The 57,671-nt window shown below is 51.5% G+C and carries 52 protein-coding genes and 1 pseudogene (2 of these 53 cut by a window edge); 9 read left to right on the top strand and 44 right to left on the bottom strand.

All coding sequences use genetic code 11. The features are described from left to right. The 40 genes and pseudogenes from moaA to C7820_RS05445 form a co-directional block, all read right to left on the bottom strand. Positions 1-184, bottom strand: partial view of a GTP 3',8-cyclase MoaA gene (moaA, locus tag C7820_RS05640; RefSeq protein WP_116231643.1) — the beginning only. The gene continues 833 nt to the left of window position 1, outside the view; only the first 184 of its 1,017 coding nucleotides appear in the window; the start codon lies at positions 182-184; the stop codon falls past the left edge of the window. A 43-nt stretch (positions 185-227) separates the two neighbouring features. Continuing rightward, complete coding sequence (locus C7820_RS05635) at positions 228-1,781, bottom strand: nitrate/nitrite transporter (RefSeq protein WP_116230098.1); 1,554 nt, start codon at positions 1,779-1,781, stop codon at positions 228-230. Between the two features lie 160 nt (positions 1,782-1,941). Continuing rightward, positions 1,942-2,589, bottom strand: a complete 648-nt coding sequence (locus C7820_RS05630) for a response regulator transcription factor (RefSeq protein ID WP_116230097.1) — start codon at positions 2,587-2,589, stop codon at positions 1,942-1,944. Continuing rightward, the gene (locus C7820_RS05625; protein WP_116230096.1) at positions 2,586-3,671 is read right to left on the bottom strand and encodes a sensor histidine kinase; all 1,086 of its coding nucleotides are present in this window, start codon (positions 3,669-3,671) and stop codon (positions 2,586-2,588) included. Before C7820_RS05625 ends, C7820_RS05630 begins: the two co-directional genes overlap by 4 nt. Beyond that, positions 3,668-4,132, bottom strand: a complete 465-nt coding sequence (locus C7820_RS05620; protein WP_116230095.1) for a GAF domain-containing protein — start codon at positions 4,130-4,132, stop codon at positions 3,668-3,670. The genes C7820_RS05625 and C7820_RS05620 overlap by 4 nt, the downstream gene beginning before the upstream one ends. 50 nt (positions 4,133-4,182) lie before the next feature. Next, a complete protein-coding gene (gene narI, locus C7820_RS05615; RefSeq protein ID WP_116230094.1) occupies positions 4,183-4,875 on the bottom strand; it encodes a respiratory nitrate reductase subunit gamma in 693 nt (230 codons plus the stop codon). Continuing rightward, the gene (gene narJ, locus C7820_RS05610) at positions 4,862-5,440 is read right to left on the bottom strand and encodes a nitrate reductase molybdenum cofactor assembly chaperone (RefSeq protein WP_116230093.1); all 579 of its coding nucleotides are present in this window, start codon (positions 5,438-5,440) and stop codon (positions 4,862-4,864) included. Before narJ ends, narI begins: the two co-directional genes overlap by 14 nt. After that, on the bottom strand, positions 5,433-6,968 hold the full coding sequence (gene narH / locus C7820_RS05605; RefSeq protein ID WP_116230092.1) for a nitrate reductase subunit beta: 1,536 nt from the start codon (positions 6,966-6,968) through the stop codon (positions 5,433-5,435). The genes narJ and narH overlap by 8 nt, the downstream gene beginning before the upstream one ends. After that, the gene (locus C7820_RS05600; RefSeq protein WP_116230091.1) at positions 6,958-10,632 is read right to left on the bottom strand and encodes a nitrate reductase subunit alpha; all 3,675 of its coding nucleotides are present in this window, start codon (positions 10,630-10,632) and stop codon (positions 6,958-6,960) included. Before C7820_RS05600 ends, narH begins: the two co-directional genes overlap by 11 nt. A gap of 740 nt (positions 10,633-11,372) precedes the next feature. Continuing rightward, the gene (gene ric, locus C7820_RS05595; protein ID WP_116230090.1) at positions 11,373-12,074 is read right to left on the bottom strand and encodes an iron-sulfur cluster repair di-iron protein; all 702 of its coding nucleotides are present in this window, start codon (positions 12,072-12,074) and stop codon (positions 11,373-11,375) included. Between the two features lie 218 nt (positions 12,075-12,292). Then, positions 12,293-12,946: a glycosyltransferase gene (locus C7820_RS05590; RefSeq protein WP_181908942.1), complete on the bottom strand. Its 654-nt coding sequence runs from the start codon at positions 12,944-12,946 to the stop codon at positions 12,293-12,295. 118 nt (positions 12,947-13,064) lie between these two features. Then, positions 13,065-13,735, bottom strand: a pseudogene (locus tag C7820_RS05585) (SDR family oxidoreductase). Between the two features lie 83 nt (positions 13,736-13,818). Next, positions 13,819-14,148: an antibiotic biosynthesis monooxygenase family protein gene (locus C7820_RS05580; RefSeq protein ID WP_116230089.1), complete on the bottom strand. Its 330-nt coding sequence runs from the start codon at positions 14,146-14,148 to the stop codon at positions 13,819-13,821. A 39-nt stretch (positions 14,149-14,187) separates the two neighbouring features. Next, entirely contained in the window at positions 14,188-15,069 is an 882-nt protein-coding gene (locus tag C7820_RS05575) for an oxidoreductase (RefSeq protein WP_116230088.1), read from the bottom strand. Positions 15,070-15,572: 503 nt separating this feature from the next. Next, on the bottom strand, positions 15,573-16,136 hold the full coding sequence (locus C7820_RS05570; RefSeq protein WP_076169224.1) for a TetR/AcrR family transcriptional regulator: 564 nt from the start codon (positions 16,134-16,136) through the stop codon (positions 15,573-15,575). Between the two features lie 213 nt (positions 16,137-16,349). Continuing rightward, positions 16,350-17,261 (bottom strand): SDR family oxidoreductase, encoded by a 912-nt coding sequence (locus C7820_RS05565; RefSeq protein ID WP_116230087.1) that lies wholly within the window; start codon positions 17,259-17,261, stop codon positions 16,350-16,352. Between the two features lie 205 nt (positions 17,262-17,466). After that, complete coding sequence (locus C7820_RS05560) at positions 17,467-17,967, bottom strand: DinB family protein (protein WP_116230086.1); 501 nt, start codon at positions 17,965-17,967, stop codon at positions 17,467-17,469. Between the two features lie 109 nt (positions 17,968-18,076). Continuing rightward, positions 18,077-19,057, bottom strand: a complete 981-nt coding sequence (locus tag C7820_RS05555; protein ID WP_116230085.1) for a DUF6528 family protein — start codon at positions 19,055-19,057, stop codon at positions 18,077-18,079. A gap of 13 nt (positions 19,058-19,070) precedes the next feature. Then, entirely contained in the window at positions 19,071-19,871 is an 801-nt protein-coding gene (locus tag C7820_RS05550) for a sugar phosphate isomerase/epimerase family protein (RefSeq protein WP_116230084.1), read from the bottom strand. Continuing rightward, on the bottom strand, positions 19,868-22,297 hold the full coding sequence (locus tag C7820_RS05545; protein ID WP_181908941.1) for a family 78 glycoside hydrolase catalytic domain: 2,430 nt from the start codon (positions 22,295-22,297) through the stop codon (positions 19,868-19,870). The genes C7820_RS05550 and C7820_RS05545 overlap by 4 nt, the downstream gene beginning before the upstream one ends. Further along, on the bottom strand, positions 22,281-24,965 hold the full coding sequence (locus C7820_RS05540) for a glycosyl hydrolase (protein WP_116230082.1): 2,685 nt from the start codon (positions 24,963-24,965) through the stop codon (positions 22,281-22,283). The genes C7820_RS05545 and C7820_RS05540 overlap by 17 nt, the downstream gene beginning before the upstream one ends. Positions 24,966-24,972: 7 nt before the next feature. Continuing rightward, entirely contained in the window at positions 24,973-25,857 is an 885-nt protein-coding gene (locus C7820_RS05535) for a carbohydrate ABC transporter permease (protein WP_116230081.1), read from the bottom strand. Between the two features lie 16 nt (positions 25,858-25,873). Further along, on the bottom strand, positions 25,874-26,770 hold the full coding sequence (locus tag C7820_RS05530; protein ID WP_116230080.1) for an ABC transporter permease: 897 nt from the start codon (positions 26,768-26,770) through the stop codon (positions 25,874-25,876). A 23-nt stretch (positions 26,771-26,793) separates the two neighbouring features. Beyond that, entirely contained in the window at positions 26,794-28,458 is a 1,665-nt protein-coding gene (locus C7820_RS05525) for an extracellular solute-binding protein (RefSeq protein WP_116230079.1), read from the bottom strand. Positions 28,459-28,670: 212 nt separating this feature from the next. After that, positions 28,671-30,356, bottom strand: coding sequence for a response regulator (locus C7820_RS05520; protein ID WP_116230078.1), 1,686 nt, complete (start codon positions 30,354-30,356; stop codon positions 28,671-28,673). Further along, positions 30,353-32,107 carry a sensor histidine kinase gene (locus tag C7820_RS05515; protein WP_116230077.1) on the bottom strand — a complete coding sequence of 585 codons (1,755 nt, stop codon included), beginning with the start codon at positions 32,105-32,107 and terminating at the stop codon, positions 30,353-30,355. The genes C7820_RS05520 and C7820_RS05515 overlap by 4 nt, the downstream gene beginning before the upstream one ends. A 333-nt stretch (positions 32,108-32,440) precedes the next feature. Next, positions 32,441-32,767: an AzlD domain-containing protein gene (locus tag C7820_RS05510; protein WP_076164501.1), complete on the bottom strand. Its 327-nt coding sequence runs from the start codon at positions 32,765-32,767 to the stop codon at positions 32,441-32,443. Further along, complete coding sequence (locus tag C7820_RS05505) at positions 32,758-33,489, bottom strand: AzlC family ABC transporter permease (RefSeq protein ID WP_116230076.1); 732 nt, start codon at positions 33,487-33,489, stop codon at positions 32,758-32,760. Before C7820_RS05505 ends, C7820_RS05510 begins: the two co-directional genes overlap by 10 nt. Positions 33,490-33,792: 303 nt before the next feature. Further along, the gene (locus C7820_RS05500) at positions 33,793-34,209 is read right to left on the bottom strand and encodes a RidA family protein (protein WP_116230075.1); all 417 of its coding nucleotides are present in this window, start codon (positions 34,207-34,209) and stop codon (positions 33,793-33,795) included. A 74-nt stretch (positions 34,210-34,283) separates the two neighbouring features. After that, positions 34,284-35,255, bottom strand: a complete 972-nt coding sequence (locus tag C7820_RS05495; RefSeq protein WP_116230074.1) for a helix-turn-helix transcriptional regulator — start codon at positions 35,253-35,255, stop codon at positions 34,284-34,286. 165 nt (positions 35,256-35,420) lie between these two features. Further along, on the bottom strand, positions 35,421-35,717 hold the full coding sequence (locus tag C7820_RS05490) for a putative quinol monooxygenase (protein ID WP_116230073.1): 297 nt from the start codon (positions 35,715-35,717) through the stop codon (positions 35,421-35,423). Between the two features lie 204 nt (positions 35,718-35,921). Then, the gene (locus tag C7820_RS05485) at positions 35,922-36,806 is read right to left on the bottom strand and encodes a YwqG family protein (protein ID WP_116230072.1); all 885 of its coding nucleotides are present in this window, start codon (positions 36,804-36,806) and stop codon (positions 35,922-35,924) included. A 210-nt stretch (positions 36,807-37,016) separates the two neighbouring features. Beyond that, complete coding sequence (locus tag C7820_RS05480; protein ID WP_116230071.1) at positions 37,017-39,272, bottom strand: ATP-binding cassette domain-containing protein; 2,256 nt, start codon at positions 39,270-39,272, stop codon at positions 37,017-37,019. A 169-nt stretch (positions 39,273-39,441) separates the two neighbouring features. Continuing rightward, positions 39,442-40,422 carry an aldo/keto reductase gene (locus C7820_RS05475; protein WP_116230070.1) on the bottom strand — a complete coding sequence of 327 codons (981 nt, stop codon included), beginning with the start codon at positions 40,420-40,422 and terminating at the stop codon, positions 39,442-39,444. Between the two features lie 212 nt (positions 40,423-40,634). Further along, positions 40,635-41,501 carry a phosphosulfolactate synthase gene (gene comA / locus C7820_RS05470; protein ID WP_116230069.1) on the bottom strand — a complete coding sequence of 289 codons (867 nt, stop codon included), beginning with the start codon at positions 41,499-41,501 and terminating at the stop codon, positions 40,635-40,637. A gap of 167 nt (positions 41,502-41,668) precedes the next feature. Next, on the bottom strand, positions 41,669-42,511 hold the full coding sequence (locus tag C7820_RS05465; RefSeq protein ID WP_116230068.1) for a formylglycine-generating enzyme family protein: 843 nt from the start codon (positions 42,509-42,511) through the stop codon (positions 41,669-41,671). A 161-nt stretch (positions 42,512-42,672) separates the two neighbouring features. Then, positions 42,673-43,311 (bottom strand): glycoside hydrolase family 11 protein, encoded by a 639-nt coding sequence (locus C7820_RS05460; RefSeq protein WP_076164478.1) that lies wholly within the window; start codon positions 43,309-43,311, stop codon positions 42,673-42,675. A 349-nt stretch (positions 43,312-43,660) separates the two neighbouring features. Then, positions 43,661-44,209 (bottom strand): cysteine hydrolase family protein, encoded by a 549-nt coding sequence (locus C7820_RS05455; protein WP_116230067.1) that lies wholly within the window; start codon positions 44,207-44,209, stop codon positions 43,661-43,663. A gap of 72 nt (positions 44,210-44,281) precedes the next feature. Next, on the bottom strand, positions 44,282-44,656 hold the full coding sequence (locus C7820_RS05450; RefSeq protein WP_076164472.1) for a winged helix-turn-helix transcriptional regulator: 375 nt from the start codon (positions 44,654-44,656) through the stop codon (positions 44,282-44,284). Between the two features lie 121 nt (positions 44,657-44,777). After that, on the bottom strand, positions 44,778-45,416 hold the full coding sequence (locus C7820_RS05445; RefSeq protein ID WP_116230066.1) for a nitroreductase family protein: 639 nt from the start codon (positions 45,414-45,416) through the stop codon (positions 44,778-44,780). A gap of 134 nt (positions 45,417-45,550) precedes the next feature. Between C7820_RS05445 and C7820_RS05440 the strand changes: the two genes are divergently transcribed. From C7820_RS05440 to C7820_RS05400, 9 genes are all read left to right on the top strand, one after another. Further along, positions 45,551-45,901: a helix-turn-helix domain-containing protein gene (locus tag C7820_RS05440; protein ID WP_116230065.1), complete on the top strand. Its 351-nt coding sequence runs from the start codon at positions 45,551-45,553 to the stop codon at positions 45,899-45,901. A gap of 623 nt (positions 45,902-46,524) precedes the next feature. Next, complete coding sequence (locus C7820_RS05435; protein WP_116230064.1) at positions 46,525-47,529, top strand: LacI family DNA-binding transcriptional regulator; 1,005 nt, start codon at positions 46,525-46,527, stop codon at positions 47,527-47,529. A 33-nt stretch (positions 47,530-47,562) separates the two neighbouring features. Beyond that, positions 47,563-48,387 (top strand): ABC transporter permease, encoded by an 825-nt coding sequence (locus tag C7820_RS05430; RefSeq protein ID WP_116230063.1) that lies wholly within the window; start codon positions 47,563-47,565, stop codon positions 48,385-48,387. Positions 48,388-48,420: 33 nt separating this feature from the next. Continuing rightward, the gene (locus C7820_RS05425; RefSeq protein WP_116230062.1) at positions 48,421-49,446 is read left to right on the top strand and encodes an ABC transporter ATP-binding protein; all 1,026 of its coding nucleotides are present in this window, start codon (positions 48,421-48,423) and stop codon (positions 49,444-49,446) included. A 51-nt stretch (positions 49,447-49,497) separates the two neighbouring features. After that, positions 49,498-50,661, top strand: coding sequence for an extracellular solute-binding protein (locus C7820_RS05420; RefSeq protein WP_116230061.1), 1,164 nt, complete (start codon positions 49,498-49,500; stop codon positions 50,659-50,661). Then, the gene (locus tag C7820_RS05415) at positions 50,658-51,503 is read left to right on the top strand and encodes an ABC transporter permease (RefSeq protein ID WP_116230060.1); all 846 of its coding nucleotides are present in this window, start codon (positions 50,658-50,660) and stop codon (positions 51,501-51,503) included. Before C7820_RS05420 ends, C7820_RS05415 begins: the two co-directional genes overlap by 4 nt. Continuing rightward, positions 51,500-51,970, top strand: coding sequence for a hypothetical protein (locus C7820_RS05410; protein WP_116230059.1), 471 nt, complete (start codon positions 51,500-51,502; stop codon positions 51,968-51,970). Before C7820_RS05415 ends, C7820_RS05410 begins: the two co-directional genes overlap by 4 nt. Then, positions 51,967-53,040, top strand: coding sequence for a CehA/McbA family metallohydrolase (locus C7820_RS05405; RefSeq protein ID WP_116230058.1), 1,074 nt, complete (start codon positions 51,967-51,969; stop codon positions 53,038-53,040). Before C7820_RS05410 ends, C7820_RS05405 begins: the two co-directional genes overlap by 4 nt. Continuing rightward, a complete protein-coding gene (locus tag C7820_RS05400) occupies positions 52,982-53,758 on the top strand; it encodes a glycerophosphodiester phosphodiesterase (protein ID WP_181908940.1) in 777 nt (258 codons plus the stop codon). Before C7820_RS05405 ends, C7820_RS05400 begins: the two co-directional genes overlap by 59 nt. Positions 53,759-53,831: 73 nt before the next feature. Here the strand turns inward: C7820_RS05400 and C7820_RS05395 are convergent, their stop codons facing one another. From C7820_RS05395 to C7820_RS05380, 4 genes are all read right to left on the bottom strand, one after another. After that, positions 53,832-55,034 carry a macrolide family glycosyltransferase gene (locus C7820_RS05395; protein WP_116230056.1) on the bottom strand — a complete coding sequence of 401 codons (1,203 nt, stop codon included), beginning with the start codon at positions 55,032-55,034 and terminating at the stop codon, positions 53,832-53,834. Between the two features lie 99 nt (positions 55,035-55,133). Further along, positions 55,134-56,324, bottom strand: a complete 1,191-nt coding sequence (locus tag C7820_RS05390; protein WP_116231641.1) for a cation:proton antiporter — start codon at positions 56,322-56,324, stop codon at positions 55,134-55,136. Between the two features lie 272 nt (positions 56,325-56,596). After that, positions 56,597-57,532 carry an NADP-dependent oxidoreductase gene (locus C7820_RS05385; RefSeq protein ID WP_116230055.1) on the bottom strand — a complete coding sequence of 312 codons (936 nt, stop codon included), beginning with the start codon at positions 57,530-57,532 and terminating at the stop codon, positions 56,597-56,599. A 42-nt stretch (positions 57,533-57,574) separates the two neighbouring features. Beyond that, positions 57,575-57,671, bottom strand: the 3' end of a protein-coding gene (locus tag C7820_RS05380; RefSeq protein WP_116230054.1) for a MarR family winged helix-turn-helix transcriptional regulator. The gene runs 386 nt beyond the window's last position; only the last 97 of its 483 coding nucleotides appear in the window; its start codon lies off the right edge, out of view — the gene reads right to left on this strand; its stop codon occupies positions 57,575-57,577.

Genomic DNA, 57,671 nt, shown 5'->3' with positions numbered 1-57,671 from the left:
CCTTGGCTGCCCGTGTAATTTCCTCAAATGACAGCAGCTGCTCCTTGGGCATGAAGGCATAGTCATCCCCGAAGATCTCCTTCGGCATGCAGTATGTGCAGCGGAAATTGCACCGGTCCGTCACGGAAATCCGCAGGTCGCGCATCGGTCTTGCCAGTTGATCCAACAGGGGGTTTACCGCCATGTTTCCTTCCTCCTTCGTATAGCCGTACATGCTTCAGCCCGCTTTATCCTTGCAGCTGCGGACTGGTTTTCAGCTTTGAATTTCCGCCTCCATAGCGCTCGTTTGTAGGCTTGTTCGTAATATCGCTGAACGTTCCGACATATTGGATAACGTCTCCGGCATCATCTTTAACGGCATTAATGATTAATAACTCTAAATACTCCTCGCCATTTTTTCGACGGTTCCAGATCTCCCCCTGCCAGCTTCCCCGTTCCTTGATTTCCGCCCACATGGTGCTGTAGAAATCACCGGATTGACGGCCGGACTTCAGGATGCTCGGATTTTTGCCGATCACTTCCTCCTCCGTGTAGCCCGTCAGTTTCGTGAATGCCGGGTTCACGGCATGGATTTTTCCGCTCAAGTCCGTCACGAGAATGCCTTGCCCTGTGGAATTGAACACTTCCGAGGAAACGGCCAGTTTATCCTGGTAATACATCCAAACGACGATGACGAGGCTGGCGAGTGCAATTTGGGAGAGCGCCATGAAGCCGATCGAATACTGTCCTGTCACCGAATGAATGAAGGAGAGCATCAGCGGCGGGAAGAACCCGCCAAGGCCGCCCATCATCGACACGATCCCGTTCACGATCCCCGCCTGCTTGTTGAAGTACAGCGGCACCAGTTTAAAAATGATCCCGTTGCCAAGTCCGGCGCCTACCGCGATGGTTAAACATCCCACAGTATAGAGGCCGATCGACGGAGAGAACGCCAAGATGATGGCTGCAATCGTAAGACCGAGGAATACACCCATTAACAGGAACAGCGGCTTAAAACGGTCCGCCAGCCACCCGCCCACTGGCCGCAGGAAGGTCGCCACCACGATGAATCCGGCCGTGCGCATCCCCGCATCCACCTTCGCCAGCTCAAAATTCGAAACCAGGAAGTTGGGAAGGTATACCGTAAACGCAACGAACGAACCGAAGGTGATGAAATAGAACAATGAAAAATACCACAATTTATCGTTTTTATAGACGCCTTTGATCTGCTCCATGAGCGGCGTTCTGACCTTCGTCTCTTTGCGGTCACCTAGGAATACGTTCAGCACCGCAAACGCGAGCAGCAGAATTAAATACAACTGGACGGTACGCGCCCACCCGATTTGCGTAGCAATGACAGGAGCGGCAAAGGTGGTAATGGCTGTACCGACATTGCCCATTCCGTAAATTCCATTAACCAAGCCCAGCTTTTCTTTCGAATAATATTTAGGGAGCGAGGTGACACCGACCGAGAATACGGCTCCTCCGACACCCAAGAACAGGCCGCCGATCACAAGATGCGTAAAGGATGTGGCCGTGCTGATAAAATAAACCGGAAACAGCAGCAGAATAAAGCTTGCGATAAACACGATCCGTGCGCCCAGGACGTTGGCGTAGTATCCCAGCGGCAAACGGAGCACCGAGCCCAGCACCACCGGGATCGCGGTGAGGATCGCCAGCCGGTCCGCCGGGATGGATATGTCCTCCCGAATGAACGGCAGCAATGCGGAAATGATAACCCATACCATAAATCCAAGCACCAAATTCATCGTCTGCAGCGGCAGCTGCGCTTTTTTGATCATTTCAACCACCTTTTCTGAACGTGATGAATGGCTGACTTCATTGATCCCCATGCCTTATTGTACGTGACGATATTCACAAAGATAATAGGGAAGTTCCCTGAATTCGTCAGGGGAACTTCCCTATATCCTGTGGCTGAAACACCCGGTATCCTTAAAAACGCTAGAAATCCAGCAGTTTTTTCTTTAGCGCATACTCCACCAGCTCCGGGCGGCTTTTCAGGTTCAGCTTCTCCATAATTTTGGCCTTATGGGCCTCCACCGTTTTGACGGAGACATACAGCTTCTCCGCAATCTCTTTGTTGCCGTAGCCTTTGGCGATGAGCGGCAAAATCTCGACTTCCCGTGGGGACAGGCTGTTAAACGGATCGTTGTCCGCGCTCTCGCTGTCCTTTTTAATATACTCCCGAACCAGTGACGTGGCCATTTGCGGATGGATGTAGGTTCCTCCCTTATGTACCATCCGGATGGCCGAGACCAGCTCTTCATCAGGCGCGTTTTTGAGCACGTAGCCGGAGGCGCCGTTTTTCAGCACATGGAACAAATAGTCGTCGTCATCGTACATGGTGAGGATCAGTATTTTCGTATTCGGAAAATCATTGCTGATCTTGCCCGTGGCAATCAGGCCGCTCTCTCCCGGAGGCATGCTGAGGTCCATCAGCAGCACGTCCGGTTGATGCTTGGCCACCATGGCGTAAGCCTCCATGCCGTCAGCGGCCGTCGCCACGACTTCCATATCCTCCTGATAGTTCAGAATCATGGAAAAGCCGCTCCGGACCACCGCATGATCATCCGCTATGACAATTTTCATCGTGTATCGGTCTCCCTCTCCCTCTCGTTCTCCTCTGAACACGGAATGCGCAGCTCCACCTTCGTCCCTCCGCCAATGGCCGAATACAGCATAAACTGGCCGCCGACAAGCTCGGCGCGCTCACGCATCCCGTATAAGCCAAGGCCGGTGCCCTTGGCTTCATTCTCATTCATATTGAATCCGGTTCCGTCATCCTTGACGGTCAGCTGCAGGACCCCGTCCTCTTCGCATAACCGGACATGCACCTCGTCGGTACCGGCGTATTTCAGCGCGTTCAGGACGGCTTCCTGGCATACGCGGTAGACCACGGTCTCGATCTCGCTGCCGTAACGGGCCGCGGACAGCTCCGCCGAGAAATCGACGAGCAGGCCGTAGTTTTTCTCGATCCATTTGAAATGCGAGCGGAACGCTGCTTCCAGCCCCAGGTCATCGAGCGAGGCGGGCCGCAGCTCCACGGACAAATGGCGGATGTCGTCCAGCAGCCGCGTCAGCGACACTTCGGTCTGCTGCAGCTTCTTCAGCACATCTTCGCCAACCTCCATATATTTGACCACACGCAGGTCCACAAGCGAGCTGAGCAGCTCCTGGGCGACGCTGTCGTGCAGTTCCCGGGATATCCGCTTTCGCTCATCCTCCTGCGCTTTAATGACGTATTTCAGCAGATTCGAGCGCTGGAGCATCTCCTGCGTCTTCTGCTGTTTAGTCAGATCCAACAGCATAAGCACGCGGATTCCCCGCTCCTCGTCGATGGTATGATAGCTGGCTGCATAAGGAACGACGCCTTCGCCCCTTGTTTTGAGATAGACCTGGAATGAGGAAAAATCCCCTTTCGGATAGTCCAAATAGCATTTGGAGCACGAAATCTGGTCTTTTTCGTCCGTGTAGCCCTTGCAGGCCTGGCAGAAGGAATCGTCGACGCCGGACTGCATCCGTTCGATCACGTCGATATCCAGTATATTCTCCGCGGCCGGGTTCATGGCGATGACGCTGCCTTGTTCATCGATAAAAAAAATCGCCTCCATGCTGTTCGCATACATCTTCTTCAGCAGATCATTTAAATGTCCATCCGTCATCTGAATCAAAGCTGCCCCACCTCCCTCGCATGAAAAGCGCCAAATTCCTTGCCAAGTCCCTCTTGGAACTGATCGAAGGCTGCTTGGGTCAGGCGGTTCTCCGCGCGGTAGCCCACCAGCAAGACGCCCTGAACCCGCGCTGCTTCCCACAGCGGGATAGCCCCGAGGCTCTTCAGCTGCTCCGCCACGATGATCGGATAATTAAACAAATCCCGGGATTCGATATCGGTGTTCACATTTTGGATCAGCATCGGCTTGCCGGTTTTGAATACGATGCCCGCAATGCCTTTCCCTGAATGCAGCACAATCCGCTTATAGCGGTCGTTCATGTTGCCGGAGGCAAATTGCCAGGTCAATACGAATCGGTCCTCAGCCGGCTGAACCAGCGCCAGGGACACGAAATCGAATTGAAACCGGTCCCGGAGCTTTTCGATTTCCGCTTGGTATTGATAGTTCGGCTGATTCTTCATGGCCATAGCTCCCCTTGATGTAGAAAAGAAGGCTGTTCGCCTTCTTTGGTCTACGATTCATAATTGCGGTGCTTCCTATAAAGGATATATCTTCTGCCTATATAATTCAACGGAACGCTCCATACATGCACGAGCCGGGTAAACGGCCACAGCGCGAAAATCCCGAATCCGGCCAGAATGTGAATCTTGAACGACAGCGGCACATTTACCATCAGCGCCGCATCCGGCCGCAGCATAAACAATTCCCGGAACCAGACCGAGATGCTCTCCCGGTAGTTGAACTCCGGCTGGACGGCGTTCGTCACCAGGGTGCTGTACATGCCCATGAACACAATGAACAGCAGCAGCACGTTGACGATCATGTCCGAAGCGGAGCTAAGCCGGCGGACATTACGGATCGTGAACCGGCGCGAGGTCAGCAGGATCATGCCGCCCAAGGTCAGCAGGCCAAAGGCGCTCCCGATATATACAGCGCCGATATGGTACATATGGTCGCTGACTCCCGCCGCTTCCATCCACGATTGGGGAATGACCAGGCCGGCGAAATGGCCCCCGATCACGGGGATGATGCCCAGATGGAACATTAGGCTGCCCAGCTTCAGCTGCTTTTTCTCGATAAACTCACTGGACTTGGCCGTCCAGTTGAACTGGTCGGTACGGTACCGGTAAATATGTCCGACGACAAACACCGCGAGGCACACATAGGGGAATATGACCCATAGAAACTGGTTAATCATGCTCATGCGCCTCCGTCTCCTGCTGGATACATGCTTTAAACGTTTCGCGCAGGCCGCGGATCAGGTGAGCGTACGGACTGCCGGACTTCTCCAGCGCCTTCAGCAGATGGTAGGTGCCGTCCTCCATGACCGCCATCATGAGATCCAGGCTCTCCGCCGCTTCCTTTTCATGCCCCTGCCAGTTGGCGGCATAGACGAATTCGCACATGAGCGGCAGGTAATCGGACAGCTCGGAGCCGGCAATATCGAGGCCGTACAGCTGATACGTTTCCTTGAGCTTGGCCAGCATTTGTCCCCGGTCCCGGCTGTCCTCAAATTTATGGAAGGTCATGTACAAGGTCGTTTTTTTCTGAAAATCGAACGTCTGAACGTACATCTCCTCGATCTGCTCCATACTGTATTCATGCATCAGGTCCCAGAATGTACGGACCGAAGTATAGGCCGGATGTTTGGAGTCCAGCGACTCCGCCAGCACAGACGGGTGGAAATCCAGCTTCTCCGGGTAGGTCAGCATCTGGGCGAAAAATCCGAATACGTTTTGATCGTTCTGCAGCTTTTCGAGATTAATCACGCCAGATCCCCCCATAGAAATTTTCTTCGTACAATTCCTTGCCGGTTTTGCCCTGCGGGCTTGCCGGTCCGCAGCCGCTGCAGCCCATGCTGAAGCCTTCGAGGCCTTGGGAGCGGTACACATCCATATGGCTTTCTTTGTGCGATGTCGGCACCACGAACCGGTCATCGTATTTGGCAATGGCAAGCAGCCGGTACATCTGCTTCATTTGACCTGCCGTCAGGCCGACCCGCGTCAGCCGCGCTTCGTCAAATTCGGCACCGGACGACTGGGCCCGCATGTAGGAGCGCATCATCGCCATCTTCTGCAGGGCTTCCTTCACCGTTGTCGTATCCCCTGCCGTCAGCAGGTTGGCAAGGTACTGAATCGGCGTGCGCATCTCCTCGATCGCCGGGAAGATCAGGTCCGGATTTTCGATCGAATCTCTGCCTTCAAAGTAGTTCATGATGGGGCTGAGCGGCGGCACGTACCAGACCATCGGCAGCGTCCGGTACTCCGGATGAAGCGGGAAGGCCAGCTTGTATTCGATGGCGAGTTTATAGACCGGCGAGTTTTGGGCTGCCTCGATCCATTCCTCGGACAGTCCGTCTTTGCGCGCCTGCTCGATCACCGCCGGATCGTGCGGATCAAGGAACAGGCTGCATTGCGCCTGGTACAGATCCTTTTCATCCGGCGTGGAGGCCGCTTCCTGCACCCGGTCGGCGTCATACAGCATCACACCCAAATACCGGATGCGGCCGGTGCAGGTCTCCGAGCATACCGTCGGCAGCCCTGCTTCGATTCTTGGAAAACAGAAGGTGCATTTCTCTGCCTTGTTCGTTTTCCAGTTAAAGTACACCTTTTTGTATGGGCAGCCGGTCATGCAGTAGCGCCAGCCGCGGCAAGCTTCCTGGTCCACGAGCACGATGCCGTCCTCGTCCCGCTTGTACATTGCGCCCGAAGGGCAGGAGGCCACACAGCTGGGGTTCAGGCAGTGCTCGCACAGGCGGGGCAAATACATCATAAACGTCTGCTCGAAGTTGAACTTGATCTCTTCCTCGATCTTTTCGATATTCGGATCCTTCGGGCCCGTTACATGGGCGCCCGCTAGGTCGTCTTCCCAGTTCGGGCCCCATTCCAGGTCCATCGTTTCGCCGGTCACCGCCGATTTCGGGCGGGCCACAGGCTGATGCTTCTTCTCACCGGAGTTGGTCAGATGCTCATAGTTGTAGGTCCATGGCTCATAGTAATCCTTCATTTCCGGCATATCGGGATTGTAGAAAATTTTGCCGAGCGCGATTTTGGACAGCTTGCTGCCGGATTTCAGCTGCAGCTTGCCCTTTTTCAGCGTCCAGCCTCCCTTGTACTTCTCCTGGTCTTCCCAGCGGACCGGGTAGCCGACGCCCGGCTTCGTTTCCACGTTGTTGAACCACATATATTCCGCGCCCGGACGGTTCGTCCAGGTGCTCTTGCAGGTGACGCTGCACGTATGGCAGCCGATGCATTTATCCAAATTCATAACCATGGCGACTTGCGCTTTAATCTTCAAGCCAATCCACCTCTTTCATTTTGCGGACAGCCACGTACACATCCCGCTGATTGCCGATCGGTCCGTAGTAGTTGAATCCATAGCTGAGCTGGGCATAACCTCCGACCATCTGGGTCGGCTTCACGTGGATTCGCGTCGGTGCGTTGTGGCTGCCGCCGCGGTCCTTCGTGATTTCCGAGCCCGGCACGTTGATGTGCTTATCCTGCGCATGATACATGTACATCGTGCCTTTCGGCATCCGGTGGCTGACGACGGCGCGGGCGGTGACGACGCCGTTGCGGTTGTAGACCTCCAGCCAATCGTTGTCCTGGATGCCGTTTGCCGCCGCATCGTCGTTGTTGATCCATACCGTCGGCCCGCCGCGGAACAGCGTCAGCATGTGCAGGTTATCCTGGTACGTGCTGTGGATGTTCCATTTGCCGTGCGGCGTCAGATAGCGGAGCACGAGTGTGTCTTTGCCGCCGGTAATCTGCTTGTCGCGCGGACCGAATACCATCGGCGGCAGCGTCGGCTTATAGACCGGCAGCGCTTCGCCGAATTGCAGGAAAATTTCGTGATCGATATAGAAATGCTGTCTGCCGGTCAGCGTCCGGAAAGGCACATGCCGCTCGATGTTCGTCGTGAACGGAGAATATCTTCTCCCCATTTTGTTCGAGCCGCTGAACACCGGCGTCGGGATGACTTCCCGCGGCTGGGCCGTGATGCTTTGGAACGTGATACGCTCCGCCGCGCGGTCCGCGGAGATGTCTTTCAGGCTCACGCCGGTGTCATTCTCCGCCGACTCCCAGGCGCGCTGCGATACTTTGCCGTTCGTCGCCGAAGAGATATGGAGAATGGCATCCGCCGCATTTCTGGCGGTATGCAGCTTCGGCAGGCCGTTTTTGATCGTGTCGTCATCATAGCTTCCGTTCATGCGCTTCAGCTCTTCGTACTCCTCGGCCACCGAGAAGCTGACGCCGTGCGCCCCGATTTTGCCTGCCGCCAGGCTCGGGCCGAGCGTCACGAATTTATCGTAAATTTTCGTATAGTCGCGTTCGACAACGGTCAGGTTCGGCATCGTTTTACCCGGAACCGCTTCGATCTCACCCTTGCGCCAATCGAGCACCTTGCCATAAGGCTGGGCGATCTCGCTGAGCGAATCATGCGCCAGCGGGCTGGCCACGAGGTCCTTGTATACGCCGGGAAGATGCGTTTTGGCCATCTCCGAGAAGGTCTGTGCAATCGTCCGATAAATGTCCCAGTCCGAGCGCGATTCCCACAGCGGATCCACCGCCGGATTGAACGGATGGACGAATGGATGCATGTCGGTGGACGACAAGTCGGTTTTCTCGTACCAGGTCGCTGCCGGCAGCACCACGTCGGCATACATCGGCGTCGAGGTCATCCGGAAGTCGAGCGCGACCAGCAGGTCCAGTTTGCCTTCCACGTCTTCGCGCCACACCATTTCCTCCGGCTTCTCGTCTTCGTTCGGCGTCGAGAGCAGGCTGTCCGAAGCGCCAAGCAAATGCTTCATGAAATACTCCTGCCCTTTGGCTGAGCTGGAAATCAGGTTCGAGCGCCATACGAACAGCGATCTCGGGAAGTTTTCCGGCGCATCAGGATCCTCGGCAGCGAATTTGGTATCTCCAGAGACGATTTGCGTTAACGCATGCCGCACGATCTCCTCGTTGGTCGTTTTTCCTTGGCTGGCCGCTTCCTTCGCGAAAGCCAGGCTGCTCTTGTTGAACTGCGGATAGGACGGCAGCCAGCCGAGTCTCGCCGCAAGGACGTTATAATCCGCCGGATGCTGGTAACGGATGTCCCCGCCCGTAGGCGATTTCAGGGAATCGGCACCCATTTCTTCGTATTTCCATTGGTCTGTCGCAAAATAAAAGAATGACGTCGCATTTTGCTGCCGCGGCGGCCCCTGCCAGTCTTTGGCGAAGGCGACCGTGGACCAGCCCTCGATCGGGCGGCATTTTTCTTGGCCGACGTAATGCGCCCAGCCGCCGCCGTTCACGCCTTGGGAAGCCGTCAAAATGACCAGGTTCAGAATTGAGCGGTAGATCGTGTCGCTGTTGAACCAGTGGTTGATGCCTGCGCCCATAATGATCATGGAACGGCCGCCGGTATCCAGCGCGTTTTGCGCGAATTCCCTGGCAATCTGCACAACGATTGAAGCCTTCACGCCGGTAATTTTCTCCTGCCAGGCCGGGGTGTAGAAGGAATCCGCATCGTCGTATCCGCCCACCTGTGACCCGCTGTCGGTTGAGACAATACCGTATTGACTTAACATCAGGTCGTATACCGTTGCCACGAGGCGATCGGTCCCGTCGGCGAGCTGAATTTTTTTCGCCGGGATTTGGCGTTCGAACGTGCCGTTGGCGTTATTGTCGAAGAACGGGAAGCAAATCGTCTGCCGCTCTGCCCCCTGGGATTCCACGGAAAGGGCCGGCGCAATGACCGATCCGTCCTCGCGTTCCAGAATCAGGTTCCACTTCTTGCCTGGCTCCCAGCGCTGTCCCATCGTGCCGTTCGGGACCGTGATTTCATTTTTGTTCTCGTCGTAAATCACCGGCTTCCACTCCGCATGCGGGGTCGTATCCCCAAGGTCGCTTGCCCGCAGGAATCGTCCGGCCTTATATCCGCCCTCATGCTCATCCAGCAGAAGAAGGAACGGCATGTCTGTATACTTCTTGGCGTAATTCAGGAACATCGGCTCCTGACGATCCTGGTAGAACTCTTTCAAAATGACATGCGTCATCGCTTGAGCGACCGCCGCATCCGTTCCCGGATTCGGGGCAAGCCAGTTATCGGCGAACTTGACGTTCTCCGCATAGTCCGGCGCCACCGATACGACCTTTGTTCCTTTGTAGCGCACTTCCGTCATAAAATGAGCGTCCGGTGTCCGCGTTAAAGGCACGTTCGAGCCCCACATGATCAAGTAGCCGGCATTGTACCAATCGCTGGATTCCGGCACGTCGGTTTGCTCTCCCCAAATTTGCGGGGAAGCCGGCGGCAGGTCGGCATACCAGTCGTAAAAGCTCAGCATTTCGCCTCCGAGCAGAGAAATGAATCTCGCCCCCGATGCGTAGCTGATCATCGACATCGCCGGAATCGGGGTGAAGCCGGCTATGCGGTCCGGTCCGTATTTGCGGATCGTATAGATCAGCTGCGCGGAGATCAGCTTGGTCGCATCCGCCCAAGAGACGCGTACATGACCGCCTTTGCCGCGCGCTTTCTTGTAGGTTTTCGCTTTTTCAGGATCCTCCACGATGCTGGCCCAAGCTGCGACCGGGTCGCCATGCTGGTTCAGCGCTTCATTCCACATGTGCCACAGCTTGCCGCGCATATACGGATATTTCACACGGAGCGGGCTGTATTCGTACCAGGAAAACGAAGCTCCGCGCGGACAGCCGCGCGGCTCGAATTCCGGCATATCGGGACCACAGGATGGATAATCGATCTGCTGATTTTCCCAGGTGATGATGCCGTTTTTCACAAACACCTTCCAGCTGCACGAGCCGGTGCAGTTCACGCCGTGCGTCGTGCGCACAACTTTGTCATGGGACCAGCGCTTGCGGTACATGTCCTCCCAGTCCCGGCTTTTCTCTTCAAGAACGGACCAGTTGTCCGAATAGCTTTCCAATCGTTTGAAGAACTTCAGTCCCTTCTTCCGTTTCATTGGACGGTTCAACTCCTTTACGTGAATGACCATGATCGGGGAATCAATGTGTCGTCCATTCGTATGCCTCCATTATGAGAGCCTGCTGCTGCGTTTGGTATCAGGGAAACTCCTATATCCGGGCGAGAAATCCCTTGGTTGGTGGGAGGAGTGTGCTGGAGAGCATACGAATGCATGGGTGTAAAAGCAAAAGATTCAAGTAAAACCTGAATGGCAGAGTCACAAGAAGGAAAAAGACTATAGTGAAGCCTTCTACACTTGTCCATGGGGTGGGGATGGATTCCGGGTTCCAGCCGCTGTTGAATCCGTGTTCCCTAGATTTGATAGGGATGTAGGAACACGGATTCAAAGGCGGCACGTAAACTTTCCACCCCGAATCCATTCCCTGTTTGGAGATACAGTTACGAAAGCCGAAAACCTTTCAATGCAATTCAGCCCCATCAACGGATCACCCTTGCAGCTTATTAATCAATTGTCTTCCTGTTGTTTCCCTCACTCTTGATCTCCCCTTCCCTGAACGTTTGTCGCCTGGTAGTACTCTTCGTTCACCTTCTGCTTGTTCGACTCCGCTGAGCTACCTCATAAGTCCTCTTTTCATTACCGCCATCCCTCTGAAAGCCTGAGCCCGCTCTATCATGCGAACTTAAGTAGCCGAATGGAGTGCTCCCCCTCACTCCCACACAAAAAAAGCCCCTCTTCACGTCGTGAAGAGAGGGGCCTCTAAATCACCGTTATCCGGATCAGCTGCACCGCTTGCGAATCCGCTCGAACAGCACGTTATTTTCCAAATGGATGTGCTCGAAGGTGTCTTTTTCCAGCAGTCCAAGCCGCTGGTAGACAAGCCGATACGTGCCGCAGGCATCTGCCGGGAGGGAGAAATCGCCGGTCACTTCCCGCAGCTCCTTCAGCAGTTGTCCGGCCTGCTCATGCTCCTGCTCCAGCCCGGACAGCAGCGGCCGAAGTTCCGCCAAATGCTGCGGATTCGGATTCGCCATGGATTTTCGGATCTGCGGAAATACGTTGTGATCTTCGTCCTCCGTATGCTCCTGAAGTTCACTTTTCAAATCAGTGAATAATTCCTGCACCCGCAGCAGCTCCGGATGACGTTCTCCATGAACGCGGGCCAGCTTTGTCACATATGGCGTTAACGCAGGAAGTTCTTCGCGCAAAAAAGCGTGATGCTTGTTCTGAATGTATTCGATCAGCTCCGGTTCCGCCAGATCTCCAGGCCGGCTGTCCTGATACTCCGCCATTTTCGTCTCCAGTGTCCGGATCTGTTTCAGAACCGCGCTGGAATCGAGCTTCCGTGTAGTCGTTGCTTCCTCCAGAGGGATTTTGCCTCCGCAGCAAAAATCGATGCGCAATGCGCGGAACAGATCGGCTGACTGCGGTACGGCTGTGACGATGTCGGCTACGTGCGTTTGAAGCGTTAATTGACTCATTGAAAGGACCTCCTGTAGTGGATTCATTCCCATATCGTGATGCAGAACTCATTTACAGCCCCAGTATAAGGAATCTTCGAAGCCTGCCTTGTGATTCCAGTCATACCAAAAGCAAACGAAATGTGAAAACATCCACGGCAGAAAAAAAAGCTTCCCACACCCTCCCGAACGAGAGGATATGAAAAGCTACATTGCTATGCATCGCCTGTTTAGGTTGTTTAAAATTTCTCAGGAAACTGTTTAACAATGCCTTCTGTCAGGATGTCTGCCAAATGAATCATATGGATCTCGTTTTTGTCGGTCGCCTCGATATCTGCTTTCCAGTCTCCCTTGAGGCAGTCAAGGACGATTTCCGTGATCAGCTGAAGGTGCGTGTACAGCATATCCTGCAGCTCTTTAAACGACCAATTCGGATTCGCAGCGCTTAAAAATTTGGCGATATCGTCGGCGTTACGATGCCAATCCGCTTCTAACTTTTGCACATCCGCCTGGTTACCCGCTTTGGCTGCCGCGACAATTTTCCCTGCAATGAGAATATGTTCTCTTAGAATCTCAGCCAGCTTATTACCGGCAGCTTCCCCGTAATAGGGTTTGATCACATTACCGATGTCCTGCTGGTTCCGCAGGAGCCGGTCCAATACGTCCTGCTGATCCGGACGGTTCGAAATGGCGCTGACAATATAACTTCTCGTCCAGATGGTATGGTCAATCCAAGCTTTTTGCATATCGGTTTTCAGCTGCACCATTTTAGGGCTGATGCAAACCGGATTCTTCTTCCCATCCACCATGGCTTGTGCAGGTGCTGCGATCTGAATCATGCTGAAAATAAGCGTCAAGGTTATAAGTAAAGCCTTAAGCCGTTTGTTTTTCACTGTTATCTGCTCCTCTATACGTTTGGAATACATCAGGCTGTCTTAATATGGATAAAAAATACCCGATTTTATACAGAGGAGCAGCTTGGTTTCTGATCGCTTCGTTGATTCCTTCTAATTAGACGGTAGGGACGGTTCCTCCATCAATGACATATTCAGCGCCCGTAATTGAAGCGGCACGTTCTGACGCCAGAAAAGCGACAAGTTCGCCAACCTCTTCCGGAAATCCAGGTCGTCCAACGGGAATTCCTCCCAATGCATCCATGACCGATTGGAGCGCACTTTCGAAGCTGCCTGTTACCTGTGCGATATTCTCCATCATCGCGTCTGCTGCAGCCGTTTGAATAAAGCCGGGAGCAACGCGGTTTACACGGATGCCTTGTGGAGAAAATTCTTTTGAAAGGCTTTTGCTGTAATTGCTTAGTGCCGCCTTTGCAGCTGCATAAGGAATTGTAGATTCGACCAGGGGCAATACCCGCTGGATGGATGAGATGTGGATGATGACCCTCTTCCTTTTTTCGAGCATCAACCGGAGCAGTCCCCGATCCAAGCTTACAGCAGCCAATAGGTTCAAGTTTAGAGCTTCGAGCCAATGTTCGTCACTTGTCGCAAAAAATCCTCCCGCAGGTGTGCTGCTCCCCCTACGTTATTGACGACGATATCGATCGTGCCAAACCGCTTTTTTACGGCCTCGATGACCTTCATCGTTCCTTCATTTGAAGATAAATCGGCCTCCACAAACCGTTCCGGATCAGCAAGGTCCGCTGGCACAGAACGTGCTGTTGTCATTACCTCAGCACCCAAGTGAATGGCGGTCTTGATAGATCAGAAAAAAGATACCGCGATGTGCACGGTATCTTTTTTATCGTTTTTTATTCGCCGGCTGCTTCAAATGTCGTGACAATTTCGTACATCCCCGGCTCAAACTTCGCTATTTTCAAAGCTTCCTGCAGATACGGAAGCGGCCTAGGGTCATTTCGCATGGCTTGATAATCCTCTGCGCTTCTCCATTGGGAATACATCGTAACCTTCGTTCCATCCGTACCTCGATAGAGAATACAAGATATAAATCCTGGGGCGTATCGTACGGAAACATTCGTTGCGTCGGTCAGCAGTTCGATCAGCCGTTCCTGATTTGCCGGTTCAACGGTAAATACATTGATCAGTGTCAGAACCTGGTTATTCAATGATATTTGAGTCAAGATGTCATCTCCTTGTTGTTATAAGTGGATCCGCTTATATCATGACTCCGGAAGCGCTTGAATCATGCGCGAAACCTCCGGATCCAATTCTTTTGCCTGGTAGTCCGTGGACAGGCTAAGTTTCTCCCAACGCTTGGTTTCTTCCAATTTGCCCTTATCTACCGCGTTCGCAATCGCAACAGCATCGCTTCCGAGCAGTAAGCGGAGCGGCGGGTTATCCTCATTCACGATGGAAATGATCGCTTGCGCAGCTTTATCGGGATCTCCGTTCTCCCTGCCGGTAGTCTCCCGAGCATGCTTCAAATGATTGCCGACCGTGTCCTTATAATCGTCGATAGGCTCGATATGCTTCATTGAGGAACCTGCCCAATCGGTACGGAAACCGCCCGGTTCGATCAGCGTAACCTTTAACCCGAGCGGTCCAACTTCTTTCGAAAGCACCTCGGAAAAGCCCTCTACCGCCCATTTTGCCGTTTGGTATGGTCCTAGACCGGGCGCGCCGATGCGGCCGCCGATCGAGGAGAACTGGACGATATGTCCGTGACCTTGCTCTCTCAGGTGCGGCAGCGCTGCTTTCGTTACGTTAATGACACCCCAAAGGTTCGTTTCCAATTGAGCCCGGAAGTCATCCATCGGAGTTTGTTCAATGGAAGAGATATTGCCGTAACCCGCATTATTCACTAGTACATCCAAACGCCCAAACGTTTCGAAGGCGGCTTGCACGGCAGTCTCAGCCTGCTCAAACCGGGTTACGTCCAGCTCAACGATGTGGACTTGGCTGCCATAGCGTGCTGCAAGATCGGCGATTTGTTCTGTATCGCGGGCTGTTGCCACCAGCTGATCTCCTTTTGCCAGTACCGCTTCTGCAAGACTGCGTCCAAATCCCCGGGAACTGCCTGTAATCAGCCAAACTTTACTCATATCAAAAATGCCTCCTCAACATAGGTTTGGAATGTTCGTTCCAAAGCAACTATAACTCAGACATTTCCTTAAGTCAAGAATTTTTGGAATATGTATTCCATACGAACAAGTTTGACTCTATTTACAATCCGAAGGCTAGATCGCTGAAATTGTTCCGTAAACATGATAAACGGGTGGTTTCTAAATTGTAAAAGGCTGCATCCTTCCTTTGTTTTATTGAGTTACAATCAACATAGTAGATAAGGAAATTAAGAAAGATGGAATAGTAATTCCAATCCAATGTTTTAGATTCAAAGTGCAGTTATTGTCCATATTGGAATATATATTCTAAATTTCACCGCTTTGAGATCGCCGGAAACGACACGATTAAACACCCCAAAAGAGCCAAAGAGGATAACAGATGAGGGCAGCTGAAGTTAATTTTGATAAGAAATTCATTAATCGAGGAGTCAAGACAACATAAAAACAGCCTATGAAGGACCGCAGCGTCCAAAAGGCTGTTTCTACACGAGTATAGCTTTCCATGAGGCTTCCAGCACTTGCTGAACCTGGACCTCGTCTAACGGATATTTCTGAATATAGTACCCTTTCACGATGGAAGAAATGATCCCATGGATGAGCTGATGGCATAAATGAGGGTCCATTTCTTTCATGATTCCCTGCTTCTGGCCCTCAACGATCAAAGAAATGACCACATCACTCGAATGGAGGGCATCGCCCATGTTCCGCAGCTCCGGCGAAATATACGGGGAAAAGGAAAAGCTGTCGATAAACAGAAACTCTTTGGGTGAATCGATGCCGAACTTCAACCTGTTCAGCTGCAGGCATTTAAACCGCTCATACAGGCTCGCATCCGGGTTATAACCGCGAAGGAGGTACTCCCCCATATGTGTCCGCGCTTCTTTGTAAACCGCATTCACCAACTCTTCTTTATTGGCAAAATAGTTATATACCGTGCCGGAACCTACGTTGGCTTTCTTAAATATTTTGGAAAAGGTCACCGACTGCAGCCCCTCTTCATGGATCAAATCCAGCGTGGCCGCCATTATGTCCTGCTTCTTGCTCATGTATTCCACCTCTTGAAACAACATTAGTACGGGCTTGAGGGAGATGTCAAGTTCACACCACCTAATAACAATGTTGTCAAGCATGACAATGATAGCAGAGAGGGGCAAGATGTACGTCAAGTATCCGGGATTCGTCATACCGTTAAACGCATAAAAAGCCGCAGTTTATGCGGCTCTTTAAGTACGCTTTTCATGACATCAAACTAGCAGCGACTAACGATATCCAGAGGCATCTGCTGGTTTGCCTGCCTCCTGAACTTCTACAAGGTACCGCCAGCAGTCCGGCTGCGAACCGTCGAGGTCCGTAAAACCATAGACTTTTGCGAGCTGACCGCTTGACAAGGACTTCCCGTTCCACCGGGCAGCTTCCGGATCGCCAGCTAATGCTGCAACTGCACGGCCTACATAACGCGGAGATTCCGATATGATGAAATGGGGTTCTTTTTCGGTAGCATCACGCCAGTTTTCTTCTTTCACACCGAAATGATCAAGCATGATTTCAGAACGCATCCAACCGGGCGTCATGGCCACTGCGGTACACTGATAAGGCGCAAGTTCATGCGCAAGTGATTGTGCCATGCGAATGACTGAGTTTTTGACTAAATCATAAAACATCGATATGCGGTAATTGTTATGATTGTACTCAGCGGTGCCGTCCGTCATTTCAACCACCAGTCCGTTCTTATTTCTGATCAACAACGGCAGGGCAAAATGGCTTGTAATCAAATGCGTGTCGATGCCAAGGCGAAGCATACGAAATCCACGTTCGAGGGAGTGATCCCATACGGGCACATTCCAGTCTGCCAAATTTTCAGCGCCCCATACGTCATTGACCAGAATATCCAATCTCCCCTGCTCTTTCTCAATACGGGCGATAAGGGCCTGGACCTGCTCAGGCTGGAGATGATCGACTTGAACGGCAATTCCTTGTCCTCCCGCAGCATTTACCAGTTCTGCCGTTTCCTCAATCGTTTCAGGACGGTTGTATTCGGATCGTTGTTGGCGCGTCGTTCTTCCTGTGACGTATACGGTTGCCCCTGCTGCCCCTAATTCGACTGCGATGCCTCTGCCGGCGCCTCGTGTTGCTCCAGCGACCAAAGCAACTTTTCCACGTAGTGGTTTCATATCACGTATCACTCCTATCGTTGATCTAACGTTCAATATCCATGATATATCCTAACTACGTCAAACCTTGTCGTATATAAAACTGAATTTCGCAAGATACGAACTACATTGTCGCCAGGAAGACATCATAACATTCGGCCAAAAAAAACAGCCGCAGCGTACGGCGATTCATGCCGAAGCTCTGCGACTGTAAGCTTAGTCTTCTTTATGATTGGCCATTTTCGTCGGCCGAAGGACCATAGAGGCCCGGTACCGGAATATCGAGAAGCCGCAAATATACCCCGAGCTGCGCCCGGTGATGGATCATATGGCTTAATCCGAAAGTACGGAGAGCGTTAGCACGAGGTTGGCGAAGGATGATATGGTCGCCGTTACGCAAGGTCCACTCATCGCCAAGCGCTTGCTCATCACATTCGTCTAACAGCTTGTCCAGCTTGACGACGTTTGCATCAAATTCATCCAGGATATCCTGTCGACTTGTCAGAGCTTCCCGCCGAAGCGGCACGGTCGATAAATCCAATTCCGGGCTTAGAAAAATCGCGACCTGCCAGTTCAGCAGGTTGATCAGGTGCGTGGTCAGTCCGCCAAGCGTCATCGATTTCTCATGCGGCTTCCATGTCATATGCTCCTCGGGCAGGCGCTCCAGGATGCGGCGCGTAATGGCCAACTCATGCTTTGCATCACCGATGATCAATTGTTTTACCATGAATTCCCTCTCCTTTCTTATAAGACAAGCATACTATAACACCCAGTAAGAGGAAAGGTGAGGGTAAAAAACGGGAAAGAGCTCATGGCTCCTCCCCGTAAATTCGTTTTTATTGATAATCCGAATTCCAAATCCGGGCTTTATAGAAGGCTCCGCCTGTAACGAGACGCTGATCCGCCGGCTGGTACAAGTCAACCGCATCCGTGGTCCAAGTGTACTTTGTGCCTTCTTTCTGGTTGGTCATCACAACTTGCCCGGAAGGCTGGTTGCCTACACTCTTCACCCAATGGTGATTGATCTCAGTGGCCCCCGGATAATCTTCAGACCAGGAATCCGTGGATTTGCTGAACTGATACACCTGCGTATTGGAGGTCACCCACAACTTGTCGGTATCTCCATAGACCGCAAAGAGGTCGTGGCCCCAATTGGTGGGCAGCCGCTTTCTGTGAACCTCCTCCAGAACAGGCGCTGCCGGTGTTCCTTTCACTTTCAGGGCAATTAAATCGTAGTCGCCGACGGCCCACAGTACGTCTTGAGCCGGATCCCACAGCACGCCGTGCGCACCAGGCAGCGAAAATTCGGTATACGTTGAAGAATCGGCTCCCTGCGAAGCCGTATAGACCCGCACCCAACCGCCGGCACTCGCCGCAACCGCTACGTTGCCGTCCGGCAGCAGCTCGGCTGCATGCGGGTTACCGCCTACGATGACGCCCCATGCTCTGCTGTTGCCCGAAGGATACGGAACAAGCGCTGCAAGCCCTCTGGAGTCGGTCACAACCATAAATTTGCCCCCCGTTTTACCTTCCCGCAGCTTCACGTCGGATGGCAGACCCCAGCCTTGCAGCAGTCCGCCAAAACCGTTTTTATCTGTGGGCGCCCAAGACCATTTCAGTGCGTTAGATTGATTCCAGTCTTCCTTCTCGGGATCGTAAACACGAATCTCCTCCGAACCCTGATCCGTCACGGCAATCCAATAATCCTTGTGCAGACCGGGATCGGCTGAAGCATGGTGATTCACCATCGTGAACGTTACCGCGGTCATCATCAGAAGCAGTAGACGGGACCTGATGCTGAATTTTCGAATACTCATGTTTATAACCTCCTCATGGGTTAGAAATTGCGTCAAGGATATGGTGCCAATTGACCGTAATGGCCTCGGGATCCGGGTTTCTGACTTCATGCATCATGGGTCCCTGGTAGCCTGCTGCAACAAATGCATTAAGGATTTCATTCCATTCCAGGTTCCCTGTTCCCGGCATCCAATGCTTTTCGTCCGTTCCGTCATTATCCGAAATATGCGTCGTCACGATCCGGCCGCCCAGTTTCTCAATGAACTGCTGCGGTTTTTCCTTAAACAAATGATTGACGTCGCAGCATATGCCGAGTTCCGGATTACCATCGGTCAAAAACTCCATTTCATCCGCCGAATGCCCGAGACAAGTGCGCGGGAGGCACTCCGCCGCCAGCCGAAGACCGCTAGCGGCCGCTTCTTGAGCAAGGAGAGCGAGCGTTTGTTTGGAAGTCTTTAAACGGAGCGCTCTTTCTTCCGGTGGAACTGGTTCCCAGCTAGGGTGGTATACCAGCGTCCCGATCCCCCAGTCCGCAGCATAACGGAACAGCTGCCGGACTTTGGCGACGACTTGTTCCAGGGTGTCCTGATCTAGACTAGACGGGTCCCATGCCGTGCCGAAAGGAATGTGCAGCGACCAGACGTCAATTCCCAGACGCCGGGCAGCAGCTACCACCTCATCACACTTCATTTTGACTTCCGGATCGAAAATATCCAGCGGCTGCCACGTCAGTTCGATGCACTGGATTCCAGATTCGGCCGCTTGTTTCAAATCGATCGGGTTGGCCAGGCTGAACGAGGTGCCCAGCTTCCAATTTCCCGGTTTGCGGTTCATGCATTTCCCTCCCGATCCAAACTCGTTTCAGAATTTCCAGCAACGGGGCATGACAAACGGAAAGCTCCACCCTGCGGCATGCTGCAGCTGCTGCCATCTGGCATAGCAACGAGAAGCGGCGCACCTTCCGGCGATTCACCGGAAATATGAAATACGCCGTCCCCGATGAACCAATTCGCTCGAACCGTTCCTTTGGGGGTTATCGCTTGCCCCCGCATATCCTGCAGCGACAAGCAATGCGGTTCGATCCGGATCGTTTCCCAGCCGGGTGCTCCGGGCTTCACCCCCAGCAAGCAGCGGGTGAATTCGTACAGAGGCAGGGCGCCCCAGCCATGACAGTCACTGCGCTGCATGAAGGGATCCTCAGGCCAGGTGGTCAGGTTCAGTTCCAACAGGTCGCGCCACGGCTTCCACATCTGCTCCGTTTCTTCGTATAGTCCTACCTTTTCTATCGCCCTGAATAAATAAAAAGACATCGCATACGAGCACGGCAGCAGATCATCCCGATCCATCATCCGCCGAATTAACTTCCGTCCCTGCTCTCCAGAAGCGAGGCCGGTCAGCACGGCCCAGACTTGGGCGTGTTGGCTGTACTGTTCGCATTCGGGACCTTCACGGTACAATCCTGAAGATTCCGACCAACATAGCTGCTGCAAAGCCTGAAGCACATGCCCGGCCCGCGCCTCATATTCGTGTGCAATCTCAAAGCGATTCCCGAGTCGGCTTAATCTTGCTGCGGACTGAAGCGCATAGACATACAGGAGATTATGGATCGTAGAAGGACCGGTAAGCGTCGCCGTCGGCGCGCCGTGCAGTTCATCCCATGCTTCGACCCAATCGATAAATTCCCAATAGCCTAACCGGTGTACGAGTCCCTGCGGCCCGAGCTTGCGGTCGTACCAGTCCAGAACCGAGTCGATCGTGGCCCGGTAACGCACGGCAACCGACGGATCACCGGTTTGCCAGTAATAATCTTCAACCATGAGAATCCAATGGAGCGAAAAGGCAGGAATGACCTGCGACTCCATGCATGGATACCGCGCTTGGAGAATCCCCTCCGGCAGCAGTGAAGCATGGTAATCGTCGATGGCCCGGCGAGCCAGGCGGGAGTCTCCGCTGACGGCATAAGTGAAAAGAATTTGCAGCCGGGTATCCATGGCATACTGTAATTGCTCGTAATAAGGGCAATCTTCATAGGTTTCATGCATGCATCGCTGCAGTGTTCTGACGCTTACATCCCATAATGGACGAATCCAGGCGTTGGAGGACACAGCCGCTGATTGGACATCCAGCGGATATCCCGTTTCCCTGAACTCCGGGGGGTCAATGACCAATGGCTCGTCACAGGTCTCCACCTCAATTTGCATGAAGCGGAAGGTACGGAACCAGAACGGCTCGTAAGTCTCTCTGCCGCCTGACGGAAGGTACACGTCCTGCTGCCCGATCAGATCATACCGCATTGCATCGTCCCGCTTGCCCTTTAGCGGGAAGCCGCCTTCCCGGTGCTTGGAAAAGCTTTCAGCATACAACAGTGCAACCCGGCTGCCCCGCCCGCCAGACAGGGGGAGGATGATATAACCTGTCATAAGCTCGCCTGCGTCAAGAACTACCTTCCGCTTCGAATGCGGGGGGATGACAGCCGGCTGCGGCTCCGCTGCGCCTTCAATGAACGAAAACAGCTCACCGTTTCCTTTCTTTACATCAACTTCACTCCTGAACCGGCGACTCGTCTCATAGAGGAGCGGGATGGGACGCTCCATCAGCGGAAACGGCGGAATGATGCCGTAAGGTCTGCCGTCCGCCTTCCATCTTCGGATCGGAATAAGCCATTTCCCGTTCTCCGCACTTCCCGGAAGGTTCCAGTGACGAGGCAGCCGCGCGCCATCGACCCGCTCCATTCCCCCCATAAAATGCGTGGGCCCATACGCTTCCCAGGAAACCGCGTCATCCAAACAGACCAGCCATCCGTCCCCAGGCTTGCCTGTTGCAAGATCCGCCAATATTTCCCCGTCTTCCGCAACGCAGCGTCCGCTGGCGATCAGGCAAGGACCTGCTGCGTTGGACGTTACGCTGAAGGGTCCTCCCCAGCCTGGCGGCTGTGCTTCATATGGACTGTATGCCACCACTTTTACGGCAAGGACATTGTCGCCTGCAGTCAGGTATGAGCTTACGTCAATCGTTTCGTAGTAATGACGCCAGCGATCCCCCTTGCATGGGCCTGAAAGAACGGCTTGCCCGTTGATCCATAAGCGGTAGCGGCTGTGGGCGCTGATTGACAGCACAAGCGTGGCCGGTTTGACCAGTGAAAACGAACGGCGGAAATAGGCAACCTCGTTGCGTGCAGCGTTATGTTCATTTACGTGATCCGGATCCGAGCCCCGGGCAGATAGCCACCAAGCATCCGTAAGTTTACTGACGATATCCATTGCGTTCACTTCCAATCGTATGATGGAATTCCAGCCGAACCGGCCCGAGAAGCCCGCCATCCTCCGGGATCGAGAACTGTTCACGACGCTCTTTCCAATCCGGGCCCGCGTCCTCGAGTACTTCCGCCTTGCTCATGAGGTTCGATACGACATTGGTGACACATACCTTAAACCGGTTCAAGCCGGGGGTTAGCCATGACGTCACATCAAAGCGGTATGGCGGAACAAAGCTGAATCCGGCTGATGTGCCGTTCACCTCCACCTCGGCAATTTCCTCCACCTGACCGAGATCCAGAATAACCCGGTTCAAAGCCTCCAGCTCGGACGGCGGTACATCCATGGTCCAGGTATATGCCAGTGTACCGGAATAAGAAGGATCCAAGCGGAGCCACGACGGTAACCCGCGCCTCGCTTCTCCCTGCCAGTCAAAGTGAATCTGCCCGCTGTCTATGTCAATGACACCGCTTTGCTGCCCGCTGCCGATATAGGCCGCCGGCACGGGACCCTGCACTTCTTCCTGGACATCGAGAACAGATGGAATCAGGATCAGCGAACGGTATGGCGGAATCCGCAGGTGAAATTCCCGCTCATGAGCCGTGTCTGGTGAAATCCGTGACCGCAGATGCCATCGTTCGCCAGTCAATGGCTCCCAGGCATACAGGGCATTTACATCCGGTTCCCCTGGCAGGCGGATCCATCCGTCAACAGCGGTTTCTACATCTTCATTGCTGACCATCCATAGAGATTGGTTCTCCCTGATCCGGTGAAGGAAGCGCAGGTTCTCCCGGCCGCTTCCTTCAAAAGGAAGCTGTGCGGAAATACCGCTGTGGCGAAGCAATTCCGGCAAATCGGACGGGCTACCTGCCAGATGCATACCTGTCCCTGATAGGAACGGTGACCGTGGCATAGCTTCCTGCTTCCGTTTCAAGACCCTCGCCGGTTGACGGTTTACAAACATTACGGGAACGCCCGACTGAACCACCTCATGAAGCTTATGAAGCAGCTCTTCCGTTACGACCTCCGTCCCGGGAACAACGACCGCTGCGTAGCTCTCGCTTCGTATCTCCAGCCGGCCCCCGGCGATTCGGGACAGCAGCAGCTCTTCCTGTGGTACGAGGTCGTAGTCGTATTGATTCTCCTGGAGCACCTGCTGGACATCCTCGATCGGGGTCGATTCGCCGGCATAGCCGAGAGCCCCTGGATATAGAAGCAGCAGCGATGCGACATGCCTCCCTTCGCGAAAAAAATAAGAGAGCCGGTTCACATACTGGATATAGGCCGAAAAGTATGGCCATTGCGGATTTAGTCCCCCGTCGTAGAAATAAGGCGGGCAATCCAGATCGGGCCACTTCGGATTAAAAGCATGCAGGATAAAATGATTGATCCCCCGCACGGCCTGCCAATCGGTCAGCCACTTCATCATCCTGAGGCCCAGATGCCAGCCGTAGGCCCCAAACGTCTCCGACATGGCCAAATCGTCTTTCAGGCCATAGACATGGGCAGCGGAGCTGGCCAGCTTAGGCAGCCCCCAGTAATCCCGATTCCGGTGACCCGGAATAATCTGGTTGCAAACGACGTCAATCCCGCCTTCATCTGCAAACCGGGAAACTTCAAAGAAGTCGCCTGGCCCTTCCGTGGTCCGCTCATGGAACATGTACCTTTCCCCATGATTCGGGCTCGCTTCGTGTTCGTACCAATGCCCGATGTATTTCAGCCCATGATTACGGCACCATTCGTGAATCGGTCGGCAGTAAGTATCCGCGTACGCTTTATTCAGAAAATCATAGTAATCGTAAATAAAAAATTCGCTGCCCTTGCTCTCCCCCTTCAGCCATAATGCCGGCAAAAATCGGATCGGATCGTATCCTTTCGCTTCAATAAACCGTCGACGCAGCTCATAGCCCCAAGGTATTTCCTGTTCAAGATTGAAATAAGCCGGTTCGTCAAAGAAAAAACCTCGGACTGGATTGCCGAAATACATCCCGACTTCTCTTTTCGACGATTCATACACGCGGTCAATGAAAGCTTGCACGGCTCCCGGGTGAAGGGGGTCGATGTAGTTATCGGTCTTATCTTCGATGAGAAAGCAGACGATCCACTCTCCCGAAGGGACGTCCCAGTGGATGCCGTGCACGATTCCGTGCATGTGCGGTGAATCGGGGCGGTGCAAGCGTTCGGTCAAATCAACACCCTGCTCGTAACCGATCACCCCCTCCGACATCGGGTAGGCATATACACTCATCACAACAGACCGGCTCCGGTGTGTCCATGGAGGCATCAGACTTACCCGATTCAGCGGCCCGCGGTAGCGTATATATTGGAGGCGGATCGACGAACGCCGAAACGCCGGGTCGAGCTTCTGGATCGTATTGCCCGCCACGCCGCTCGGATACCATTTTTCATCGAACAGGTAGGCACTCACCCCGGCTTCCCGGCACCATCCCAGAATCAGCTTCAAGTCCGACCACCACTTCGGCCCAAGATAGTCCCAATGGGGTCTCGACTCCAGCGTCAGCTCTCCGATTCCCGACCCGACGGCCAAGTCGAATGTCTTCCGGAGCTCTTCAGGGCTTTCCGTCCCATGCAGCCAAAATAAGGTTCCCGTCAACTTCGGAGGCTCCAGGAAGTGATGGCTCCATGAATCAGGTACACGCATGTTCGTTATCATTGTTTCGTCATCCTTTCACGCTGCCCATAACAATCCCTTTAATAAAGAAGCGCTGCAGGAACGGGTACACCAGGATGATCGGCAGTGCCCCGAGAAAAATCTGGGCCGTTTTCACTGTTTGTTCCGATAAATCCTGAAGCAGCGACAAATCGGTTGAAGTCAGCATCGTGAGGTCCTGACCGACAATGATCGTTCTCAAATAGCTCTGGAGCGGGTAGTTTTCCGGCGAGTTCATCAAGATGAGACCGTCAAACCAGCTGTTCCAATGGCTGACAATCGTGAACAGCCCGATCGTTGCCAGCGCAGGCAATGACAGCGGCGCATAAATGCGCCAAAGCGTCGTCCAATGGCCGGCTCCGTCCATAAAGGCGGATTCCTCCAGCTCCTTGGGCAGCCCCCGGTAAAAATTCAGCAGCAGGATCACGTTAAAAACCGGAACCGCCCCCGGTAATACGAGCGCCCAAATTGAATCGAGCATCCCCAGGGACTTTATCGTCATATACCAGGGGATGAGGCCGCCGTTGAACAGCATCGTCAGGACGAGCAGCCACGCGTACATCGTTCTCCATTTGAATTTCGATTTCTCTTTTGCCAGCGGATATGCGGTCAGAATGGTAAGAAACATGCTGATGGATACGCCAAGCACGACACGTTTCAACGTGATCCATAATGCAGTTAGAAATTCAGGCTTTTTCAATACGTATTCGTAAGCGCTCGGCGTAAATTGTACCGGCCATAATTTGACCAATCCGCCCATCGCCGCTGCACTGGAGCTAAATGAGACCGAAAGCACGTGAATAAGCGGCAGCAGGCAGAGGACGGAGATAGCGAGAAGAAACGTGTAATTGAAAGCCACAAACAAAGTGCGGCCGATTCCCCGTTTTTGAACCATGAAGTCCCCTCCTCCGTCAAAAGATCCGGTATCCGGCAAACCGGTAAGCCAACAGGTATGATGAAGAGATCAGCACAAGGGACACCACGGATTTGAACAAGCCTACGGCCGTCGCCACGCTGTATTGCGCATCGATCAATCCGATCCGGTATACGAATGTATCGATGATATCCCCGCTTTCGTACACCTGCGGACTGTACAGATTGAACACCTGGTCGAATCCGGCATTCAGCACATTTCCCAGACTTAGCGTCGTCATCAGGACGACGACCGGCAAAATACCGGGGATCGTAATGTTCAGTGTCTGCCGCCAACGGCTTGCACCGTCGATCTCTGCCGCTTCGTACAGCGACTGATCAATTCCAGTAAGCGCTGCCAAATAAACAATCGTACCGAAGCCAAAGTCCTTCCACGTATCCGTGGCAACCAGCACATACGGAAACCAGTGATTGTCGCCCAGAAAATAAACCGGATCCATTCCTAACCAGCCGAGAAACTGATTGAGAATCCCCTTCAGCGACAACACATCGATCAAAACACCTCCCAAGATGACCCATGACAAAAAGTGGGGCAAATAGATCAGCGTCTGGATCATCCGCTTGATCCTCTCTCTAGCCATCTCATTCAGAAGGAGCGCCACCGTGATCGGAACCACAAGACCTGCGATAATTTTCATGACGGCAATAAAGATCGTGTTGAATACGATTTGGGATATGCCGGGTAGATGATATACGTAGAGAAAATTGTCCAAGCCGACCCATTCCGAACCGAAAAAGCCCTTATTCGGGTAAAATTTCTGAAACGCGATGACGATGCCCACCATCGGCCAATAGCTGAACACGGCAAGGAGGACAAGCGCCGGCAGAAGCATAAAGTGAAGCGGCAGTTCATGCCTCCATTTCTTGAATGTCATTTCATCGCCTGCCCTTCTTTGATTTACTTGACCGATTTGGCCCAGTCATTAACCTCGTTAGTCATATCGGTCCCGCCAAGCTTTTTCCAATCCTCGACAAATTTATCGAACGCACTGATCGGTTCGCCCATAATAACCTTGGTAAATGTCTCCAGTTCCATTTTATCCAGTGTCGCTTTCTTGTCCCCCATGCTCTCGGTCGGTGCTCCGAAAAACTCGTTCATGAGCGGCAGGTTTTCCTTTTGATACTGGTTGATGACCGCGAATGAGCTGGATTCGCCGAACACCCTCGCCTGATTCCATTGCTTATTGTCACCGTTATTAAATTGCTTGATCTTCTCGTAAGTCGTCAGTTGTTCTCCATTCAGCTTGGATGTGTCCCCGGTTTTTAAGCTCTCGATGACAGACAGGTGAACATCCAGGTTTTTCGTTGGAGACCAGGCATTGAACGGCGCATGCTTAAACAGCTCGATGCCATCCGGGGAACTGAAGAAGTGGCTGAAATCCGCCTTCTCACCCCAACCCTTCTCGATAAACAAGTTGACCATCTGCATGACCGCTTCGGGATTTTTGGCGCCTTTTTTGACTGCATAATACGCGAATACCGGATTTCCGACTTGCGGCCTTGCCGGATCGGAATCAACGGAGACGATTTTGTAGGCCTCCCACTCCATCTGCGGATCCAGGTCTTTACCTTTCTGGAGCGGATTGATCGGATTCCACATCGCTCCGTAATACAGCCCGATTTTTCCTGCAACCGCATCCTCGCCCGTCTTGTTTCCGTCCTTCACGCCAAACTCCTTATCCAGCAGCCCCGCTTTGTACATTTCCTGCAGCTTCAGCAGCGCCGCCTTTGTCTCAGGCAGGATGGAACCATAGACTAAACTGCCGGAACTATCCTTAATCCACGCTCCGGGATAAGCATGGAAACCGTTAAAGAAGCCGCCAAGACCCATGATGCCGCCGCCGACGATGCCCTTGTTGATCCCCAGTCCGAAGGTGTCGCTTTTTCCGTTTCCATCAGGATCCTGCTTGGCGAAGGCCTCTGCGATTGTATAGACGTCATTCATCGTTTTCGGCTCCGGCAGCTTCAGCTTCTTGAGCCAGTCGGTCCGTACCCAAAGGACGTTCGCTCCATCAATGGACGAGTTCGTATTCGGAATGGCCATCAGCTTACCATCAAATTTGGCGGAATCGAGCTGTGCGCCATCCATAAATTGTTTGGCCAGCGGAGTTGCATACTTTTCATAAACGCTCGACAAATCTTCGACCATATCGGCGTCTACCAATTGTTTGAGCTGATTTGCGTTAACCGGGATAATGTCGGGAAGATCTCCTGACGCAATCATGACGTTCATTTTCTGGGTCGCATCATCACCGCTTGTAGCGATCCATTTAAATTTCAGATTGATGCCAAGTTCGTCCTTATAGGCACGGGTCCACTCGTTATTCTCAAGGGTATCGCTGCCGGCAAACTTTACTGAAGCATCCGCGGTTCTCACCGTAGTCACTTCGATTGGCGACGTGTACTTGCTGAGCGGCCCTGCAGAAGCTGCTGTGGAAGCGGCCTTATCCGAGCCGGCATCTGGCTTGGTATCCGAAGATTCGTTGGTGGAAGAACCGCAGGCCGATACGACAATCATGGAGCTGACGGCGAGAAGCGCCAGCATAGCTTTGACTGACTTCATGAGTACCCTCCCATTTCTGTTATCGCTTTTCAGCCCTCGTGATCCACGGGTTACCACTTGCCGAGCTCTGGACAAGCGCCCTGTCGACCGGTGATTCTAGGCCTTACCCCTATTATAAAGTGACGTATTTAGCCATCCCATAATAAGAATTGCACATTACTTGCTCGAATTGCACGACATGGAGCACTGCTGTGAAATACCAGCTCCATCATTTATTTAAATCTGGTCGGCTGGTGCTTTTCTCTGAACTCCTGGGGCGTACTGCCCGTTTTCTTTTTAAAAATCCGTGTAAAATAGGCAGGGGATTCAAACCCTACTTTTTTGCAGATTTCATGCATCTTCAAATGGGATTCGACGACCAGTTCTTTTGCTTTTTTGATCCGTTCGTCAGTGATATAATCAGGCAAATTCACGCCGGTCATTTGTTTGTACAATCTCGACATATAATAGGGATTCAGATGTACAAGATCCGAGAGCGTCGTCAGGGACAAGTCGGAGTCCAGATGTTCTTCCACATAGCGGTTCAACCTGGATACCACTTGATTCGTATGCTCCTTTTTCTCATCATCACGCGCTTCGATCAGTCGCAGTGCCGCATGAATCAAATAATGGAATGCGTCTTTTCTGGTCGCGTGCAGCTGATAATGAGACACCCGGTCCATCTCTACTTCCTCTAGCGCCGCATGATCCACAGCCCACCGGTTCAATTGAGTCAACAGATGCGAAGCGATGGCGTAGTAAATTTCGAGAAAAAAACCAACATCCTCGTAAAACGGGTCCATCATACCGGACAGTAAGGAAAGCAGCTTATGCATTTCCTGCTTCTCCTCTTCAGAGACGTAGTCGTTCCCCGACCATTTTCGAACCAATTGACGTATCGTTTGCTTCTGAATTTCGCTTTCATCCACCGAAAAATCTCCCGATTGTTGGCCTTCGATCAGGATGGTCTCCTGGCCGATTCCCAGCCCGCGGCTAAGGCCTGCGCGCAGCTTCTGATATCGGGCCGGGATTTCTCTCCATTCCACTCCTTCTTTAACAGCCGCCAGCGAAAGAGGAATCTTCAACAGCTCCAGGCTCGTCGACTGGATCATTTCCAGGGTGCCATGAACAAACCTGATCGTTCGGGACCATTCGTCCTCACGGTTTGCTGCATGGGTTGAACCCCATTCCAACAGTAACTTAGGCTGAATCAGCCAGAAAAAGCGGTTATGCTCTACATCGACGGATTGAAGCGCACAGGAAGACAGGTATTCCTTCGCAATATTATGGATGGCAAACATCATATGCGCTTTGTCCGCAGCCTTTGTCATTTGAATGGGCCAGCGGTCGACCCTCCCCATAACCAGCATGACCTTCCCGTCAAGCGTAAGTGGAATGGATAGACTCTTCAGCAGCTCGGGCTTCAGCGATTTCAGCGGCTGGATTCCTTCGCAAAATCCTTGAAGAATTTCTCTCTGCAGCGCCGGTACGGCTAGCTGGAACTGCTCCGAAGCTTTATCGAGAAAACCGGCATTCATTCGTTCGGTTTGCAGCAGCTCGATCGCCTTTCGGACGCTGCGCAGCAGCGTTTCGTCGCTTTCGGTCTTGAGAATGTAATCCATGCACTGATTGCGAATGGCCGTCTGCGCGTAATTGAAATCCGGGTGCCCGGTCAGAAAAATGATTTTGCAGGCCGGCCATCTCTCGTTGATATGCTCCTGCAGCTCAAGGCCGGTCATCCCGGGCATCCATATATCCGACAGCACGATGTCAAACCGGACCGCATTCAGCTTCTCCAAGGCTTCATCTCCGCCATAAGCGCGGTGCAGATCCAATTGCAGTTCTTCTTCCTCTTGCAGAAGACGATAGATTCCGTCAACGATAATGGGTTCGTCATCAACAATCAGCAAACGATTCATATTCTGTCCTCACCCTCCGAAGGAATTGTCATTTCGACCCTTAACCCGCCCAGCTTGCCCCTCGACATCCGGAGACCATAGCGATCACCGAATTTAATTTGAATTCTTCGATGGACATTGACCAGTCCCGTCGTCTCAAGCGGGGGTTGCCCCGTCCCAAGCTTGGACTGCAGCTCTCTTAAACGTTCATCCGTCAATTCGTCCCCATTATCCTCCACAGCGATCACAATCCCATTGGCGGCGTCCTCAAAGGTGATTTCGATCATGCCGTCCTTCTTTTTGTTCACCAGCCCATGGTTATACACATTTTCGACGATCGGCTGAAGAATCAACCTTGGAACTTCCCGCTTCTTGTAAGCAGACGGCAGCTCACCCAGCTGTACGGAAATACGGTTCGAAAACCGGAAGGATTGAATATCGACGTACGTCTTGACAAACATCCACTCCGCCTCGAGCGTCACTTCCCCGTCGCCGTCCCGCGTGACGAATTGGAAGTATTGCCCCAAGTATTGAGCGAACGTGGTCACGCCTTCGTAATCCTCGTTTTTGGCAATGCGTGAGAGTGTAAAGAAACTGTTGTATAAAAAGTGGGGGTTAATCTGCGACTGCAGCTGCCGGAACTCCGACACCTTTGCCCGGTATTTCTGCTCGTACACTTCGTGAATCAACACGCGGATATGTTCCAGCATTGCATTGAATTGAACGTAAAGGTATGAGAATTCATCCTTGAAACGGTAGGAAACCACATGGTTGAAATTCCCGTGTTCGACCGAGCGAAATGCCTTCACCAATGTCCGCAATGGCTGATGTATCAATCGATAAATGATGTAGGAGAAATAAGCAATGATAAAAATCGAGATGATGGAAAAAAGGCGAAACCAGAACCGGTAGGTATTCAAAGGTCCCAGCACGCTGTCCTGAGGCAAATAGGTCAGAAGGACAGCATTCATGGTCGAGGAGTGCTCATAACTGATAAAATAGACTTTCGATCCGATTTCAATCGACTCTACCCCTTTCTGGGACCCGGAGCTGATTTTACCCGTAACCCAATCACGCAAGCCCGTTTCCGTCTCAGGACGATGCAGGCTCGAGAGGCTCCATTGGTTGCGGTCGTCGATCAGCAGGGCGCCGCCTTGAGCGTTGTCAATCATGTCGCCCAGCGCCTTGACGATCTCCTTTTGATCAATTTCTATATCGACGAGATAAGAGGGTTCTTCTTCGGACAGAATGTTTTCGGGGTAAGGCATACTGATAAACAAGCGGTTTTTCCAGGCGATAAACGGCGAATATCCCCGTTGTTCCGATGTGCTCAGCACGTTGAATTCATCCTTGGGGATGATATCCACACCATTGTTGGATGAGATGGTCCGATCCAGCATCGAAATATGAATGCTTGCATTGGTAATGTAACTGCTGGATGCCTTCAGGAGCAGCATCTGCTTCTGCAGGCGCAGCATCGCCTTCGTCCGCTCGTAATCCGGCATGATCGAGGCAGCCACGCTGAGCTTACCGATATCATCGTCCGTAATATACTCTCTGCCGAGCTTGATCATTTTACTGAAGTCCTGGTCCAGCGAAGCCAAGTAAAAATGAACTTTTGCCAGCATGGAGCTGGAGATTTCCTCCTTGACGGAGTTCTGCCCGACCCGGTTCATCTGGGCGCTGACTGCATAGAGAGGAGCCACGATAAACAGAAAAGTAAGCACCAGCCTCAAGTAAATGCTCAGTTTGGGACGTTTGATCAACGACATGGGCACCCCCGTTTTTCTGCTTGTCCGCCATGGACAATGATGGTTAGGATCTCAACATTCATTCTATCGCCGCAGGAATATTTAGAAAAGATAAAGAAACACCCGCCGGCTGTATACCAGCTGGTGGATGTGGGAGGTTGTTTTATTTGCTATCCGAGACTTGCGCCTTCATTGTAGATTGTGTCATAGAAAATTACCATAATAATCATTCGTGTTTTGTTGTCTGATTTGGAGCTCTTTGCGGAATACGCCGAATGAACATGAAAAAGACTGCCGGTAAATGAAAATCACCGACAGTCTTATTCTTTGAGCAGTTCCGTTCCCGTCATCCGCTTACAGCACAAACCGGAGTACCATCAAGGAAAGAATGCCCACCACTACCGTTCCTAATAAACTTCGCGTCAGGATCGCCGTCGCAAAGGTAGGGATGGCGGCCAAAATTTCAACGTAATGCTGTAAAATATGGACCTTTCCGTCCGTCGTGAACAGCTCCTGCGCGATTAATGCCGCCATAACGGCAACAGGTACGTAATTAAGCCAGCGCATGGTCCACTCAGGCAATTGCATACGGCTCAGCAACACGAGCGGAAGAACGCGCGGAAGAAGCGTGACGACGGAGGCGCCCATGATCGCCAGCAGGATGTGCCATCTTATTTCCATTTTTCCACCACCATTCCAATGGCAGCCGCCACGATGGTTGCTATAATAACCGCCACACTCCCGGATACAAAGGAGCCCGCTCCGAGCACGATCAGAACCGCGCAGACGGCTACGATGAGATCTTTCCGGATAATCCTTCTGCTGATCATCTGGAGGACAAGGAGCCCGATAAACATGGCGGTCAGTGCAAAATCAAGGCCGTATTTCTCAGGATCGGTAATCCACTTCCCGAAAAACGCTCCCGCGATGGTGGCGATGATCCAATTCAAATATGCGGTAATATTAAGGCCGTGCATCCATTTTTCACTGAGGGAGCTGCGATTCATCGCCTTATTCATGGCGACCCCGAAAGTTTCGTCTGTAAGCAGCGTGCCGATTAACATCGTCTTGAATGCGGAAAGGTGACGGAAATAAGGCGACATAGCTGCGCTGAGCAGCAGATGGCGCAAATTGACGATGAATACCGTAAGAATGATCGCTGCCGCCGACCCATGCGCCGCAATCATGCCCGCCATAATAAATTGTGCCGAACCGGCATAGATCAAGGTGGACATCAAGGAAATTTCGAGGACGGATAAACCGGAGGTTTTGCCTACAACACCTGCGGCGAATCCAATGCTTAAGTAACCCAGCAGCGTGGGGATGCAGTCTCTGATCCCCAGCAGCAAGCTGTCTTCTTTCACTTCGATTTCTTGTTGATGGAGTTGAACATTCTCTGACACGTCTTTTATCCTCAATTCTTCTCTGTGTTGTTCGTTGTTGAGCCGGAAAATAAACTAACGTTGCGTCTCTAAGTGTGGTCACAGCCCGGCCAATTCGTACGTTATACTATCCTTTTTGTACATTATAACACACAATTTATCGGATGCGGTGTATTAAACTTGGATGGAGTTGATATAATTTCAGATTCCATTCGGGCTATCCTGCCTCTGTTCTATTGATCCTGTAACCCAAGCAAAATCAAAAAAAACGGCCCCCTTCGTACCCAGTACGAAATGGAGCCGGAGTCTGATTTCATCCGCTGCTTAATCGTTATCTTCAATGACAGCAATGCCGTCGATTTCAAGGAGAACGGATGGGCGGGCGAATTCCGAAACAAATAGAACCGTGACCAAAGGAGGATGTTCTAATTCACCCGCTATCTCCTGAAATGCTTTGTAACCAACTCGGGGATCGCTTCCGCTGACTAAATAAATACTGAGTTTAACCAAATTGGCGAAACTTGCATTTTCAGATGCTAGAATCGTTGCGATATTATGCAGCGCCTGCTTGGTCTGTACTTCCAAATCACCGGGTCCAACAAGTTCGCCTGACGCATTAACGGCATTTTGCCCACCGATATAAATCGTTTTTGCCTTTCCGCTTACGGTAATCGCCTGACTGAACGCTTTGGATTGGAATAACCCCTCCGGGTTTTTATGCTCCATTCTGAATGTAGACATTCATCTTCCTCCTTCAAGATTCATGGTTTACATTCATTATAGGCATCTTCACTGACAGCCCCCGTCAGTGAAGTTCAATTTTCATCATCCGCATACAGTTCGGCGATTTGACAGGCCATCGCTTTAATTTGATTTTTCAACGCGATCGGCTCCAACACCCGGATGCTCGTTCCAAAGGTAAGCAGATATCTCGGAAGATATTTGTCAATCGTTGGGGTGTCAATGAGGAACCGTGCTTCGGCGTCGGTACGTTCCGTCAAATAGTGATGCATATGCCAGTGGCTGCATATCGCATCCAGACTCCTCGTATCTCCTTCAATTCGGATTAACACCATCGGTCCTTCCGCTTCTCGCTCCTTGTGCGATTGTTCGCGGAAATAGTCCTCTGTCGAGAAGTTCTCCGGCGTGGTGAAAAAGGCTTCCGTCCGAAATACACTCTCGACCCGGTCCACACGGAAAGTCCGAATTTCGGAAGATTGGTGGCAGAATGCGATGAGATACCATTCGTTTCTGCGGAAGGTCAACCCATAGGGATCGATACTCCGCTCTTTGGCCGAATCGGAGTTTTCTTTACGGTAAGCGATGAGAAGCGTCTGCCCGTCCAAAATCGCCTGCTCCAACTGCCGGAGCATAGGAACAATACCCGGATGGGACGCGGAAGAGATGACACTGAAGCCGCTCGTCAGACGCTGCAGATCCAGCATTTGTTCTTCATTCAAACTGTGTTCGATTTTTTCCAGCGCTTGCTCAAGTTCATCCGTATACGGATACCCGACCCCCTTCGCGAACTTCGATGCGTCTACGATCGCCTTGAGTTCTACCGACCGAAAAAATAAAGGCGTTTCCTTGAAGGTCTCCAATATATAGAACCCTCCGTCATGCCCTGAATCAGCAACAATCGGAACGCCGCTGGCGCTTAATGCATCGATATAGCGGTAAACCGTCCGAACGCTGATCTCCAATTGATCCGCTATTTGCGCGGCGGTCAGCTTTTTTCTGGATTTAAGCATCCATAGGATGGCCAGCATGTTATCCCATTTTGCCAAGATGAGGTACTCCTTCCAAACCGTATTCTTCAAAAGTATACCGTTGAAATGAGTGCGGAGGAAGAGTCTTTATAAAAGGGACTTCTACTGAATGACATTTAACAGATAACAAAAAATCCCCAACCTCCAATTGGGGAGATTAGGGATTAGTTCAATTCGCTTTCGTTAAGCCTGCGCAGGCTCGCCCTGAAAAACTTTCAACTCCATTGGAGAAGCCAGCAGCGTTTTGGCAGTCTGCACGAATGCCTGGAAATGGTCGCTGCTGTTATGCGCCTGAACGGCTCCAAAATCCTTCCAAATCTCCACCATTGTATAATGGTGCTCCTGCTCCACGGATTTGAACAATTCATAGCTGATATTACCCTCTTCCGCTCTGGTAGCAGCAAGCAGGCTAGCGGCTTCCTCCAAAAAGCGTTCCTCTTGCTCCGGCAAGATGTCAAGTTTGGCATGAACGATGATCATGATGTGTACTTCCTTCCTTGATGTTTTATAGTGCTTATTCAGTATTGGCTTATATTATTACTGCAATCGGGTAAGCATATCCTTCAAATTTGCCATTTCCTCATCGTTAAACTCTTCAGGCATCGACGTGCGCAGCCTTCTGCAGGTAGGATTGGGTCATTACTTCCGAGCTTCCATGCTTTTTTCTACTCGAACCGCTGCACCCTAGCTCGAATAAAGGGAGCAGTATGTACGATCAAAATTGCCGGCCAGCAAATCTTCCTTCCGGATGAAAAACTGCAGTTCCCCGGCATCCCACCAGCAAAAACCCACATCATCATCGGAACCTAGTGCCAACAGCAATAGGGTATCCCTGATTTCCTGCTGTGCCCGATCCGGGTCACCGTTCAGGTGCCGAGTGATCTGCTTCAGCGCCTCCGTTTCGGAATAGTTGTATTTTTCGCCGGTCAGCAGCTTCAGTGCCGCTTCGTATTCGCAATCGCCATGCTGGGTTTCGGGATAGCCGAACATCATCGCCAGGTCATTAGAGCTGTATCCGGTCAGCTCGAAGCAAAGCTCCTCGTAATGTTCGTAATCATGCTCATCGTCTTCCACCTGCTCGTCATCCACATAACCGTAATTAGGCGGCTCCAGGGTGGACCTTGCCGACACCTGGTAACCCGTAAATGCGTCTTCCAGTGCCGTCACTTCCGGTGCATGCCGCCGCTGCGCTGCTTGAAGCTGACCCTCCTGCAAGTAGAGCACTTTATGCTCAATGTCATAAGCCGGTTCATCGATTCCAATGAAAAAATAAAGCGCGCCGTTTGCCGGAAGGCGGGAAGCTTCATCATAATCCATCAGCTCACGCAGCCTAAGCTGGGCCAGGAACGTCATGGGAGTTCCCTTTGAATCCACAGGCCATTCCACATCAGTTGGTAGATCCGGATCACCGCCGATCCTGGAACAACCTGCTGCCTTGTAATCTTCTACCCTATTTTTGCTCAAACGAATGCCTTGGCGAACGTTTTCCTTTAGATAATCCATTGCATGCCCGAATTGCTGTTCATGGATGATCCGCTTTAGTTTATTTTCGTTGTTCTCACTTAACATCGATTGCCACCTCCTCATTGCTGTGAAGTTATTTGAATCCCTTATGATCAAGCCGTCGCAGAATAACTTTGATTTTATCCCGAAAACAAACTTCTCAGGAAGCCCTGTCTCGGGGCTTGATACGTTCTTAAATCTGATATAAGCCGCGATTTACGCGGCTTTATCAGAAGATAGTATAGGTATTTACTTTCACGTTTGTTTATTGAATGGTTACCTCAAGTATTTTCCCGTGATCGACTGCTCCGCATGGATAATTTCTTGCGGCGTGCCTTCGAACACCACCTGTCCGCCCTTGCTGCCCCCGTCCGGTCCCATATCGATGATCCAGTCCGCCTGGCTGATCACTTCCAGGTTATGCTCAATGACGATCACCGTATTTCCGGCATCCACCAGGCGGTTCATGATCTCAAGCAGGTGGCCGATATCCGACATATGCAGGCCGGTCGTCGGCTCGTCCATCACGTAGATGCTGCCTTTCTTATGCAGCTCGCTAGCCAGTTTGATACGCTGGCATTCCCCGCCAGAGAGCGTGCTGAGCGGCTGGCCGAGGGTGATGTAATTCAGTCCCACATCGCTCATGGCCTGGAGCTTACGGACGACCTCTTTGATCTGGAAAAATGCCAATGCCTGCTCGACCGTCATCTCCAGCACTTCGGCTATGGACTTGCCATTCAGCTTGTATTCGAGCACTTCTTCCTTAAACCGTTTCCCTCCGCAAACTTCGCATGGCAGCTTCACACTCTCGAAGAACGAAAGATCCAAGTACACCACGCCCAGCCCTTGGCAATTCTCGCAGGCCCCTTTGGAGTTAAAGCTGAATAAGCTTGGACTCACCTTGTTCGCGGAAGCAAACGCCTTGCGCACATCATCCAATATGCCTGTATAGGTCGCAGGGTTCGAACGTGTCGACACGCCGATTGCCGATTGGTCGATGACGATAGCGTCTGGATGCTGACTGAGGAATACATCGTTAATGAGGGTACTTTTCCCAGAGCCGGCGACGCCGGTTATAACGTTCAGAACCCCGGTTGGTATATCGACATTCACGTTCTGCAAGTTATGCATATTGGCATTCCGGATGGACAGTTTTCCGGATGGCTGCCTGCAATCCTGCTTGAGCTGGAGCTGACGCTTCATATGAGTACCCGTCAATGTGCCGGATTCCAACAGACCGGAGTAGCTTCCTTCATAGACGATGGTTCCTCCGCGGCTGCCGGCATGGGGACCGACGTCGACGATATGATCCGCTACTTTGATGACATCGGGATCATGCTCAACCACCAGGACGGTGTTGCCTTTGTCGCGCAGCTTCTGAAGCAGTTCATTTAACCGGTGCACATCGCGAGGATGAAGTCCGACACTGGGCTCGTCGAAAATATAAGTGACATCCACCAGGCTCCCGCTCAAGTGCTTCACCATTTTGACGCGCTGCGACTCTCCGCCGGATAAAGTATCTGTCTCACGGTCCAGCGTCAAGTAATCAAGACCGATATCCACCAGATGCTGCAGCCGTTCCGTCAGCGACTTGACCATCGGCGCTGCCGCGGCATCGTCAATCTCCCGAATCACGCGAATGAGATGCCCGACTTCCATGGAAGACAGCTCCGCAATGTTGTGTCCATGAATTTTGCAGCCCAGCGCCGCCTGACTAAGCCTTGCGCCGTGACAGCTGGAGCAGGGCCCCTCGGTCATGAACGGAGCAACGGTCTGCTGCGTGCGTTCGGACTTCGTTTTCACGTCCTGTTTGATATATTTGTTGGTGAACTTCTCAATGACGCCTTCGACGGTAATATTGGTTGCCTTTCCTGCGAAATCCATTTTCACTTTCCTTGCCTTGCCATACAGCAGCTGATCCAAGTCTTCATCCGAATAATCGCTGAGCTTCTTATCCGGATCAAAGGAGCCCGACTGGATGAGCATGTTCCATTCCCATCCGTCCACCGTATATCCCGGCAGCATAATGGCCCCTTCCCTGAGCGACTTGGACATATCCACCGCTTTGCTCATGTCGACGCCGAGGCTGCGGCCAATTCCGTTACATTCGGGACACATGCCTTGCGGATCGTTAAACGAGAACATGTTCGCCCCTCCGACATAAGGCTGACCCACTCTGGAGAAAAGCAGCCGGAGTATGGGTGAAATATCGGTAATGGTTCCCATTGTGGAGTGGGACCCTCCGCCCAGCCGCTTCTGATCGACTATGACAGCCATGCTCAGGTTTTCGATCGCATCCGCATCCGGCTGCGGATATTTGGGCAGGAACGTCCGTACAAACATGCTGAAATTCTCATTCAACAATCGCGTAGATTCTGCGGCAATCGTATCGAAAACGATCGATGACTTGCCGGATCCGGATACCCCGGTGAAGATCGAAATTTTCCGTTTGGGTATTTGCAGGGAAACGTTTTTGAGATTGTTTTCCCTCGCAGCCGAGATGACGATATATTCCTGATTCGATTCGCTCATGGCTAACATCCTTCCGTTCGTGATCATTTCTATTTATTCCATTCGTATTGTACCATTCATTGCCCGAAGAAAGTCTATGAATCGTGCAAAAGATAGTCTTATTAAATGGAATAATCCCCTGACCCACACAAAAAAAGACAGCTCAGCAAGTGAGCTGTCTTTTCTTTTTTTACTGCGCTCCAACGACCGGATGCGGAACATACGGTTCTTCCAGAAATGCAATCTCTTCTGGAGATAATTTAACGGAAAGCGCACCTACAGCATCCTCAACCTGGCCGATTTTCGTCGCCCCTATGATTGGAGCAGCTACCGATTCCTTTTGCAGCAGCCACGCTAGAGCGATATGGATACGGGGTACACCGCGTTTCTCTGCAATCGAGGCTACTCGCTCAACGACCAGCCGGTCTACATCCGCCGTCGCATCGTACTTGGATTTTTGGATTTGATCGGTCTCCGATCTGTGCGTCGTTTCCGACCAATCTCGGATCAGCCTTCCCGATGCTAAAGGACTGTAAGGGGTCACCGCTATTTTTAGATCCTTGCACAGCGGCATCATCTCCCGCTCCTCCTCGCGATAAATGAGGTTCAGGTGATTTTGCATGGAGACAAAGCGCGTCCAGCCATGCTTCTCTGCCGTATACAGCGCTTTTTGAAACTGCCACGCATACATGGCGGAAGCACCGATATATCTTGCCTTTCCGGCCTTCACTACATCATGCAGAGCTTCCATCGTTTCTTCAATCGGCGTGTTGTAATCCCAGCGGTGGATGATGTAGAGATCTACATAGTCGGTGCCTAGTCTTTTCAGGCTTTTATCAATTTCGCTCATAATCGCCTTCCGGGAGAGCCCCCCACCGTTGGGGCCTGGATGCATGCGCCCCCAGACCTTGGTAGCGAGGACAATCTCGTCCCGATTCGCATAATCCTTTAATGCGCGTCCAGTGATCTCTTCGCTGGTTCCCCCGGAATAAACATTCGCTGTATCAAAAAAGTTAATCCCGAGCTCGAGCGCCCTTTTAATGATCAGGCGGCTTTGCTCCTCATCAAGCACCCATTGATGCCCTCCCGGCTGCACTTCGCCGAAGCTCATACAACCAAGGCATATCCGCGAGACATCCATCCCCGTATTACCGAGCTTCATGTAATCCATAAATCAGGCCTCCGTTTCAGTTGTTATGTAAGCCCTAATCGTCGACTTCCATTATAATTCCCATGAACGAACATGCAATTGTTAAATATACGGGATTTGTTTAATACTGAACGGATTTGTCGAGATTGTTCATTATTTTTTATGATCTTTATGGAATTTTAGGGATGTCATCGCAAAAAAACAAGCCGCGATTTACGCGGCCGCAGTCATTGTTAAATCATATAACAAAATTCATCCGGCGTTTTCTCCTTGAGGCCGAATTCAAACGTGTCTTGGCGAAGTCCGCGCCGGAGTGTCTCAAGTGCCATGACTTCGGTCGGAGCGATATTTCCCAGGTGAACATTGGATCCGAATTTGCGCAGGAGCATGGCCTGTTGGTTTTTAAGGGGCGCCTCCCAAATCAGTGTCCGGTGATCCGGAACGAATTTGAGGATGTCGTCCACCACATCTTCCCTGCATTCCCCATGTTTATCGAAAATGCCGACACTGACCCCCGACTCGCGGGCTTCAACCGTAACATATTCGGCGCCTGCAGCCAGATCCAATTCCACGGTATCTGCAAGAATAGCGGCATCAATCAAGGAACCGGACAGCTTCTTTCCAAATTCGGAAAAGACCCGAAGACCGCGCTTCTTTCCTTCCCGGATCAGCTCTGTGCGTTTTTGGCGGGACAGTTCGATTGTTCCGTCGGATACTTCGAGCGCATTAAAACCAAGATTGCACACCGTATCAAAGAACGCAGGCACGATGTCCTGCTGAACGGCAATTTCCAGCAAAGTGCCGCCGGTCATTACGGATATGCCGTGCTGTTTGGCAAGGCCGATTTTGTACAGAAGCATATCCGTCCTATACAGCGGGGCCGTTCCAAATCCAAATTTGATGCAGTCGATATAAGGCGAGGCGGTTTCGATCACATCTGCGAACGTATTTCTGCCGAGGCCTTTATCGATGACCATCGTCAATCCCCGGTCCGGATCCCGAGAGACGGCTGCTTCTTTCTTTTCCTTGTCGGAATCGAAGCGGGTCCCGCTCGGGTCACGTAACTCCCTGGGCCACACTGCACGCATGGAGTTGTTCATGTTGGATCTCCCTCAATTCTTTTTGGTTTGTCGTTTGAATCCCATGACATGCATATCATATGCGGGAGACGCATGACACGTGCCCAGGTCCGCGTGTTCTATTCCATGACGAATGCTTCGGAGAATTAGCGGTTAGCTCCTCAACAAAAAAAGAGGGCTTCCCCTCTTTATTTTCCACGGACGACACGAAATCCCTGATCGGGGCCGAATCCGTTGGGATCGAATTTGCCTCGAAATGAAACCTCAGTGTTGCTGATATCCCCGATCCAGCCGCCCCCCTTCACAACCCGGAAGGAACCGCCTTGACGAACCGTGCCGTCGCCATACCAGTCCAAGCACCATTCCCTTACATTGCCGGACATATCGTAAAGACCCAGCTCGTTGGATTTCCGGGTACCGACCGGTTTCGTCCGGTTGTGGTTGCTCTCGATAACCGGCCAGTTCCAATCCCCTGATAAATATTTATCCCCGGCGTTTCTCCAGTACCATGCGACATCCTCGGCTTTATTGCTTCCGCTGTATTTGAAACCTTTGCCCTCCAGACCTCCGCTTGCGGCATATTCCCACTCTGCTTCTGTAGGCAGCCGGTAACCGTTCGCTTCCTGATTGACCGTTACGGTCCATTTTATTTGATCGTTTTCGTTTATGTTGTTCGGATCTTTATGATCCTTGTCTATGTTGTAAAACGGTTTTAAGCCCTCCTGGATACTTCTTTTGTTGCAATACTCCACGGCGTCATACCAGCTCACCATCTCTACCGGCAGCTGATCGCCTTTGAATGCTGAGGGGTTGCTGCCCATGACGTTGGCCCACTCCGCTTGTGTAACCTCGTATTTGCCGATATAAAAATCTGAAAGGGTCATGCTTGTTTCAGTATAGTTGGAGCCTTTGCTCTTAAAAGTCCCGCCTTTAACGTACACCATATCTTCCTGCTTGCCCGGTTTTTCTTGTGAACAAGCGCTGGCCAAAAACATAGCTGCTAGTAAAATACAAACCCATAGCTTTCTCATAGGGATTTCTCCTTTAGGACGAATAGGAAAAAGACAGACCGCGGCGGACCGATGCCAGTATCCTTCAACGTCGAAGACCGTTCGTCTGATGGCAAACGGCCTTCAACATGTCTGGATGGATTAATAATGTGTATGACTTATGAAAAGCAGCCTCATGCTGATTACCACACGGTTACGTTAGAGCTTCCGCTGCTCTGGTATCCCTCCGTTGCCAATACCTGATAAGCCCAGCTGCTGCCTAAATTCATGCCTGCGTTCTTCCATGCGTTGACGTGATTGCTGAACGTGATGGAAGAATTGACCCCGGTCGCTCTTTTCGACTGCCGGACACTCCAGAACTGCTGGAAGGTTTGTGTGCCGTCAATGGATGGCGCGTTATACCGCATGGTCGTATAAATATCATAGGTGCCCCCATCGCTCGTCACGGTTCCTTTGTAGGTTCCGGTAGGCCGGTAAGTTCCCCAGCTGTCCACGACGTAGTATTCAATGAGGGAATTTCTCGTCCATCCATAGAGCGTCAAATATCCATTTCCGGAAGGTGCCCAGACGCCGGCATTATAGTTAATCGTCCGGTTAGGCGATCCGGTATTCCAGCCTTTGCCGACAACAAAATTCCCGGAATTTTGCCAGGTCACGCTGTAATTTCCGCCGGATCCGTTGACGGCATTAACCGTGCCCCCGCCATCGGTCCAATTTTGCCAATAGTCCGTCGTGGCTGCATTTGAGGTAGCTGCAAATAACCCGAGACTCATGGAAGCTGCAAGAACGACCGTTAACCATTTTTTACTCCGTTTCAACATAAACTGCCTCCTCATGTTTTTTTGCACCTTACAACCGTCTGCCATTGGATTCTCTTGGCTCTGCTGTGCTCAATACGGCTAGTCCTTCTCTTTTTCCTTTCCTCCTTTCTGTGAAAATTATAAAATGACAGCGGTTACATAACACTTCGCAAATTAAACATGATATATAGATTTTCTTACAATTTTTAGAAACCGACGGACCATCCGGGAAAAATGGGCGCAAAAAAACACCCATGGACCGCGCTTTTATAAGCTTTTGGACCATGGGTATGTTAATAGAGAATATTTTGGGTAACCCTTTGAATCTTATTATACGACGTGTCGACTAATTAAAGTCTATGTATGAAGTTTAGATCCGCTCGTAGAGACTGCTGGTTGGAATCACTTGAGCAAAAGTGCCGTCCAAGGATGCCATAAACGTATTATGAACGGTTTGTGCAGGTATCACGGCACCATCCCAGAGTAAATCTCTGGTTGTGCACGCTTCATCAAGCACGAGAACTTCATATCCCAGGCGGTTTGCGGATCTTACGGTAGAATCGATACAAATGTGGCTCATCATGCCGCAAATGACTAACCGGGTTACATTCAGCGATTCAAGATGCTGCTGTAATTCCGTTTGGAAAAAGCTGTCCGGCGTATGCTTGATGATCACTTTTTCGCCAGGCTCGGGTAAGATGCCTTCATGCGGTTGAATCCCTTCCGTACCGGGAAGAAAAAATGTGGCGTTGTCATCGAGAAGAATACACTGAATATGAACGATCGGTAACTTCTTGCCCCGGAACAGAGTTAAAGCTTCCTGCGCATGGGTTAGTGCCTTGTCGGGACGGAATAACTCGTTTCGGCCCCCTTTAAAATAATCCTTCTGAATGTCTACCATTATGAATGCGGTATTCATGGGTCATGGTCTCCTTTAATTTGTAAGAGTAGTTTCTTACCGCATTATAATATCGGTAGCATGAATGGTGAATTACCCACTTTTTTGTGGGTATGGAATGCCTTTGCGGTCCAGAAGCTCCGTCTGTCCCCGTTCCACCATATAATCAATTCCGATCTCCTGCATAATGAGTACCGCATCCAACAGTCTTCTTCCCCGCTCCGTCAGAAAATATTCTACATGCAGCGGGTACCCTTCCGTTTTGATTTTATCTACGATCCCGCTGGAAATTAGTTCTTTAAGATGCTGCAGCAGCATCTTTTGGGTAATCTGGTCAATATCCCGTTCCAGTTGGGCAAGGGACGTATTTCCGTCTTTCAATTGATAAATGATCATCGTCTTCCATTTCCCTTTGATGATGTCATGAACAACCTCAAGCGGGCAGGTGCACTGCTCCCGAATCATCATGAAATTCACCTCCATCCAAGTTCTCTGGGTCAGATATCCATCCGTTCTCATACATATTAACAAACAAAGACCTGGATACGTAACCCAGGCCTTTGCTCATTTTACGGCAAATCATAACTACTTATTTCCAAAAGGTGATCTTATCAGCGCTCAAACGAACGGACTCATAACCCTCTTCTTCCGCTTTACCGATGGCAAGTATGAGCACCGGAGTATATCTCTCCGGATCTAATCCGAATGCGGCTGCGATTTGATCCGTCTCAAATCCACCGATAGGATTGGTATCATAACCATGGGCTCTGGCGGTGAGCATGAGCTGCATGGCCAGCAATCCGCTATCCACTTTTACAATGTCGTTTACAACTTCTTTAGGAAGCGTAGGATAAATCGTAAGAATGCTTTCCAATTGCCGGTCCCGGACTTCCGGCGGCATTTCCCCCTGTTCCACCGCCGTATTGAAAATCTCTTCCGCATACTCATAGGATCTCATGTCCCCAAAGATCAGCAGCATGGCAGAAGATGTGTCATTTTGCTGGGTATTGAAACGGATCAAAGGCCGCAATGTATTTTTCCCTTCTTCGCTTTCAACGACAACGATGCGCCACGGCTGCAAATTTGCTGAAGATGGGGCTGTGGCAGCTTCTTCAATGATCTCTTTAAGTTCTTCTCTGGATATTTTAAAATCGGGGTCATAGGCACGGATCGAACGTCTACCTTTCATAATATGGGTAAAATCATTGTTTTTCATCGTAGTGGTCATATGGATACCTCTCCTCTTGTTTTGATGTGTATTCTGATAACTCATTTGACCCTTTGAAATTCATTAAGTTATCATGAGGAAAGCATAAACTATGAACTATAGTTCATAGCAAGAAAGGATTTGGCGTGATTTCGATGAAGATTAGCGACGTTTCCAAAATGGTGGATTTGCCGATTTCAACCCTCCGATACTATGAAAAAAAGGGGATTATTCCGGAGACCTTTATGGTAAGAGATGAAAATAATTACCGGACCTATGACGAAAAAATAATCCCATTCATAATGAGTCTTAAATCATTACTCTCAGCCGGCTTTTCGATTCATGAGATTAAGGATATCCTTTCCCGAAAAGAACTTGCGCGAGAACAACAGTTGGAAATCATTGAAGAGAAAATGAATGAAATTGAAGAATTACAGAAAAAATTGGACGACGCAAAACACTTTCTTCAAGACTCCCTACAGTCGGCAGAGGACTGCACCTGGTAACAAACCATCAAGTCGCCTCCTAACACAATGAGATCCGATAGATTCAGATGCTTCCCCCTCTCTCTTTTCGCAGCATTATACAACCCGTCTTCATCACCCTTCCCCTGCTATCGTTCCTTCATTCTCCCTCTTACCCTGGCATGCTTATTTTCAAAGAGTAAACTCCCCTTTATATCACTTTCATTTCACCACCTCAAATGCGAACCTGTCTAAAAATTCATAGAAGGGAAGCCCATAGCTTCTCTTTGAATGGTCCGATTTCGACGGTTTTGGTTCGATCGAATGGGTTCCACGACCTCAGAAATCCATTTTACGAATGTTTTACAATCCGACATTTTACAAAATCCACGTTTAGCCAACTCCTCTCGTTCTGAATCGAACCGAAATGAGCCTAAGCATTCATGTATTGGGCCTTGAAGCGTTCCGGGCACGATGCTGCTCCTTCCGGATGTAAAGCTTAACGAAGCGGTTCTAATGTCATTTTCCCTAAATATGGATTATTAAAAGGCTTTCATCGAGATTGGCTTTTATAATGATCGCCAATTCGTTTCATACGCGGCTTACATTCACGAGTTAATCTTGGGATGTGGGAACGGTCTCACATTCAGAAAGCGGGGTTAGACATGAGTCATACGATCCGGGAAATTGCCCAGTTAGCCGGGGTGTCCAAGTCAACCGTATCCAGAGTCATTTCGGGAAAAGGGTATATCCACCCGGAAACAAGGGACGCGGTGCTTAAAGTCATTGAAGAACTGCAATATAAGCCGAACGCTGTGGCCAGGGCCATGGTATCCCAGCGAACGCACAACATCGGAGTCCTGATTTACCGTAGGGAATACCCGATTGCCTCCCACCCGTTTTACGGCAAAATTGTGGATGCCATTCTGGCGACCGCAGCTCGCATGAACTATTCCGTCTTTGTGACGACAGATCATGAGATGTCGCTTCGATCCGCCGATTTTATGCTGGAGAAACGCGTGGACGGACTCATTCTGATCAGCCGGCTGCAGCAAAATGTGATCGACTATATTCACAACTTCGGCATTCCTTACGTCATGGTGAACGGATCTACCGATGTCGACAATGTGGTACATGTCGTTAACCGGGATCAGGACGGAGGCATGATGGCAGCCGAATATTTGACCGGTCTAGGGCACAGGCGAATCTTCGTGCTGGCCGGACCGCAGACCCACCGGAGCCATTATTTAAGGCTGCACGGCTTTCGCCATTATTTGAATGGAATGGGATCTCCTCTCGATCCGTCATCGCTCGCCTACCCGCAGGCATCCACCTTTGAGCAAGGATACGAAATGATGCGGCAGCATTGGCCTGATTTCAAGTCAGGAGGCTATACGGCCCTCTTTGCGACGAATGACATGATTGCGCTCGGTGCGATGAAATTTCTGATTGAGCAATCGGTCCGCATTCCGGACCAGGTGGCTGTCATCGGTTTTGATGGCATCGACGTCGCCTCCATTTATACCCCTTCCCTAACGACCATCAAGGTGGACACGGAAGCGATGGGCAGAACCGCCTGCACCATCCTGGACAAGCTGATTGACCAGCAGCCGGTTAACGAGCTGGATATTGAGCTGGTGCCCGAACTGATTATTCGTCAATCTACTTAAATCCTATTAGTAAAAACGAAAGGAGATTGATCCATGCGCTGGTACTTCAAAGCCATCGGACCAAAAAAAATCTTTGAATTTGTTGCACTTGTCGTGTTTGTCATCTTTTTTATGGGGCCGCTGCTCAATTTGGCGATTCTGGCCTTCACAGGCAAATGGAATTATCCCGATCTGCTTCCCTCCGTTTGGTCGCTCAGATGGTGGACCTTCGTCTTTCAGCAGCAGGACATCGCCAAATCCATCGGGCTTTCCTTTGTGATCGCAGCGCTGGTGACGGGCATATCGATCGTGCTCTGCATCCCGGCGGCGTACGCATTTGCCCGGATCCGTTTTCCGTTAAGCCGATTTTTCCTGTTCTCCTTCCTCCTCACCCATGCTTTCCCCAAAATGGGCCTGTACGTGTCGATCGCCGTGCTGTTCTATAAGTTTGGTCTGATGAACACGCTGGCGGGAGTCATTCTGATCCACATTATTAATGTGCTGATGTTCATGACCTGGATCCCGACTTCCGCGTTCCGGAACGTTCATACGGCACAGGAAGAATCTGCGAGAGACGTCGGCGCCAGCCCGTTCCGCGTGTTCCGCAGCATTACGCTGCCGATGGCCCTGCCCGGAATTCTGGTGGCTTCGATCTTCACCTTTTTGAATTCCCTCGATGAAGCACAGGGCACCTTCCTGGTCGGTATTCCCGATTTCAAAACGATGCCAATCGTCATGTATTCGATTATCAGCGATTATCCGGCGTATGCCGGCGCGGTGTTTTCCATCATTTTAACGGCGCCTTCCATCATCCTGCTGGTGGCTGCCCAGCGTTTCGTCAGCGCGGACGTGCTGGCGAGCGGTTTCCAGATCAAATAAATAGATAGCGATAGATGTATTAAGGAGGTCCCTATGAACATTCAGTTATCGATTCAAAACCTATCCAAACGCTATAAAACCGGCGATGGCGTATCAGATATCTCGCTGGACGTGCATAAAGGAGAATTGATCACCCTGCTCGGGCCTTCCGGATGCGGAAAAACGACCGTGCTGCGCAGCATCGGCGGTTTTCTGGAGCCGGACTCGGGAGACATCTTGATTGAAGGAAAGAGCGTGGTCAAGGTTCCGCCGGAGAAACGGCCAACCTCCATGGTATTTCAAGGCTACAATTTATGGCCGCATATGTCGGTCCATGATAACCTCGCGTTTGGCTTGAAAATCCGCAAAATCAAAAAGAAGGACAGGGAAAAAGCGATTCAGGACGTGTTGGAGCTGGTTCGTCTTCCGGGAGCCGGCAGCAAATTCCCTGCTCAATTGTCCGGAGGCCAGCAGCAGCGGATTGCCGTTGCCAGGTCGCTCCTGCTGAATCCCGCCGTTCTGCTGCTCGATGAGCCTTTCTCGGCACTGGATGCGAAGCTCCGGCACGAGATGCGCGAGGAACTGCGGGAAATCCAGGCCAATACCGGCCTGACCATGGTTTTTGTCACCCACGATCAGGAAGAGGCATTATCGATTTCGGACCGGATTGTCGTTATGAATCACGGCAACATTGAACAAATCGCCTCCCCCCAGGAGATCTACGATGCGCCGAAGTCGCTCTATGTGGCTCAGTTCATCGGGAAAATGAACTTCGTAAAGGGGGTGATTGACGCAGATCAAATTACAGTTGGTTCTATCCGCTTCCCGAACCCCTCCCGTCTCACGGGCAATGTCACGGTTGCCGTAAGGCCGGAAGATATTATTCTGGATCAGGCCGGCGGCAGCGGTCTGCCGGGCACAGTCAAGCAAATCATGATCCTCGGGCATTATGCCGAAGTTTCCGTCGATGTACAAGGTTATGGCACCATCCGCGCCTTCCAGGCACGCGATCAAATCAATGAACTGTCTATCGGGCAGTCCGTTTCCGTTCAGTTTGCGAAGGTTATCGCGTATCCGTAAGGCGTAATCGGAATCAACCAACTTTACAAACCTATAGGAGGGTTTACTTCCATGTTGAATAAGAAATCGGCATTTGCATTTGTTACTTCTTTTGTCCTTGCGGCTTCCCTGCTGTCCGGCTGCGGCAGCAGTAAGGACGGCGGCGCGAGTTCGGCTGCTGAAGGTACGGGTACGTCAAGCAAACAGGTCGAATTTTCGTTTTATTATTCCGGATCACAGAACGTGGACGATTTGTGGAAAAATTTGATTCCGATGTTCGAAGAAAAGAATCCCGACATCAAGGTTAAAGCCGTATACGTGCCATCGGGCACCGGAGCGCAGCCGACCTATGACCGCATTCTTGCCGCGAAGCAATCCGGCAAAGGCTCGGGTGATATTGACCTCTTTGAAGATGGCCTCGGGGTAGTGACCAAAGGACAAAAGGACGATTTATGGGACAATTTAAGCACGGACCATATTCCGAATTTGAACAACGTGGACCAAAACACGCTGAACGATGTGTCTAACCTCGCGATCCCTTACCGCTCCTCGGCGGTTGTCCTTGCCTATAACAGCGAAACCGTCAAGGATGTGCCGAAAACGCTGGACGACGTATATGAGTGGATCCGCAGCCATCCGGAGCGGTTTGCCTACAACGATCCGTCGACCGGTGGTGCAGGAAGCTCCTTCGTCACGACCAGCATCTACAAATTTTTGCCCGAAGACGCGATTCACAATACGGATCCCAGCATTGAAAGCCAGTGGGATCAAGGCTTCTCCCTCTTGAAGGATCTGGGCAAATACATGTACGGCAAGGGCATCTATCCGAAGAAAAACCAAGGCACACTTGATCTGCTGACGAGCGGCGAAGTCGACATGATTCCGGCCTGGTCCGACATGGTGCTGGATCAGCTGGACAAAGGACAGCTTCCGGAAACGACAAAAATTACGCAAATCACGCCTGGATTTAACGGCGGACCGACTTACTTGATGGTACCGAAGTTATCCGAGAAGAAAGACGCCGTGTACAAATTCCTTGATTTTGTGCTGTCGCCTGAAGCCCAAAATGTCGTCGTCGATAAAATGCACGGCTTCCCGGGCATCAAGCTGACGAACATGTCTCAGGAGGTTCAGGATTCCTTTAAAGGCGCTTCCGAAGGATTCCGTTCGTTCAACATTGGCGATCTGGACAAAGACATCAACAAACGCTGGCAAAGCGAAGTGGCTGCACAATGAGTAAATCATTCAAAAGAGGGATCCTGGGCATTTCCATGGTCCTTCCCTCCTTTCTCGTGCTGGTGCTGATTGTTGTCATCCCGATCATGAGTTCACTCCGCGAAAGCTTGAAGAATGATAACGGCGGATATGATTTATCCAATTACACCTATTTGTTCACGGACAAATTGATGCGCTCCAACATTATTTTCACCTTGGAAATTACCATTGTTTCCTCCATCCTGGTTTTGCTTATCAGCTATTCGCTGGCTGTGTATATGCGATTCAATAACGGCTTTGCGGTACGGTGGATCCGGCGCACCTACATGATACCGATCTTTATCCCATCGGTCATTGCGACGTACGGCCTGATTCAGCTTCTCGGCAACCATGGCTGGATGGCAAGGATCCTGTACCATCTGGGTACGGACAGCTTTCCAAGGATTATATTTGACATGAAGGGCATCATTCTCGCGAATCTTTGGTTTAATATTCCGTTTACGACGATGCTGCTGGGCTCGGCCTTGTCGGGCGTACCCGATGCCGTCATTGAAAGCGCAAAGGATGTGGGGGCCGGACGGATGAGAATCTTTTTCCGGCTCATTCTGCCGCTGACGTTCAAGACGCTGCTCGTCGCCCTTACCTTTGTATTTATGGGCGTGATCGGTTCCTTCACCGCTCCCTTTCTGATTGGACCGAATGCGCCGCAAATGCTGGGCGTGTCCATGGAGCAAATTTTCAGTGTGTTTCAGGATCGCCAGCTGGCGGCGGCCACAGCTTTCTTTACCTTCCTGCTTTGCTCTTTTGTCGGATATTTCTATATCCGCTCCATGATCAAAGAAGAAAGCGTGCGATCATCATGAATACTTTACTCGTTAACGTACAGGGAACTGTATCGCCGGAATGCTCCAAGACGCATATCGCTTACCGTTTTTTTCTGGCGAAATCCGGAGGGCGGATGAAAATCGACTTTTCCTATAATCCGAAAAATCTCGAGGATCTTGCGAAGTCTAAAATGCTGATTGAGCAGGGCCTTGACCGATATGTTGAAGATGAACTCAGGGAACAGGCCAAATCCAAATGGCAGTCCTACCTTCCGCTCAAAAATTTGATCACGCTGTCCGTTGACGATCCTTCCGGTCACCGCGGGGCCGCCCACCGCCATGATCCGGAGCAGCATCTGTTTATTTCCGGGCTTGAATCGTCTCCCGGTCTGAGCAAAGGGGCGCTGCAGGCCGGGATGTGGACGGTTACCCTGAGCCTGCATGCCATCGTGACGGACGACTGCCGCTACTCGCTGCAAATTTGGCATGAGGAGGACCATGGATGAACTGGATGGCTTGTGAGCTTCATACCCATACCTTCCACAGTGACGGAAGTCAGAGCCTGGAACAATTGGCTGCCGGCGCAAAAGCTCTAGGATTTGACTGCATCGCCCTGACGGACCACAACACGATGTCCGGCTTATGGAATAAAGAGACGGTTGAGCAGCAGACGGGCATGAACATCATTCAAGGCATGGAATGGACCACCTTCTTCGGACATATGGTGACGCTTGGCGTGAAGGACGATATCGATTGGCGTCCGGTAGGTCCTGGTGACATTCACGCTGGACTCGCCCAAGTGCACGAGCAAGGCGGTATCGCCGGCATGGCCCACCCTTTTCGCCCCGGCAGTCCCATGTGCACCGGCTGCTATTGGGAATTCGAGCTCCATGACTGGAATGACCTTGATTATATCGAAGTGTGGTCCACGACCTTTGCCCCGTTGAAAAAAAACAATGCCCGCGCATTTCGCCTCTGGACCGACAAGCTGAACGAAGGCTTCCGGATCACGGCGACTTCCGGCCGGGATTGGCACCGCCAGGAACAGACGGATGAACCGCTGTCCGTCACGTATCTGCTTATGGAAGAGCATGGAGGCTCGATCACCGACAAGGCGGTCGCCGCCCTTTCCGCTGGAAGAGCCTCCGTCACCCTCGGTCCGCGGCTCGATCTTGGCGTCCATGTCGACGGCCAACTTTACGGCATAGGGGATGCCGTCCCAGAGGGAACTTCGCCGGATCATATGATCGAACTGCAGGCAGCTGCCGATTTCGAGGCACGGAAAGAGCATTGGGAGCTGCCGGAACAAATCTATACCTTGCGCTTTCACAGCAATCTTGGTATGGTATCGGAACTCCCCTATGCTGCAGATAGCAAGGGCTGCAATGTGACGCTATCGCGCGAAGGATTGACGTGGGTGCGTGCGGAGCTGTGGGGAACAATCCGCGGGATCCGCACGATGATCGCTTTTACCAACCCCATTTATTTTGATGAACCGGGAGGTGCAATTACGCGCTATGACAGCAGCATTTCCACTGATCACGGCACACAGCGGCTGTATGGATACGCTCGATAATACGCTATCCTCGATCGAGACCGGTATCCGGCTTGGTGCCGACATTATTGAAGAAGACGTCCGGGTCACCAGGGACGGGATCGCCGTGCTTGCCCATGACGATGAATGGCGGACGGAGGACGGCAGGCTCATTCATATTTCGGAAATGAGTATGGCAGAACTGCAGGGGCTGGTTCTCAGCGTAGACTACGCCGGCAAATCCGGGACGATGACGATCGCAAGGCTGGATGAGATGCTGGCCAGGGTCCAGGCTGCCGGTATCACCGCGAATCTGGATCTCAAAACCGATGACAGTGTCGAAGCGGCTGCGGCGCTCATTCATCACTACAAGATGGCGGACCAAGTCTTGCTGACAGGCTGCGGACCCGACCGGGCCATGCTTGTGCAGCAAACGCATCCGGAGCTTAAAAAGCTGCTCAATGTCGACATGGAGCTTTTTCTAACCCAAGAGTATACGGATGCAGTTCGTCGTACCTGCGAGGATGCAGCTGCCGCAGCTTGCATCGGCCTCAATGTTCCGTACCAGCTGGTCAGGGAGGAACTGTTGGAACAGGCTGCAGCCCGCTCGCTTCCGGTTTTCGTGTGGACCGTCAATGAGGAGACATGGATGGAACGGTTCGCAAGCATGGGAGTCGCTTCCATTACGACGCGGAACGTCGATGCTCTGGGCCGGCTCAAGAGAAGTTTGACCACGGAAATAACAAAGGTCCTGGAATAATTCCGGGACCTTTTACTGTACGATCTCATTTTACCACTCTTCATCAGCAGCGGATAAACGGAGTTCTTCCGCCTTAGTTCGAATGCCGATCTCTAAAATCGAAAATATCATCAACCGCTTGCCGGTAGCCACCTGATTTGCGCAAGGATTCGCCCATCCTTGCGGCGGCTTCCTTGAAAGAAGCGCGGCTTAAAACCATGTCTGCCGCTTCCCGCAGCTGATGGGCTGTCAAGCTCTGCATGTCTAAGGTCATGCCCGCGCCGGTACGGGCGACTTGCCCCGCGATGACCGGCTGATCCGCGCTGAGCGGGAGGACAATGAGCGGTACCCCGAAGTAAAGGCCTTCATGGGCACTATTCATCCCCCCGTGTGTAATAAATAGTTGGGCGTGCTGCAGCACTTCGGTTTGTGGAACATAACTTTTGACGATGAAATGATCCGGGATGTCTCCTAAATCGGATATCGGGGTTTTACTCCCGACCGACATAACAATCGTATGATCGGAACTTCCAAATGCCTCAAAACAAAGCTTATAGAAATCCAGCGCCTGATTCATGACGGTGCCCAGTGAAATGTAGATCGGGCTTTTCCCCTGGATCTCAGACAGGTCAAAGTCATCTTCCATGGATCGCGAAGTGATGGATGGACCCACAAATTTATACGACGGATCGAAGGTATCCCCTCCCGGCTGGAACTCCCTTGCTGTATAGACAATCGTAAGTGATGCAGGGTTACAAAACGCCTCGTAAGGAGAACGGATCTCGACGCCGTATTTTTGCTGGATCATCGCTGTCAGGCTTTGATACTTATCGTTGATCGGTTTAGTGATCTCTTCAGGGACATCGTTGAAAAATTGTTCCATCCTATGGTCGAAAGATGGTTTGGACTCTGCAAAAGTGCTGCAAGAGCTGATGGCGGGAAGTTTAAGGATCTCCGCCAGCAAACGTCCGCAGCCGAACATGGAGTCATGGATGATATAGTCAAAATGCTCTCCATGGATCTGTTCAAGAACGCTGGGGATCACGACATCAGCCGTCAGCAAGAGACCGTTGACCCTTTCCAGCAAATAGTTTCTTCCGCCGGAGATGAAGGCTTTGATAAATTTCTGGTCGTCAATTGTCCGTACGATCGCTCCGGCTTTCTCCAACCTCTTCCGAAAAGCTTCGATGCAAAAATACACAACCTCTTCCCCGCGGGAGGTCAGCTCCTGAACAACGCCAATCGTCGGATTGATATGCCCCTCTGATCCGGCATTAATAAATAGAACGCGTGCCATATTTAATACTCCTTTCCGTATTCGTTGTCCACTAGTTGCGATATATCTCGTATCCCTATTTTAACACTTCCAATAGATTTGCAGTCTCTTCTGTGTTGCTTATTTGTCGTCATAGCTAGAGCCCATATTCGATTGAGTATAACGATGCGTACCACTGTCGCCCGAAAATAACATCTTCAACAAAGGCGGCGTGACAAGCGTCGTCAAAATCACGACAATAACAACGGAGGTGAAGTATTTCTGCAGCAGCAGTCCGGACTCCAAACCCGTTGCCGCTATAATGAGAGCTACCTCACCGCGAGAAATCATTCCCGACCCGATCGCGAGCGATGAGCGGCCGTTAAACCCGGTAAGCTTGGCGCCCAGCCCGCCTCCGAGCAGTTTGGTCAGAATCGCAACAATCGTTATAACTCCCATGAACAGCAGCTGGTTAGCAGCACCTTCAAACGTAATGTTGAGACCGATGCTGACAAAAAATACGGGGACGAAGAAGGAATAGGCCACCGGCTCCAAGCGGTCCTCGACGTCATGCTTGAACGGGGTCCGGGAAACGGCAATGCCCGCTGCAAAAGCGCCAATAATGGCGGCTACCCCCATCAGATCGGCAAAATACGATAAGGCAAAGCACACGATAAGCGCTCCGCTGATGACGGCTTCTGTTACGCGCAGAGGTGCAAAAAACTTCAAGAACCAAGGCACCGCCAGCCAGCCGACAACGATGGCAACGACAAAAAACAGCAGCTTTTTGCCGATGAGCAGGCTAAGAGAGATGTCGTGACCGGTGCCAAGCAAGCTCATCATCACAGCCAGCAGGACGACGACGATGACATCATCTACAACCGCTGCACCCAAGATCGTCGTACCTTCCTTTGTGTTCAGCCGGTCCATTTCTTTCAGAGTCTGAACGGATATGCTAACCGAAGTGGCACACAGCAGCAAGCCCAGGAAAAGTCCCTGGTTATTGCTCAGGCCAAAAACAGATGCGGCTCCATAGCCGCCGATAAACGGCAGTATAATACCTCCAACCGCTACGGCGAACGCCGACTTCCAATTTTTTCGCAGCTGTTCCAAATCGGTTTCCAGACCCGCCATAAACATCAGCAGCAGTACGCCGATCTCTGAGAAGATGGATATAAATTCATTCGGATGAATCCAGCCGAGCACAGCAGGACCGACAAGAATGCCAGCAAGCAGCTTTCCCAGAACAGCAGGCTGACCGAGCCTGACGAACAAGTCCCCAAGCAGTTTGGTAGCGAGCAAAATAATAGCCAGGTATAGCAAAATTTCCAACATTTAAGCGCCTCCTTCGAGTATGAATATTGTGACCAGCCTTGAACTCCACCATCCATATCCGGAAAAAGGCACAAAAAGAGCCCGTCAACGACAGGGCTCTCCTATAAGAACGCAGAAAGAGCCTGTCGTGACAGGCTCCTCCGGTGTTCCGATGTATGAATTTCTTTTATTATACATGATTAAATACTTTTATGCAATTTCGCAGCCAATCCATAAAGCTACGCGTCTTACTAGTTTAAATCAATGATGACAAATGGAATGGTCTGATCTTAACTAGAGCTTACATGGAGTAAAATTCTGCCGCGCCCATGTCTGGTCTCGCTTTTCTCCAGAGCGTTCTTAGCTTGATTCAGCGGAAAACTGGCATCGATTGACGTTTTAAGTGTCCCGTCAGCAATCAGTCCTGCAATCGTTACCGAATCTTCTGGGGTTGGAAATTTGGTGTTGAACTTAGCTGTGACGCCATGCTCTTTAGCTGCTTCTGCGGATGGTGGCTGGGTGAGTGAAACCAACATTCCGCCCCGTTTGAGCACAGACCAGGATCGGATTTCCGTATCCCCGCCAACGGAATCTACGATGAGATCTACACGGGGAACAACCTCCTCGAAGCGGGTTGTTGTGTAATCGATGACGTGATCCGCGCCCAAGGATTTTACAAAATCGAGATTGGCTGTGGAAGCCGTACCGATCACAGTGGCTCCCTTCCACTTGGCCAGCTGAACGGCGAACTGTCCCACGCCTCCTGCTGCTGCATGAATCAGAACGGTTTGGCCGGGCTCCAGCTCACCTTCCGTAAACAATGCTTTCCAAGCCGCTTCGGCTCCAGCCTTGATTGTTGCCGCATCTTCAAAGGATAACGAAGCCGGCATGTGAACCAATTCGTTGGCCGACGCAACAGCATATTCGGCATAGCCTCCCTTTACGTTTCCGAATACGCGATCACCCGGCTTGAATGCCGTAACATCGGGGCCTACCGCTTCGATGTGCCCGGAAGCATAGAAACCCGGGATGTAAGGGAATGTAACTGGGAATACATCCTGAACCCAACCGTTACGAAGCTTAAAGTCCAGCGGAATTACGGCAGCGTACACGATGCGGACAAGCACTTCGCCCGTATTCGGTTGAGGTACCTCCACTTCTCCCATTTTCAACATATCCGGGCCGCCATATTCATGGATTTGAGCTGCTTGCATCATTTTAGACATATGAACATCTCCTTAAATTTTTTGATCGATTTTTGTTTTTACTTATTCCTCTGCCGCCTCCAAAGAAGCAGCTATTTTGCGTGCCAAGGTCACAAACGTCATTTGTTCGTCTGCTGTGAGTGCTTCGGTCGTCAAGGCT

Source organism: Paenibacillus sp. VMFN-D1 (assembly GCF_003386155.1).
Lineage (GTDB): Bacteria > Bacillota > Bacilli > Paenibacillales > Paenibacillaceae > Paenibacillus_AQ > Paenibacillus_AQ favisporus.
The sequence above is the reverse complement of the archived record's forward strand: the minus strand, read 5'-3'. Positions and strand labels throughout refer to the sequence as shown.

Excerpts from the sequence above, each read along its gene's own strand:
- C7820_RS05635 (WP_116230098.1), bottom strand. The coding sequence starts at position 1,781 with ATGATCAAAAAAGCGCAGCTGCCGCTGCAGACGATGAATTTGGTGCTT.
- C7820_RS05630 (WP_116230097.1), bottom strand. The coding sequence starts at position 2,589 with ATGAAAATTGTCATAGCGGATGATCATGCGGTGGTCCGGAGCGGCTTT.
- C7820_RS05620 (WP_116230095.1), bottom strand. The coding sequence starts at position 4,132 with ATGAAGAATCAGCCGAACTATCAATACCAAGCGGAAATCGAAAAGCTC.
- narI (WP_116230094.1), bottom strand. The coding sequence starts at position 4,875 with ATGAGCATGATTAACCAGTTTCTATGGGTCATATTCCCCTATGTGTGC.
- C7820_RS05600 (WP_116230091.1), bottom strand. The coding sequence starts at position 10,632 with ATGAAACGGAAGAAGGGACTGAAGTTCTTCAAACGATTGGAAAGCTAT.
- ric (WP_116230090.1), bottom strand. The coding sequence starts at position 12,074 with ATGAGTCAATTAACGCTTCAAACGCACGTAGCCGACATCGTCACAGCC.
- C7820_RS05575 (WP_116230088.1), bottom strand. The coding sequence starts at position 15,069 with ATGAGTAAAGTTTGGCTGATTACAGGCAGTTCCCGGGGATTTGGACGC.
- C7820_RS05570 (WP_076169224.1), bottom strand. The coding sequence starts at position 16,136 with ATGAGCAAGAAGCAGGACATAATGGCGGCCACGCTGGATTTGATCCAT.
- C7820_RS05565 (WP_116230087.1), bottom strand. The coding sequence starts at position 17,261 with ATGAAACCACTACGTGGAAAAGTTGCTTTGGTCGCTGGAGCAACACGA.
- C7820_RS05560 (WP_116230086.1), bottom strand. The coding sequence starts at position 17,967 with ATGGTAAAACAATTGATCATCGGTGATGCAAAGCATGAGTTGGCCATT.
- C7820_RS05555 (WP_116230085.1), bottom strand. The coding sequence starts at position 19,057 with ATGAGTATTCGAAAATTCAGCATCAGGTCCCGTCTACTGCTTCTGATG.
- C7820_RS05550 (WP_116230084.1), bottom strand. The coding sequence starts at position 19,871 with ATGAACCGCAAACCGGGAAATTGGAAGCTGGGCACCTCGTTCAGCCTG.
- C7820_RS05545 (WP_181908941.1), bottom strand. The coding sequence starts at position 22,297 with ATGGATATCGTCAGTAAACTTACGGATGCTTGGTGGCTATCTGCCCGG.
- C7820_RS05540 (WP_116230082.1), bottom strand. The coding sequence starts at position 24,965 with ATGATAACGAACATGCGTGTACCTGATTCATGGAGCCATCACTTCCTG.
- C7820_RS05535 (WP_116230081.1), bottom strand. The coding sequence starts at position 25,857 with ATGGTTCAAAAACGGGGAATCGGCCGCACTTTGTTTGTGGCTTTCAAT.
- C7820_RS05530 (WP_116230080.1), bottom strand. The coding sequence starts at position 26,770 with ATGACATTCAAGAAATGGAGGCATGAACTGCCGCTTCACTTTATGCTT.
- C7820_RS05525 (WP_116230079.1), bottom strand. The coding sequence starts at position 28,458 with ATGAAGTCAGTCAAAGCTATGCTGGCGCTTCTCGCCGTCAGCTCCATG.
- C7820_RS05520 (WP_116230078.1), bottom strand. The coding sequence starts at position 30,356 with ATGAATCGTTTGCTGATTGTTGATGACGAACCCATTATCGTTGACGGA.
- C7820_RS05515 (WP_116230077.1), bottom strand. The coding sequence starts at position 32,107 with ATGTCGTTGATCAAACGTCCCAAACTGAGCATTTACTTGAGGCTGGTG.
- C7820_RS05510 (WP_076164501.1), bottom strand. The coding sequence starts at position 32,767 with ATGGAAATAAGATGGCACATCCTGCTGGCGATCATGGGCGCCTCCGTC.
- C7820_RS05500 (WP_116230075.1), bottom strand. The coding sequence starts at position 34,209 with ATGTCTACATTCAGAATGGAGCATAAAAACCCGGAGGGGTTATTCCAA.
- C7820_RS05490 (WP_116230073.1), bottom strand. The coding sequence starts at position 35,717 with ATGATCATCGTTCATGCCAAACTTGACATCTTGCCGGAGCAAGAGGAA.
- C7820_RS05485 (WP_116230072.1), bottom strand. The coding sequence starts at position 36,806 with ATGTTAAGTGAGAACAACGAAAATAAACTAAAGCGGATCATCCATGAA.
- C7820_RS05480 (WP_116230071.1), bottom strand. The coding sequence starts at position 39,272 with ATGAGCGAATCGAATCAGGAATATATCGTCATCTCGGCTGCGAGGGAA.
- C7820_RS05475 (WP_116230070.1), bottom strand. The coding sequence starts at position 40,422 with ATGGATTACATGAAGCTCGGTAATACGGGGATGGATGTCTCGCGGATA.
- comA (WP_116230069.1), bottom strand. The coding sequence starts at position 41,501 with ATGAACAACTCCATGCGTGCAGTGTGGCCCAGGGAGTTACGTGACCCG.
- C7820_RS05465 (WP_116230068.1), bottom strand. The coding sequence starts at position 42,511 with ATGAGAAAGCTATGGGTTTGTATTTTACTAGCAGCTATGTTTTTGGCC.
- C7820_RS05460 (WP_076164478.1), bottom strand. The coding sequence starts at position 43,311 with ATGTTGAAACGGAGTAAAAAATGGTTAACGGTCGTTCTTGCAGCTTCC.
- C7820_RS05455 (WP_116230067.1), bottom strand. The coding sequence starts at position 44,209 with ATGAATACCGCATTCATAATGGTAGACATTCAGAAGGATTATTTTAAA.
- C7820_RS05450 (WP_076164472.1), bottom strand. The coding sequence starts at position 44,656 with ATGATGATTCGGGAGCAGTGCACCTGCCCGCTTGAGGTTGTTCATGAC.
- C7820_RS05445 (WP_116230066.1), bottom strand. The coding sequence starts at position 45,416 with ATGACCACTACGATGAAAAACAATGATTTTACCCATATTATGAAAGGT.
- C7820_RS05440 (WP_116230065.1), top strand. The coding sequence starts at position 45,551 with ATGAAGATTAGCGACGTTTCCAAAATGGTGGATTTGCCGATTTCAACC.
- C7820_RS05435 (WP_116230064.1), top strand. The coding sequence starts at position 46,525 with ATGAGTCATACGATCCGGGAAATTGCCCAGTTAGCCGGGGTGTCCAAG.
- C7820_RS05430 (WP_116230063.1), top strand. The coding sequence starts at position 47,563 with ATGCGCTGGTACTTCAAAGCCATCGGACCAAAAAAAATCTTTGAATTT.
- C7820_RS05425 (WP_116230062.1), top strand. The coding sequence starts at position 48,421 with ATGAACATTCAGTTATCGATTCAAAACCTATCCAAACGCTATAAAACC.
- C7820_RS05420 (WP_116230061.1), top strand. The coding sequence starts at position 49,498 with ATGTTGAATAAGAAATCGGCATTTGCATTTGTTACTTCTTTTGTCCTT.
- C7820_RS05415 (WP_116230060.1), top strand. The coding sequence starts at position 50,658 with ATGAGTAAATCATTCAAAAGAGGGATCCTGGGCATTTCCATGGTCCTT.
- C7820_RS05410 (WP_116230059.1), top strand. The coding sequence starts at position 51,500 with ATGAATACTTTACTCGTTAACGTACAGGGAACTGTATCGCCGGAATGC.
- C7820_RS05405 (WP_116230058.1), top strand. The coding sequence starts at position 51,967 with ATGAACTGGATGGCTTGTGAGCTTCATACCCATACCTTCCACAGTGAC.
- C7820_RS05400 (WP_181908940.1), top strand. The coding sequence starts at position 52,982 with ATGACAGCAGCATTTCCACTGATCACGGCACACAGCGGCTGTATGGAT.
- C7820_RS05395 (WP_116230056.1), bottom strand. The coding sequence starts at position 55,034 with ATGGCACGCGTTCTATTTATTAATGCCGGATCAGAGGGGCATATCAAT.
- C7820_RS05385 (WP_116230055.1), bottom strand. The coding sequence starts at position 57,532 with ATGTCTAAAATGATGCAAGCAGCTCAAATCCATGAATATGGCGGCCCG.